The following is a 54,663-nucleotide window of genomic DNA, read 5'->3' as shown; positions in this document are numbered from 1 at the left end:
AAGCCGCGCGTGATGACCGGCTGTTGCGCGCCGAAGGCATGACCCTCGGCAAGACGATCAATCTGATCATCGGGTCATTTTGCGTCGCCCGCGGCCATGCGCTGCTCCACGACGACCGCGACTTCGCGTTGATGGCGAAGCATCTCGGGCGGCGGACGCTAGGCGCCTGACCCATGCGCTTTACGGGCGTCGGCGCATGGCCCGGCGACTGACGCCGCGCATCGGCGCGACACGATCGAAGGCTCCGCAGCGGAATGATGACAAACGCGCCCTTCTTACAGATGCCCCTCTCGATTTAGAGCGGCCATCTTACGCGAATTTCCAAGTGAATATCTCGACGTAAGCGTCGATAAGGTTTTACAGGACGCAAACAGCGGAATTCCAGCGGCGAGGAAAGCCAAGAAACTATTATTCGACAACAGATTCCGCAAATAACCACGCCTTTTTGGAGGACCGCGCATGTCGTCAGCCATATTCGACACGATGAAAGCCTTGGACGCCGCTCGCTTGCATTATTTCATCATGCGCAACCGGCCGGACTCGCTCACTTTGTCGGTGACGTTCGTCGGAGAGAGGGTCGAGATCGACATTTTCGAGGACGACCACCTCGAAATCTCGCGCTTTCGCGGCGATGAATCGGTCGAAGGCGGCGCTGAGCTTCTGCCGGAAATTCTGCGTGGCGGGCGATAGCGCGCCCTCGCGCCCGCTCCTAAACCCGCATCGGCATCAGCACATAAAGCGCGCTCGCGCCGTCGCGGTCCTGGGCCAGCGTCGGCGAGCCGGGGTCGGCGAGCTTGAACAGCGCCGTGTCGCTGTCGAGCTGCTCAAGAATGTCGAGCAGGTAGCGGGCGTTGAAGCCGATGTCGAGCGGGGCGGCGTCATAGTCGACGTCGAGCTCCTCCTGCGCCGAGCCCGAATCCGGGTTCGTCACGGACAGCGTCAGCTTGCCGTCGGCGATGGCGAGCTTCACCGCGCGGCCGCGCTCGGAGGAAATGGTCGAGACGCGGTCGACGGCCGCGGCGAAGGGGATGCGCTCGACGACGAGCCGCTTGTCGTTGTTCGCCGGAATGACCCGCATGTAGTCGGGAAAGGTGCCGTCGATCAGCTTCGAGGTCAGCACCACGTCGCCGAAGCTGAGGCGGATCTTGGTGGTCGAGAGTTCGACCCGAACCTCGCCCTCGAGCCCCTCGACGAGCTTCTGCGCTTCGGCCACCGCCTTGCGCGGCGCGATCACGCCGGGCATCCCTTCCGCGCCCTTCGGGCAGGCGATTTCTACGCGCGCCAGCCGGTGGCCGTCCGTCGCCACCGCGCGCAACGTGCGCTGGCCGTCGGCCTCCATCGAATGCAGGAAGACGCCGTTGAGGTAATAGCGCGTCTCCTCGGTGGAGATCGCGAATTGCGTCTTGTCGATCAGCTTCTTGAGGTCGGCGGGCGCGAGCGCGAAGGAATGGGTGAACTCTCCGGCGGCGAGGTCGGGAAAGTCGCCGTCGGGCAGGGTCTGCAGCGTGAAGCGCGAGCGCCCCGAGCGCAGCTGCAGCTGGCCCGCCTCGCCCAGCGTCTCGAGCGAGACCTGCGCGCCGTCGGGCAGCTTGCGCACGATGTCGTAGAGCGTATGGGCGGGCAGCGTCGTCGCGCCCGGCGCGCCGACCTCCGCCGGCTGGCGCTCGGTGACCTCGATGTCGAGGTCGGTCGCCTTGAGCACCAGCGCGCCCTCGCCCGCCCGCAAGAGCACGTTGGAGAGGATCGGGATGGTGTTGCGCCGCTCGACCACGCGATGCACGTGGCCGAGCGATTTGAGCAGGGCCGCTCGCTCGAGGGTGACTTTCATGGCGCGTGCGTGTCCTCTTGAATCATGCGCGGCCGGCCGCAGCGCCGCGAGCGGGGGCGCGACTTTGACGCGGCGCGGCGAATTGCGCAAGCGGGCCGAAGGAAATCTTCCCCACGCGCCCGCGCCGGCGACGCCGCGCGTCGCAAAAATCTTGCTGCAGCGCAAAATGAGCGCAATCTTACGCTCTTTACCGGCTTTTAAGGCGTCCGCCCGCACCCTTGCGCGCAGGCGGCGCCGTTTCACGAGGACGGCGCGGCCAGCATGACGAAGCGCGGAACGGGCGAGCGGATCGAGCCCGGATTCGGACCGGCGCGGGAGAGGACGATGCCGCCGCACGCGCCGCGGGGCGCCAGGAAGCCGAAGCGGCGACGTCGGTCAGGGCTCGTCGGCGCGCTCTCGCTCGCCCTTACGCTGCTGGTCTGGGGCGCGGCCGCGCTCGCGCTGCTCGTCGGCTACCACCTGACGCAGTTGCCGCCGATCGACCAGCTCGCCGTCCCCAAGCGCCCGCCCAACATCGCGATCCTCGCCGACGACGGCTCGCTGCTGGCCAACCGCGGCGACACCGGCGGCGCGGCCGTGCGCATCGTCGACCTGCCGCCCTACGCGCCGAAGGCTTTCGTCGCCATTGAGGACCGGCGCTTCTATTCGCACTGGGGCGTCGACCCGCTCGGAATCCTGCGCGCCGCGACGCGCAACGTCGCGGGAGGGGCGACGCAGGGCGGCTCGACGCTGACCCAGCAGCTCGCCAAGAACCTGTTCCTGACGCAGGAGCGCACGTTTTCGCGCAAGATTCAGGAGGCCATTCTCGCCGTCTGGCTGGAGCGCAAATACTCCAAGAACCAGATCCTCGAGCTTTACCTGAACCGCGTCTATTTCGGCTCCGGCGCCTATGGGATCGAGGCGGCGTCGCAGAAATATTTCGGCCATCCGGCGAAGGCGCTGACCCTGCCCGAGGCGGCGATGCTCGCCGGCCTCATGAAGGCGCCGACCAAGCTCGCGCCCAACCGCAACGCCAAGGGCGCGCAGGAGCGCGCCGCGCAAGTGATCGCGGCGATGGCGGAGGAAGGCTTCATCACCGAGGGCATGGCCAGGTTCGCCCTCGCCAATCCGGCGAAGGCGGCGCGCCCGCAGGGCGCGGGCTCGGCCAATTACGCCGCCGACTATGTGATGGACGCGCTCGACGACGCAGTCGGCGCGATCGAGGAGGACGTCGTCGTCCAGACCACGATCAGCGCGCGGCTGCAGTCGCTCGCCGAGCAGGCGCTGACCGGCGAGCTCGACGCCAGGGGCGCGAAGTTCGGCGTCGAGCAGGGCGCGCTCGTCTCGCTCGACCCGGACGGCGCGATCAAGGCGCTGGTCGGCGGGCGCGACTACGCCGACAGCCAGTTCAACCGGGCGACCGCCGCCAAGCGCCAGCCGGGCTCGGCGTTCAAGCCTTTCGTCTATCTCGCCGCGCTGGAGCGCGGGCTGACGCCGGCGAGCGTGCGCGAGGACGCGCCGATCAACGTGCATGGCTGGACGCCCGAAAATTATTCGCGGAAATATTTCGGCCCCGTCACGCTGACGCAGGCGCTCGCCCTCTCGCTCAACACGGTCGCCGTGCGGCTCGGCCTCGAGGTCGGGCCGAAGGCGGTCATCAACGCCGCGCGGCGGATGGGGATCAAGTCGGACCTCGCGCCGAACGCCTCGATCGCGCTCGGCACGTCGGAGGTGACGCCGCTCGAGCTGACGAGCGCCTACGTCCCCTTCGCCAATGGCGGGATCGGCGTCGAGCCCTTCATCATCCAGCGCGTGAAGACGGCGGCCGGCAAGCAGCTCTATCTGCGCAAGCGCGTCGGCAACGGCCGCGCGATGGACGCGCAATATCTGCCGATGATGAACGTGATGATGCAGGAGACGCTGCTGACCGGCACCGCGCGCAAGGGCGACCTGCCGGGCTGGCAGGCGGCGGGCAAGACCGGCACCAGCCAGGAGTTCCGCGACGCCTGGTTCGTCGGCTATACGAGCCGCCTCGTCACCGGCGTGTGGCTCGGCAACGACGATTCCTCGCCGACGAAGAAGGCGTCGGGCGGCAATCTGCCGGTGGAGATCTGGTCGCGCTACATGCGCGCCGCCCTGCAGGGGGTTCCGCCGCAGCCGCTGCCGGGCGGGGTGTGGCGCGCACCCGAGCAGAACCCGTTCTGGCCGTCGGCGCCGGGCGAGTCCGGCGCGCCTCCGGTCGCCGACGCGGGCGCCCCGCCGCCGGGCTACCCGTCCTTCCCTGACGCCGCGCCGGGACGCGCGCAGGCGTCCGGCGGCCCGACGCCGCCGGGCCTCATCCCGCAGGGAGGCGAGGCCAGACGCGCCCCGACGCGCGAGAAGAACTTCTTCGAGAGCCTGTTCGGCGGCGGATAGGGCGGGCCGAGCCGTCGCCGGGATGGGCCGCCTACTGCGCCACCTCGAGCGTCGCGCAATGGGCGCCCGCCGCCTGGGCGGCCGTCTCGTTGATGAAGTCGATGCGCACCATGTTGGTCGCGCCCGGCGTGCCGAAGGGCACCCCGGCCACCGTGACGATGCGGTCGCCGACGAAGGCGAAGCCCTCGCGGAAGGCGAATTTCGCCGCGCGGCGCGTCATGTCGTCGATGTCGTTGGCGTCCCTGGTGATGATCGCGTGCACGCCCCAGGCCACCGCCAGCCGGCATGCGGTCTCCGGGAACGGCGTCAGCGCGAGGATCGGCGCGGAAGGCCGCTCGCGCGCGATGCGCAGGGCGGTGGCGCCCGACGCCGTCCAGGCGACGATCGCCTTGGCGTCGAGCGTCTCGGCGACGTTGCGCGCGGCGACCGCCACGGCGTCCGCGCCCGTCGCCTCAGGCGCGGCGCGCTGGGCGTTGATGATGCCGCGGAAATAGGCGTCGCGCTCGACCTCCTCGGCGATCCGGTTCATCGTTCCGACCGCCTCGACCGGATAGTGGCCGGCGGCGCTTTCGGCCGAAAGCATCACCGCGTCGGCGCCCTCGAACACCGCCGTCGCGACGTCCGAGACCTCCGCGCGCGTCGGCACCGGCGAATTGATCATCGACTCCAGCATCTGCGTCGCCACGACGACCGGCTTGCCGAGCCGGCGAGCGACGCGGCTGATGCGCTTCTGCAGGCCGGGCACCTTCTCGAGCGGCATCTCGACGCCGAGATCGCCGCGCGCCACCATCAGCCCGTCGGAGATTTCGACGATCTCGTCGAGCCGCGCGATCGCCTGCGGCTTCTCGATCTTCGACATCACCAGCGCCCGCCCGCGGGCGAGCTTCTTCACCTCGGCGACGTCGTCCGGCCGCTGCACGAAGGACACGGCGACCCAGTCGACGCCCGTCTCGAGGCCCGCTTCAAGGTCGGCGCGGTCTTTCTCAGTCATCGGCGAGACGGGAATCTCGGTGTCGGGCAGGCTCACGCCCTTGCGGTTCGAGATCTCGCCGGCGACCTCGACCCGCGCCACGGCGCGGGTCGCGTCGGCCTCGACGACATAGAGGCGCACCTTGCCGTCGTCGACGAGCAGCGTGTGGCCGGGCGCCAGCGCGCGCAGGATCTCGGGGTGGGGCAGGCACACCCGCGTCTCGTCGCCGGGCTCGGGATTGGAGTCGAGCGTGAAGATCGCGCCGAGCTCGAGCCTGACGGCGCGGTCCTTGAACAGGCCGATGCGCAGCTTCGGACCCTGCAGGTCGAGCAGCACGCCGATCGGGCGCCCGGAGTCGGCCTGCACCGCGCGGATCATGCGCACCTGCTCGCGCATGGAGTCGTGCGAGGCGTGGCTCATGTTGATGCGGAAGACGTCCGCGCCGGCGCGATGGAGAGTTTTGAGCGTCTCCTCCTTCGCGGAGGCCGGACCGATGGTCGCGATGATCTTGCACCGACGCAGACGCCGCATGGAAAGCCTCTTCTTGCCTGGGCCGGCGCAAAGCGGCGGCCGTCTCCGCGTCCTTGCGGACAAACATGGACCAGAGCGCGCAGGCCGCCGACGCCGTTCGCGGCCCAGCTCTAGAACGGTCTTATCGCCTTTTTACGTCAGGCCGCGACGATTCCGCGAAAAATTTGCGCCGCTCGTCACGGACGCGCCTGCGCGCCTTCGGTGAGCTGGACCGTCCAGTTCTTCGCCTCCTTGCCGGTGTCGACCTCGAAGAAGCCCGTGCGGTCGAAGCCGCGGACATAGCAATCCTCGCGCCCGAGGATGCGGAATTCGCGGTCGCGCGTGCACATGAAGGCCTTGCCCCTCCACTCCCCGCCGCGCTCGTCCATCGCGTAGAGATAATAGAATTCGGCCGCGAGCGGCCCGCGCACCAGCGTCTCGCAGGCGTCCGGCTTGACGTTCCACCAGCCTTCGCTGACCCAGGTCGAGCCGTCGGTGTAGGCGAGCGCCACGCTGACGCGGTTCGCGGTCGTGTTGCAGAGACGGAAGTCGGCGCGCGCCGGAGACGCGAGCCAGACGGCCGCGAGCAGCCCGAGGCCGAGCCCAGGCGCGGGGGTAATCCTTCCCCGCGCGCCGGTCAAGATCACGGTCTTCTTCCCTGCGAACGCCAATTGCCGGCCTATCCCTGGAAGATTTCCGGGCGGCGCCGGACGCGGCGACGCCCGCGCGTCTTCACGCAACGAGACGAGCGGGCCTTCTAGCGCGCGCCCGGAACGATGGCCAGCGCCGCCGGCTCCCGGCCCGCCCGCGTCCCGACGCCCGGGCGATCACAATTTCTCAGGCGCGCGATCGCCGTCCGGGCGCGGGTGTTGCGGCGGCGCGCGCGCCGGGCGATGGTCCCATCCCGATTCACCGCCGCCCAGGACAGACGAAGGAGCCCTCAAGCGATGACGGACCGCGCCTGCGCCCGCGAGGACGCCTTCGATCCCATCGAGCGGATCGAGGGGCCGCTCGACGCCGGCGTCCTGTTCATCTGCGACCACGCCTCGAACGCGCTTCCGGCCGCCTATGGCGACCTTGGCCTCGCGCCGGGAGAGATCGAGCGGCACATCGGTTACGACATCGGCGCGGCCGCCCTCACCCGCCGCCTCGCCGCCCTGACCGGCGCGCCGGCCGTGCTGTCGCGCTTCTCGCGCCTGCTGATCGACCCCAACCGCGGCGCGGACGATCCGACCCTCGTCATGCGCGTGTCCGACGGGGCGATCGTGCCCGGCAACGCCGGCGCCGACGACGCCGAAGTCGAGCGCCGCCTCGCGCTCTACTGGCGCCCGTACCGCGACGCCGTCAGCGCGACGATCGAGGCGATGGCCGAAAAAGGCCCCCTGCCCGTCATCTTCTCGATCCATTCCTTCACGCCGAACTGGCGCGGCAAGCCGCGGCCGTGGGAGATCGGCGTCCTGTGGGACACCGATCCCCGCCTCGCCCTGCCGCTGATCGAGGCGCTCGAGGAGGGCGGCTTCATCGTCGGCGACAACGAGCCCTATGACGGCGCGCTCGAGGGCGACACGCTCGACGAGGAGGTGACGCGGCGCGGCCTCGCCGGCCTGCTGGTCGAGGCGCGCCAGGACCTCATCGCCTCGCTCGAGGACGCCGAGCGGCTCGCCGACCGGCTCGCCCCGATCTTCGCCGCCCAGTTGACGCGCGCCGAGTTGCGCGAGGCGGCCTTCCATCCGAGCCGCACCGGCCGCCATCAGGACCGCGCCGCGCCGCCCGCGCGGTAGATAGCGGGGACAAGGACCCCGCCGCCTTGACCACGCGCCGGCGCGGGGCGATGACCGCCGCTCGCCGGCGGCGCGTTAACGATTTGCTGAAGGACGCCGCCGTAAGGCTTGGCGGGCCGCCTGATCGTTGCCGCCAAACGTCGAGGCGCCGTCGGGACGCCTTCCATAATCCTCGCGCGGCCGCGCGACGCGCACGCTCCGGGAGACGCGCCATGACCCATGACATCGCCGACAGCGGCGTCGCCGCCGCCGAGCTCACCCAGTTCGTCGAGCGCATCGAGCGGCTCGAGGAGGAGAAGAAGGCGCTCGCCGACGACATCCGCGACGTCTACGCCGAAATGAAAGGGCGCGGCTTCGACGTGAAGGTGGTGCGGCAGATCGTCCGCATCCGCAAGCAGGACTACTCCGAGCGCAAGGAGATGGAGGCGATTCTCGAGCTCTATATGTCCGCGCTCAACATGAAATAGGCCTCCGCTCCAGATAGACTCCGGCTTTTTGCGGCGACCCCGCGACGCGCGGCCTGCTCGCGCGTTATATTGCGGCGCAACGCCGTCGAAACGGAGCTCTGACATGGCCGCGGACGCCGAAATCCTGTTCTCCCCCTTCACGCTCGGCGATCTGCGCCTGCCCAACCGCATCGTCATGGCGCCGCTGACGCGCAGCCGGGCGCGCAAGGGCGCGCTCGCGCCGACCGCGCTCAACGCCGAATATTACCGCCAGCGCGCCTCGGCCGGCTTCATCGTCTCCGAGGCTTCGCAGATCTCGCAGGAAGGCCAGGGCTATCTCGACACCCCCGGCGTCTACGCCGACGCGCAGGTCGAGGGCTGGCGCAAGGTGACCGACGCCGTGCATGGCGAAGGCGGGCTGATCTTCATCCAGCTCTGGCACGTCGGACGGATCTCGAACGTCTCGCTTCAGCCGAGCGGCGCGGCCCCGGTCTCCTCCTCGGCGATCGCCGCGAAGGCGCAGGTGTATGATGAAACCGGCTTCGTGCCGACGTCGACGCCGCGCGCGCTCGAGACCTCGGAGATCGCCCGCGTCGTCGAGGACTACCGGCGGGCGGCGGAGAACGCCAGGAAGGCCGGCTTCGACGGCGTCGAGATTCACGCCGCGAACGGCTACCTGCTCGACCAGTTCCTCAGGGACGGCGTCAACCGGCGCGACGACGAGTTCGGCGGCTCGGTCGAGAACAGGCTGCGCTTTCCGCTTCAGGTCGTCGACGCCGTGCTCGACGTCTGGGACAGGGCGCGCGTCGGCGTGCGGGTGTCGCCGGTGAGCCCGTTCAACGATATCGCCGACAGCGCGCCTGAATCGGTGTTTGTCCCGTTCGCCGAGGCGCTCGGCGCCCGCGGCCTCGCCTATCTCCATGCGATCGAGGGGGCGACCGGCGGCCCGCGCGACGCCGCGCCGTTCGACTTCCAGAAGCTGCGCAAGAGCTTTTCGGGCGCCTATGTCGCCAACAACGGCTTCACGCGCGAACTCGCCATCGAGACGCTTGAGGCCGGGCGCGCCGACCTCATCGCCTTCGGCCGGCCGTTCATCTCCAATCCCGACCTCGTCGAGCGCCTGCGCGAGGACGCCCCGCTCAACGCGCCCGACCCCGACACCTTCTACGGCGGCGACGCAGAAGGCTACACGGACTATCCGGCGCTTTCGGACGCGTGAGGAACGGGCGCGGCCTCGCGGCCGCTCTTTCGCTCAGCCCTTCATCGCGCTCGCGCCGCCATGGGCCGCCGACCATTCAGCCGGCGCGCCCAGAAACTTCTCGACCTCGTCGAGCGTGCCCTTCGCGAAATAACCCTCCGCGCGCGCCGTCTCCAGCACGTCGCGCCAGGTGGTCAGATGGTGCAGCTCGACGCCGATGTCGGCCATGATCTTCGCGGCCTCGGGAAAGATGCCGTAGAAGAAGAAGACGAAGACGTGGCCGCAGCTCTGGCCCGCCTCGCGGAGCGCCTCGCAGAACGAGACCTTGCTGCGCCCGTCGGTGGCGAGGTCCTCGACCAGCAGCGTGCGCGCCCCGTCCGCGACCACCCCCTCGATGCGCGCGTTGCGGCCGAAGCCCTTCGGCTTCTTGCGCACATATTGCATCGGCAGCATCAGACGCTCGGAGAGCCATGCGGCGTAGGGAATGCCCGCCGTCTCGCCGCCGGCGACGACGTCGAGCTTTTCGTAGCCGATCTCCTGCTCGATCGTCGCCACGGCGAAGTCGAGGATGCGCCGGCGCAGGCGCGGGAAGGCGATCAGCTTGCGCATGTCGGTGTAGACCGGGCTCGCCCAGCCCGAGGTGAAAATGAAGGGCTTCTCCGGGTTGAAGAGGATCGCCTCGACCTCGATCAGCATCTTCGCCGTCTCGCGCGCGATCATGCGCTTTTGCGCCGCGTCCATGGTCATCGTGAAGCGTCCTCAATGCCCGCGCCGCAGGGAGCTTCGGCGCGCGGCCTCTCGTAATTCATCGGCGCGGATTGGCAAGGGGCGAAGACGAAGCCGTTACACGCTGACACAAAAGTTGCGCGCCCCGCGCCATTTTTGTGCGGTAAATCAAACGCAAATCCGCGCAGGCGGCTGATTGACGGCCGCAATCCATCTTCGACCGCGCAAAGGACGCCGTTTTGAGCGAAGCCGCAGGCCCCTTCCCGATCATCCCCCTCTCGATCCTGACCTTCGCGGTCCAGATGGTCGTCTATCACGGCGTCGGCCTGTGGTTCGAATGGTGCGACCGCACCGGCCGTTTCCCGGCCTACAAGATGCGCGCGGTCGAGCGCATGAGCTATTTCGAGCTCCTGCCGCGCGTGCTGTTCAACCAGTTCTTCATCCTGCTGCCGTCGATGGCGGCGCTCGAGGCGCTGGGGCTCGCCTTCGTCGGCGCGCCGTACATCGGCGCGCTGCATTTCGTCCTCGCCATGATCGCGATGAGCGTCGGCCACGACGTCGTGCAATACGTGACGCATCGGCTCGTGCTGCACCGGCCGGGGCTGATGCGCAAGCTCGGCCATGGCGTGCACCATTCGACCACGGCGAGCCGGGCGGTCAGCGCCTGCTACATGGGCGCGCCCGACTTCTTCCTCGAGATCGTCCTGCCCTATCTCCTGCCGCTGACGCTGGTCGCGGCCGGCGCCGACGTGAGCTTCCATCTGCTCGTCGCGAGCCTTGGCGCGATCGGCGGGCTCTACGAGCATTCGGGCTATGATTTCTCCGCGCGCCTGCCGCAGGCCGCCGGCCTCAAGGGGCGCGTCTACGACCTCCTGCGCGGGCTCTCGAGCAGCCGCGCGCACGCCGAGCATCACCGGCGCGGCAATGTGAGCTTCTCGGACGGCTTCGGCAGCCCGGGCATCTGCGATTCCATGTTCGGGACCCGCTGGGATCTCGTCGGCGAGCGCCCGGCGGCGGCGCGCACGCCCGCGCAGGAGGCGGCCCGCGCCGAGCGCCGGCGCGCCCGTGAGGCAGCGCGCTAGGCTGCCGCGTCAGACGGCGACGCGCAGGGGCGCGGTCAGCGTCGCCCTGAGGCCGGGGCCGTTGTCCTCATAGATCAGCTCGCCGCCGAGCTGGCGGACGAGCGCCTCCAGCATCCGCGCGCCGAAGCCGCGCCTCGTCCCCTCGGCGCGGCCGACGCCCCGATCGGCGACGGTCAGCGCCGCGCCGTCGCGCTCGGCCCTGAGGCGGATCAGGATCGGCCCCGGCGCGCCACCATAGGCGTATTTGTTGGCGTTGATCAGAAGCTCGGTCAGGATCAGCCCGAACGACACCGCCTGGTCGGTCTGCGCCGCCACCGGCGCGAGATCGAGCGTCATTTCGCTCGCCCAGCCCAAGCCGAGAGCCTGCACGGCGTCGGAAACGACATCCTCGACGTAGCGCGCGAGCTGCACCATGCCGAGCTGGTCGCCGCGATAGAGGCGCCTGTGCAGCAGCGCGACAGCGGCGACCCGCCGGTTCGCCTCGGTCATCGCCGCGCGCGTCGCCTCGTCCTGCGACTGCATGCCCTGCAGCGTGAGGAAGCTCGAAACGAGCTGCAGGCTGTTCTGCACGCGGTGGTTCACCTCGCCGATCAGGAACTCCTTCTGCTCGAGAAGCACGTCCTTGTCCTTCAGCGTCTCGGTGAGGCGGCGGTTGAGCTCGCGCTCGCGCTTGACGAGGCGCGCCTCGACGACCAGCGCGCCGAGCCGGCCCGCCGCCTCGACCTCGGCGACGGTCCAGGCGCGCGAGCGGCCGCGCACCGTCTCGCTCCACAGCGCGAAGGAGGCGCGCGGCGTGAGAATCCCGGCTTCGCCCGCGTCGCCCTTGTGCGGATTGCCGGCCCATTCGACCGTCTCGACCTTCTCGGCCCTGAACCACAGGATCGCCCAGGGCTCCTCGAAGGAGAGCACGACGGCGGCGACGCCGCTCGCCGCCGCGCGGTAGGCCGCGGCCGGCGGATGGAGCTGCGAGAGTCGGTCCGTCGCGAAGGCCGGCTTGCCGCGCCGCACGATCCAGCGCGCGAGCTCGGCGGCCTCCGGCTCCGAAGGCGCATGGCCGCCGACGAGGCGTTCGCGCCCGCGCAGCACCGCGGCGCCGTCGGCCCGCAGCATCGCGCCGAGCTCGTCGACATGATTGGCGAGCGCGCTGTCGAGCGGCCCGTCGCGCCCCAGCGCCTCGACGAGGCCGGCCGAGAAGCTCGACAGGCGCAGGCGCTCGCGATAGCCCTCGCTGTCCTCCTTGGCCCTGATCTGCTGCGCGAAATTGAGCGCCAGCATCCGGCACAGGCCGCGCGCCTCATGGCCGAGGCCGCGCGGGCTCTCGTGGTGGCAGGCGACGAGCCCCCACAGCCGCCCGTCGACGACGATCGAGATCGAGGCGGAGGCGCCGACGCCCATGTTGCGCAGATATTGCAGATGGATGGGCGAGACGCTGCGCAGCGCGCAGTCGCTGAGGTCGACGCCGGCGACTTCGCGCCCAGGGTCCGCGGGCTCGAGCGGCGCCGGCTCGTAGTCGACGCAGGGAATCGTCCGCACGAGGTTGCGAACGTAGAGCTCGCGCGCCTGGCGCGGGATGTCGGACGCCGGAAAATGCTGGTTGAGGAACGAGCGCACGTCCGCGCGCCGCGACTCCGCGACGACGACGCCGGACTCGTCTTCGAGGAAGCGGTAGATCATCACCCGGTCGAAGCCGGCGACGTCGCGAAAGCGCGTCGCCGCCGCCTCGCAGAGCGCGCGGACGTCCTGCGCGCGCTGGAAGTCGAGGCCGGCGTCCTCGAGGATCGAGAGCGCTTCGCAGGCCGTCCGCGCGCCCTCGCCGGCCGGCTCGAATTCGACGAAGACGAAGCCGCCCGCCGCGTGCGCGCTGGCGTCGAAGGCCTCGCCCGCGCGGCCCTCCCTGCGTCCGAGGAAGGTCGAGGCCGGCCCCGCCGGCGCCGCGGCGGCGCGGCCGGCCGCGTCGGCGTCGAGGAAATCGGCGAGCGGACGCGAGCGCCAGTCGGCGATCCCCAGCCGTCCCGCGACGTCGCCCGCCGCCATCGCGGCGCGCAGGCCCGCGCGCTCGAACGCGATGAGGACGCCGTGCGGCTGGATCGCCCCGGGCGTGTGGATCGGCTCGCGGGCGCAGGCGTCAAGGTCGAAGTCGGCGCTGGTCTGCATGGCGGGATTCACGTTGAAGGGAAGCGCGGCGCTCTCGTTGGCCGCGGCGGGGCGATGGTCTATCGTTCATCGGGCGGCGAGCCCGCGCAACGTCAAGGAGACCGCCATGGCCGGAACGCAGGTCGCAGAAAATCCCCTGCTCGGCCCGTGGGACGGCCCGTTCCGCGTTCCTCCTTTTGCGCGGATCGGCTCAAAAGACTTCCGTCCGGCCTTCGAGGCGAGCCTCGGCCAGGCCAAGGCGGAGGTCGCGGCGATCGCGGAGAACCCGCAGCCGCCGAGTTTCGCGAACACGATTGTGGAGCTGGAGCGCAGCGGCGAGAACCTCGACAAGGCGGCGAGCGTCTTCTTCAATCTCGTTTCGACGGACGCCGACGACGAGCTCGAAGCCCTCGAGCGCGACATCGCCCCTGTATTGTCGCGCCACCGCAGCGAAACGTTTCTCAACGAGAAATTGTTCACGCGAATCAGGACGCTTTACGAGGCGCGCGAGGATCTCGGCCTCTCGCCCGAGGAAACGCGCCTGCTCGAGCGCACCTACCTCAACTTCATCCGCGCCGGCGCGGGCCTGCCCGCGGAGAAGAAAGCGCGCCTCGCCGAGATCGGCGAACAGCTCGCGAGCCTCGGCGCGCAATTCGGGCAGAACGTTCTCGCCGACGAGAAATCCTGGCTCATGCTGCTCGACGCGGGCGATCTCGACGGGCTGCCCGCCTCCCTCGTCTCGAGCGCCGCGCGGACCGCCGCCGAGCGCGGCCATCCCGGCCGCTACGCGATCACGCTGCTGCGCTCCTCGATCGAGCCTTTCCTGCAGTTCTCGGCGCGCCGCGACCTGCGCGAACGGGCGTTCCGCGCCTGGGCGGCGCGCGGCGAGAACGAAGGCCCGACCGACAACCGCGCCGTCGCCGCGCAGATGGTGAAGCTGCGCGCGGAGCGGGCGAAGCTTCTCGGCTACGACAGCTTCGCCCATTTCCGCCTCGCCGACACGATGGCCAAGACGCCGCAGGCCGCGCTCGAACTGCTCGAATCCGTCTGGCCGCCGGCGCTGCGCCGCGCCGCGCAGGAAGAAGAAGCCTTGCAGGCGCTGGCCGCCGCGGAAGGCGGGAATTTCACGATCCAGCCCTGGGACTGGCGCTATTACGCCGAGAAGCAGCGCAAGGCGCAGTTCGACCTCGACGAGAGCGAGCTCAAGCCCTACCTCAAGCTCGACGCGATGGTCGAGGCCGCCTTCTTCGCGGCGGAGCGCCTGTTCGGCCTCACCTTCGTCGAACGCTTCGACATCCCCCTCTACACGAAGGAGGCGCGCGTCTTCGAGGTTTTCCGCGAGGAGAAGCCGGTCGCGCTGTTCATCGGCGATTATCTCGCGCGGCCCTCGAAGCGCTCCGGCGCCTGGATGAGCGACTTCCGCACGCAGCACCGGCTCGGCGAGGGCCAGCTCCCGATCATCGTCAACGTGATGAACTTCTCGCCCGGCGGCGAGGGCGAGCCGACGCTGCTCAGCTTCGACGACGCGCGCACCCTGTTCCATGAGTTCGGGCACGGGCTGCACGGCATGCTCTCGGACGTGACCTTCCCGACGCTCGCCGGCACCAACGTCGCGCGCGACTTCGTGGAGTTCCCCTCCCAGCTCTATGAGCACTGGCTCGAGCAGCCGGAGCTGCTGCGCCGCTACGCCCGCCATTACGCGACGGGCGAGCCGATCCCCGAGGCGCTGATCGACAAGCTGATCGCGGCGCGAAAATTCAACCAGGGCTTCGCGACGCTCGAATATGCGGCCTCGGCTCTCGTCGATCTCGCCCTGCATCTCGACCCGAACCCCGAGGAGCTCGACGTCGTGGCGCTGGAGCGGCGCGAGCTCGCGCGGCTCGGGATGCCGGGCGCCGTGGCGATGCGCCACCGCACGCCGCATTTCCAGCATATCTTTTCGGGCGAGTCCTATTCCGCCGGCTATTACAGCTATCTGTGGTCGGAGATTCTCGACGCCGACGGCTTCGAGGCGTTCCGCGAGGCGGGCGACCCGTTCGACCCGGAGACCGCGCGGCGCCTGCGCGAACATGTCTACGCCGCCGGGGACAGCGCCGACCCGGAGGCGGCCTACGCCGCTTTCCGCGGCCGCGCGCCCACGCCCGAAGCGCTCCTGCGCAAGCGCGGCCTCGACGACGCCGCGAGCGACGCGGCGTGAGGCGTCAGCGGGCCTTCGCGGCGCGCGCCTCGGCCTCGCGCATCCTGGCTTCGCGCGCCGCGTCCTCGAAGCCGGCGCGGTCGAGCGGCGCCGCGACGAGCAGCGGGCCGATCAGATAGACCGGCGTTCCGGCGAACTGCATCGCGTCCGCCTGCTTTTCCGTGCGCTTCAGGATCGCGTCGATCTCGCCGGCGCGGGCGGCGAGGTCGCGGTCGAGGCGGGCCATGTCGACGCCGGCCGCGGCCAGCAGGCGGCGCGCCTGCTCGGCCGAGGTCTTGCGCGCGCCCGACATCAGGGCCTCGTGCGCGGCTTCATATTTTCCCTGATATTGTGCGGCGAGGGCGAGGCGCGCGGCGTCCTCCGAGACCGGCCCGAGAATCGGCCAGTCCTTGTAGACGAGACGGACGCGTCCGTCGGCGCGCATGAAATCGCGCAGCGCCGCCGCCGATTTCATGCAATAGGGGCAATTGTAGTCGAGGAAGGCGACGATGGTGAGGTCGCCGTCGCGCGCGCCGCCGACGGGCGTTTGCGGATCGGCGAGCAGCGCCTCCCGGCTGAGGTCGGGGTCGTCCTTGGAGAGCGGCGCGGCGAAGGCGGCGGCGCCGAGGACGAGCAGGGCGATGAGGCAGGCGACGAGCGACGCGACGCGCGGGCGCAGGGCCGGCGCGCTCAGTTGAAGTCGCCCGGCGCGCGCGGAACCGGAAGGACGCGAACCCCCTCCTCGAGCAGCATGCGCACGTCCCGCGCGCTCGCCTGGCCGCGAATAGCCCGGTCCGGCGCCTCGCCGCTTTCGATCTTCAAGGCCTCCTCGACGAACTTGTCGCCGAGGTCGACCGTCTCCTCGAGGACGCGCCGCCGAAACTCTTTCATCAGCGCGCGCAGCTTCTCGTCGGCCGCGCAGAAGACGGCCGGCGGCTGAAGCGATTCGGCCTCGCCGGCAGGCGGCCGCTTCGGCGTCTCCGGCGCTCGCTCGCCGCGGACGAGCGCGGGCGCCATGATCGCCTTCGCAACCGACGACGAGCCGCAGACGGGGCAGCGGATCAGTCCCAGCCGCGCCTGATGGTCGTAGGCGGCCCCGTCATGGAACCAGCTTTCGGCCTCATGCCCCTCGGAGCAGCGTAATACGAACTTGATCATTGCGTCTGTTCGGCGAGAATCTGCTCGATCTTGCCCTCGTCGTTAAGCTCATAAAGATCGTCGCAGCCGCCGACGTGGCGTTCGCCGAAGAAGATCTGCGGCACGGTCCTGCGCCCGGTGCGTTCGGCGAGCTCGGCGCGCATCTTGAAATCGTCGTCGACTGGAATTTCCTTGAACGCGAGCCCCTTTTGCGCGAACAGCGCCTTCGCGCGCTGACAATAGGGACAACTCGCGGTCGTATAAATTGTGATTTGTGTCATGGATCGTCATCCTCTGTGACAACCATATATGAATCGCGCTTCTTCCGACAAGCGCTCCGGTTGCGCTCAAGATTGAAGTCAGCGCCGAGGTTGCCGCGGGGCGCGGGTGGCTTTATCGTTCAGGCTCCCGACACCGATCCGACGGCCGCACTCATGCCCAGACGCCGCGTCAAACCCCGCAGGTCAGAAATCGCCGCGAGAACGCCGCTCGGCGCGCTCGTCGGGTGCCCGTTCCATGAGCTGCGCATGAAATTCGCCGCGGCCGGGCTGCGGCCGACGCGGCCCCGCCTGTCGCTCGGCTGGATTTTGTTCTCGCACGGCGACCGGCACCTCACCGCCGAGGCGCTGCAGGACGAGGCGCAGGCGTCGAAGGTGCCGGTGTCGCTCGCCACCATCTACAACAACCTGCACCAGTTCACCGAGGCGGGGCTCCTGCGCGAGGTCGCGGTCGACGGCACGCGCACCTATTTCGACACCAATACGGCGCGCCATCATCATTTCCTGATCGACGGCGCGCTGATCGACATTCCCGAGATCGTCATCGACCAGCTGAAGCTGCCGCCGCCGCCGCAGGGCAAGGCCGTCGCGGCCGTCGACATCGTCGTCCGCCTGCGCGACGCCGCGGTCTGAGGGCGCCCGCGTGAACGCGCCGGCGGGCGCTCCCTCGAGCGCCGTCGCCGCGGACAGGATCGGCGTCCTTCTCGTCAACCTCGGCACGCCGGACGCGCTGGGCTATTGGCCGCTGCGCCGCTATCTCAGGGAGTTCCTGTGGGACCGGCGCGTCGTCGACGCGCCGCGCCTGCGCTGGTGGCTGATCCTCAATCTTTTCATCCTGACGACGCGGCCGCAGCGCTCGAGCCGCGCCTATGAGACGATCTGGAACCGCGAGCGCGACGAGAGCCCGCTCAAGACGGTGACGCGCTCGCAGGCCGAAAAGCTCGCCGCGCTCGCGGCCGGCGGCGAGCTTGGCGCCGGCGATCTCGTCGTCGACTGGGCGATGCGCTACGCCAATCCCTCGATCAGAGCCGGGCTCGAGGCGCTGCGCGCGAAGGGCTGCGGGCGGCTCCTGATCGTTCCGCTCTATCCGCAATTCGCCGGCGCGACGACGCAGAGCGTCGCCGACAAGGTGGAGGAGCAGCTCGCGAAGATGGCCTGGCGCCCGCAGCTTCGCAGCGTTCCGCCCTATTACGCCGATCCGGTCTATCTCGACGCGATCGCCGGCTCGATTCGGGAAGGGATCGCCGCGCTCGACTTCGAGCCCGAGGTCCTGCTTCTGTCCTTCCATGGCGTCCCGGAATCCTACGTCGAGGCGGGCGATCCCTATTACCACCACTGCGTCGAGACCGCGCGGCTCCTGCGCGAGCGGCTCGGCTTGTCGGAAGAGCGCTGCATGCTCACCTTCCAGTCGCGGTTCGGCCGCGCCGAATGGATCAAGCCCTACACGGATGAAACGGTGAAGGCGCTGGGCGGCCGGGGCGTGCGGCGTCTCGCGGTGGCGACGCCCGGCTTCTCCGTCGACTGCCTCGAGACCGTCTCCGAAATCGGAATCGAGAACCGCGATTTCTTCCTCGAGCACGGCGGCGAGCGCTTCGCGTTCATCCCCTGCCTGAACGATTCGGCGCGCGGCATGGAGGTCGTGCGCCATATCGTGGCGAACGAGCTGCTCGCCAACTGGGGACCGTCCGAAGCCTGAGGCGGCTCAGGCCGCCGGGCCCCTGTTGTGCAGCCGGCGCTCCCAGGACAACGCCTGCTCGACGATGACCGAAAGGTCGTCGTATTTCGGCCGCCAGCCGAGCGTCTCGCGCACGCGGTCGGCGCCGGCGACGAGGCTCGCCGGATCCCCCGCGCGCCGGCCCATCAGGCGCGCGGGGAAATCGACGCCGGACACCTTCTTGACCACGTCGACGACCTCGAGCACCGAGAAGCCGCGTCCGTAGCCGCAGTTGCAGGTGAGGTTTCCCCCGCCCGCGCGCAGATGGTCGAGCGCGAGCAGATGCGCGTCGACGAGGTCGCTCACCTGGATGTAGTCGCGCACGCAGGAGCCGTCGGGCGTCGGATAGTCGGTCCCGTAGATGTCGAGCCCGTCGCGGCGACCGAGCGCCGCCTGCGCCGCGACCTTGATGAGATGGGTCGCGACCGGCGAGGACTGGCCGAGCCGGCCGGCGGGATCGGCGCCCGCTACGTTGAAGTAGCGCAGCACCGCATAGCCGAGCCCATGCGCCTTCGCGACGTCGGCCAGCATCCATTCGACCATCAGCTTGGAGCGGCCATACGGGTTGATGGGCGCGAGCGCGACGTCCTCGAACACCGGATTGGCGGCGGGCTCGCCATAGACGGCGGCGGTCGAGGAGAAGATGAAATGCTTGACCCCGCCGCGCGTCGCCCGCTCGAGCAGATTGCGCGCCTTGGCCGTGTTGTTGAGATAATAGCCGAGCGGGTCGACGACCGATTCCGGCACCACGATCTTCGCCGCGAAATGGGCGATGGCCTCGATCTTATTGCGCGCGATGAGATCGTCGACGAGCGCTTCGTCGCCAAAATCGCCGACGACGAGCTTCGCGGCGGGCGGAACCGCCCAGGCGAAGCCGGTGGAGAGATTGTCGAGCACGACGACGTTCTCGCCGCGGTCGAGAAGCGCCAGAACCATGTGGCCGCCGATATAGCCGGCGCCGCCCGTCACAAGCACAGCCATGAAATCCCCCTGCCGGACCCGCGCGAAGCGGCGCGCCCGTTCGACGCCGTAATATCGTCGCTCTTCACAACCAAGAAACCGCCCGCTCCGCCAGCATAAATTGAATAAAAGGCCAGCCTCTGGAGCGGGGCGCGCGCCGCGCGAGGTAGAGACGCGCGCGATGCGAGCAAAGCGGCCGGCCGCGCGCGCCCACTTGAGGCGATCCTCGCCGCCGCGGACCGCTGCATCATTTCCCGGGAAATGGCCCGGATAGGATATGACGCGTCGACGCAGGCCAATCTCTGGTTCGGCTGACGATTATTGGCTATCCTCGCCTCGCCAACACCCTTAGCGCCCGAGGCCGGCGCCGTTTTTCAGGATTGCTAGATGACGAAGCGGATTCGCAAGGCGGTTTTCCCCGTGGCGGGCCTTGGCACGCGTTTCCTGCCGGCGACGAAATCGATTCCGAAGGAGATGCTGACCATCGTCGACCGCCCCGTGCTGCAGCATGTCGTCGAGGAGGCGGCCGAGGCCGGGATCGAGCATTTCATCTTCGTCACCGGACGCGGCAAGGCGGTCATCGAGGATCATTTCGACATCAATTACGAGCTCGACGACACGCTGCGGCGGCGCGGCAAGGTCAAGGAGTTCGAGGCGCTGAAGGCGCAGCTTCCCGCCGCCGGCGCGACGAGCTTCACCCGCCAGCAGGCGCCGCTCGGGCTTGGCCATGCGGTATGGTGCGCGCGCGAGCTCGTCGGCGACGAGCCCTTCGCCGTGCTGCTGCCCGACATGGTCACCATGGCCGGGCCGCAGAACTCCGGCCGCTGCCTCAGGCAATGCGTCGAGGCCTACGAGAAGCATGGCGGCAACATCATCGCCGTCGAGGAGGTTTCGCCCGAGGAGACCCATCAATACGGCGTCGTCTCGATCGGCAAGGATGAAGGCGCGTCCTTCGAGATCACCGGCATGGTGGAGAAGCCGCCGAAGGGGACCGCGCCCTCGACCAGCATCATCTCCGGCCGCTACCTGCTCGGCCCGGAGATCTTCGCCATCCTTGAAAGGATAGAGAAGGGCGCGGGCGGCGAAATCCAGCTCACCGACGGGATGAAGGAGCTCGCGAAGACGCAGGCCTTCCACGGCGTGCGCTTCGACGGCAAGACTTACGACTGCGGCTCGAAGATCGGCTTCCTTGCGGCGAACGTCGCCTTCGCGCTCGCCAACCCCGACGTCGCCTCCGCGTTCAAGGCGGAGCTGAAGAAGTTCGGCCCGTTCTGAGCCGCCGCGCCCGCCCGGTCCCGATCCGTCGGGCGGATGCTCAACCCTGCGGGCTGAAGAAGCCGCGCCGCGCGCCGACGTCGGCCGGCAGCGGCTCGCTCGCCGCGAAGATCGTCTCGAACCTTCGTCTGAACTCCGCCGCCGCCGCCGGATCGTTGAGGATGATGAGGTCGTTGTCCTGCTTCTTGAGGCCGGAGGCGGAGAAATTCGCCGCCCCGGTGCGCAGCAGGCGCCCGTCGATCTGGTAGCTCTTGAGATGCATCAGCGGCGCGCCCGGCCGCTTGACGCCGATCTCGATCGTGGGATCGTCGAGCAGCGCGAGGAAGGGCGGGCTCGGCGTCCTCTGGCCGATCATGCCGTTGTCGAGATAGATGCGGACCTTGACGCCGCGCCGCGAGGCGCGGGCGAGCGCCTGCATCACCGGCCAGTTGGTCAGCACATAGGCGGCCATGTCGATCGACTGGCGCGCGCCGTCGATGAGCGCGACGTCGATCCGCTCAAGATTCTCGGCCGGCGCGTAATGGACCGAAAGGCCGCGCGGCGGATCGAGCGCGACATGCGGCGGCGACGCCGCGGCGGCGAAGAGGACGCCGCAGGCGAAGGTCAGGCCGGCGAGTCTTTGCGCGCGGAAAAAGCTCATCCTGCCTATGTGACGCGAAAGGCCTTGCGTCGGCCTCGCCCGGCGCCGATGCTGGCGCGCGGCGCGCCGGCGCGCGAATCCGGAAGGGTCCGCAACCATAGCGCACGCCGCCGGCGAGGCGCCACACCAACGATAATGCATTTGGGAGCCGGGAAATGGGCCGAAGCCTCCGCACTGAACGCCAGGCGCTCGACGCCGAAGAACTCGCCCTCGTCGAGAAGACGCATCATCCCGCCCTCGCCGAACTCGACGCGCCCGAGCTCGCCCAGCTCGTCAGGCTGGTGCGCGAGCGGCGCGACCGCGCCCGCGACATCGCCGCCCGCCAGCGCCGCGAGATGCGCGGCAAGGCCGCGGCCAAGGGGGCGGCGCCCGCCGCCGACAATACCGGGACGCGGAGGAAGCGCGACCTGCTCGCCGCGGCGCTGAAGCGCCTCAACGCCGAGACGGCGCGCCGCAAGGCGCTGGCGGCGCGCGACGCCATGCGCGACAGCGCGACGCGCGCGCTGGAGCTGCGCCGCAAGCGCGACGCGCAGGCCGCCCGCCGGCCCATGAGCCGGCCCGCCGGCGAGGGCATGCGACCGCTCGACAGCGCGAAGACGAGGGCGCGCAACCGCGCCAAGCTCGGCGAGGTGAGCCAGCACACCAAGAACATGCAGGCGAAGCGCGATTCGCGCTGACGCTCCGGAGCCGCCGCGCGTCAGCGCGGCAGCGACGCGCGATATTCGGACGGGCGGCCGTTCTTCGGCCCGTCGAACAGGATGAGCGCGCGCAATTCGCCGTCGAGGATCGAGAGCGGCAGCACCGCCTCCGCCTTGGCGCGCGCGAACTCGTCGCCCCCGGCCGGGACGTCCTTGAGGCGGGCGATGAGCTGAACGTTCGGCGTTCCGCCGCGGCTCGGGGGGAAGTCCGAGACGAACAGGCTGAAGGGCGTGCGGCAATCCTCCTGCTCCGGCCCGGCGAGCACCAGGAGCCGGCCGTCGGGCAGCGTCGCGAGGTCGCGCACGCCGACGCCCTCGCCGAGCGGCAGCGCCGATTCGACGATCTGCATCGGCCGGCGCTCGTGGCCGGGGGCGAACAGGTCGGCGATATTGACCCCGATGAGCAGCGCCTTGCCGTCGATCGAGGGCGCGCGCGCCCCGGCGTAGAGCACGCCGTCGCGCACCGCGACGCCTTCGATGTTGAGGCCGGCTTCGGCGAGCGGGGCGGCGAAATGGGCCTGCGCCATGCGCGCCGCGGCGAGCGCGTCGGAAAGGCGGTAGGTGGCCTCGACGGCGGGGCCGCCGCCTTCGACGAGGCGGCCCTCGTCGTCGAGCCGGAAGCGCACCGTGAGAAAGGCGGAGCGCGAGAACTCGCCCTTCTTGCGCGTGCAGCCGTGCGAGCCGATGATGTAGAACCAGGGCGCGTCATAGGCGACGCCCTCTCCGTCAAGGTCCTCGAACCGGCTTTCCTGCTGCGGGCAGGAAACCTTCGCCGGCGGCGCGCCAAGCGCGGCTTCCTCCTGCGCCGCGTCGATCAACGGGATCTTCGCCCCGGCCTCGAGCGCGTCGTCCGCGAGCCAGGCGACCTGCGCGAAACGGCTCTGGTCGTCGATGACGACGCACAGGCGCCGCTTCGCGCCGGGCTGCGACGGACGGCAGGCGACGCCGCTGAGATCGCGCGAAACCTCCCGCTTGCGGCTCAGGAAATCGTCCTTGACGGCGAAGAGCCGCAACGGGCCGAGCCCCGCCGCCTCGTCGGCGCGAACGGGCGCCGCCGCGCAGGCAGTCAGTACAACGAAGAGGGCCGCCGCGCTGACGCGCCTCAGGTTCGCCGGAGGGCGGGCCAAAGGGGCCTCACGCGCCGACGGGGGCGAGCGGCGCGAGCTCGGCCGTCTCGTCGGGCGTGAAGACATGGCCGCGGGTCAGGAAACGCACCCCCTGCGGCGATTCGAGAGAGAAACCGGCGCCGCGCCCCTTCACCACGTCGATGATGAGCTGCGTGTGCGACCAGAGCTCGAACTGGTCGCCGTCGATATAGACGGGGCAGCCGCCGATGTCGCCGAGCCGGACGTCGTTCCTGCCGACCTTGAACTCGCCGCGCGGGTAGCACATCGGCGAAGAGCCGTCGCAGCAGCCGCCCGACTGGTGGAACAGAAGCTCGCCATGAGCGGCCTTCAGTCCTTCGATGAGCTCCAGGGCTTGCCCCGTCGCGATGACCCGCTCGACCATTGCCGCCGTCCTCCTGCCCTCCCGCGTCGTCGCGCGGGCGCTCCGCCGTCCCTGGCGATCTTGCCTGAACGCTCAGGAGGCGTGAAGGGCCTTCGCCTCGCGCCGCCATGAGGTCAAAAGGTGCTCCGTGTAGCCGTTCGGCTCCTCGCGGCCCTTGAACACGAGGTCGACCGCCGCCTTGAAGGCCGGTCCGTCGAAGCCGGGCGCCATCGGCCGATAGACGGGATCGGCGGCGTTCTGGCGGTCGACGACGGCGGCCATGCGCTTCAGCGCCGCCATCACCTCGTCCTTCGAGACGACGTTGTGGCGCAGCCAGTTGGCGATGTGCTGGCTGGAGATGCGCAGGGTGGCGCGGTCCTCCATCAGCGCGACGTCGTGGCTGTCCGGCACCTTGGAGCAGCCGACGCCCTGGTCGACCCAGCGCACGACATAGCCGAGAATGCCCTGGCAGTTGTTCTCGAGCTCCTGCCGGATGTCGTCGGGAGCCCAGTTGGTCCTGGCGAGCGGAATGGTCAGGATGTCGGAGAGCTTCGCGCGCGGGCGCTTGCGCAGCAGCGCCTGGCGCGCGGCGACGTCCACCTTGTGATAGTGCAGCGCGTGCAGCGTCGCCGCCGTGGGCGAAGGCACCCAGGCGGTGTTGGCGCCGGCGAGCGGATGGGCGATCTTCTTCTCGACCATCTCGGCCATGGCGTCGGGCGCGGCCCACATGCCCTTGCCGATCTGCGCCTTGCCCGGGAAGCCGCAGGCGAGGCCGACGTCGACGTTATGGTTCTCGTAGGCGGCGATCCAGGGCGTGCCCTTGATCTCGTCCTTGCGGATCATCGGACCCGCCTCCATCGACGTGTGGATCTCGTCGCCGGTGCGGTCGAGGAAGCCGGTGTTGATGAAGAACACGCGGTCGGCGGCGGCCTTGACGCAGGCCTTGAGGTTGACGGTGGTGCGCCGCTCCTCGTCCATGATGCCCATCTTGAGCGTGAACCGCGGCAGGCTGAGCATTTCCTCGACGCGGGCGAACAGGTCGCTGGCGAGCGCGACCTCCTCGGGCCCGTGCATCTTCGGCTTGACGATGTAGACCGAGCCGACGCGGCTGTTGTGCACGCGCGGCGAGCCGGTCACGTCGTGGACGGCGATGAGGCTCGTCACCGCCGCGTCGAGGATGGTTTCGGGAACCTCGCGGCCGTCGGCGTCGAGGATGGCGTCGGTCTTCATGTGGTGGCCGACGTTGCGCACCAGCAGCAGGCTGCGCCCGTGCAGGGTCATCGGCTCGCCGTCGCGGTCGACGTAGCGGCGATCCTCGTTGAGCCTGCGCTCGATGATGAGGCCGTTCTTCTCGAGCCCGGCGGACAGCGTCCCCTTCATCAGGCCGAGCCAGTTGCGGTAGACGTGGACCTTGTCCTGCGCGTCGACGGCGGCCACGCTGTCCTCGAGGTCGACGATGGTCGAGAGCGCCGCCTCGAGGATGACGTCGGCGAGCGCGCCCTTGTTCTGCGCGCCGACGAGGCTGACGGGATCGATCTCAAGCTCGATATGCAGGCCGTTCTGGCGCAGCAGCACGACGAAGGATTGCGGCCCCGTCTTGCGCCAGCCGGCGAAGCGGCCGGGATGACGCAGGCGCGTCTCGAGGCCGTTTTCGAGGTCGCAGACGAGTTCGCCGCCGACGACGCGATAGGCGACCACGTCGCGGTGCGCGCCCTTGGCGAGCGGAACCATTTCGTCGAGCAGGTCGCGGGCGTATTCGACGACCTTTGCGCCGCGCGCCTTGTTGTAGCCCTTGCCGCGCTCGAAGCCGGGCGTCTCGGGAATGACGTCCGAGCCGTAGAGCGCGTCGAACAGGCTGCCCCAGCGGGCGTTGGCGGCGTTGAGCACGAAGCGGGCGTTCGAGGCGGGCACGACGAGCTGCGGCCCGGACACGCGGGCGACCTCCAGCGTGTTCTGCGTGCGGATCACGAAGTCCGCGGGCTCGGGGACGAGATAGCCGATCTCGCGCAGGAAGCTTTCGTAGCCGGCGGGATCGAATTCGCGGGACGCGAAAATCTTGTGGTAGGCGTCGATCTTGCCCTGCAACTCGTCGCGGAACTTGAGCTGCGCCGCGATTTTCGGCGCGAAGTCGGCGATCAGCCCTTCGAGCCCGCGCCAGAACGCCTGCGGCTCGACGCCCGTTCCGGGCAGAGCCTCGGTTTCGACGAAGTCGCGCAGCACCTGCGCGACGCTAATCTTCCCGATCTGCGCGTAAGCCATGAGCCTCTCGTCTTTCGAGGTGAACGCCTCCGGCCCCGCGCGTCTCCCAAGGCTCTTCCCCGAGACCCTGGGGCGGCGACGGCGACGCGACGCCCTGCCTTAATATAGTGAGGGAGCAACAGCAAAGTCGGCGCCTAGCCCCGCACATAGCTGCAAGGCGACGGCGACGATATAGGCCGTTTGGCTTAAGCGGGGAAGGCTCGCGGGCCATGGGCTTCGCCTCAACCGCGCGCGAGAATGGCCGCGTAGAAGCCGTCCGTCCCGCTCGCCGCCGGAGAAAAGCGGAATCCCGGGCCGAGCGTGGAAGCGAAGCGCGCGAGCCCTGGCAGGCCGGCGCGCTCCGCCGCGTCCTGCGCTCCGACCGGCGCAAAGCCTCGCTCCGCGGCGAGAAAGGCCGCGACGCGGTCCTCGTTCTCCTCGCGCAGCAGCGAGCAGGTGACGTAGGCGAGCCGGCCGCCGTCCTTCAGGAAGCGCCGCGCCTCGCGCAGCAGCGCGTCCTGCGCCAAAATCCGCTGCTCCAGCGCGCCGGGGCGTAGCCGCCATTTGGCGTCGGGGTTGCGCCGCCAGGCGCCGATCCCCGTGCAGGGCGCGTCAATCAGCACGAGGTCGCAGCGGCCTTCGAGATCGGCGAGCACGTCGGCGCCGCGGCGCGGCGTGCGGATCTGGACGTTGCGCACCCCGGCCCGCTCGAGCCGCGCATGGATCGGCGCGAGGCGGCGGGGGTCGTCGTCATGGGCGTAGATCTGGCCGCGGTTGTCCATCGCCGCGGCGAGCGCGAGCGTCTTGCCGCCGCCGCCCGCGCACAGGTCGAGGACCTGCTCGCCGGCGCGCGCGGCGCACAGAAGCGCGGCGAGCTGCGAGCCCTCGTCCTGGATCTCGACGCGGCCCTTCAGATAGTCGGGCTCCGACGAAAGCGAGACGGCGCGCCCGTCCGGCGCGAAGGGTATGCGCAGGCCGAGCGGCGAAAGCGGCGTCGGCGCGGGATCGAGGCCATTAAGGCTCGCGAGCGCCTTCTCGCGCGCGCATTTGAGCGTGTTGACGCGCAAATCGAGCGGCGCGCGTTCGGCGAGCGCCGCCGTCTCCTCGACGAGCCGCTCGCCGAAGGCCGCGCGCAGCGAGGGCTCGAGCCATTCGGGAAAATCGCCGGCGACGGGGGCCGGCGCGCCGGCGAGCGAAGCGTCGGCGTAGCGGGCGCGCTCGCCCGCCGAAAGCTGCGCCGGCGCATGGCCCTCGCCGGAGAACAGCGCCTCGGCGTCTTCGAGCGAAAGGCCGCGCGCGAGCTTCAGCGCGCCGACGAGGACTCCGCGCGGCGAGGGATCGTCCATCACATAAGCGGCCGAGGCGCGCCGGCGCAGCGCGTCATAGACGAGCGCGGCGACGCCGGCGCGGTCCTTCGAGCCGGCGAAGCGATGCGACAGCCCCCAGTCCTTGAGCGCGTCGGCGGCCGGACGGCGACGGCCGTCGACGTCGGCCATGACTTCGATCGCCGCGGCGACCCGCGCTCCGGGGGTCATCGTCTTCCTCCTAGCGCTTCACGAGGCCGATGATGAACAGGAGGATGCAGGCGCCGATCACGGCGTTGACGATGTCGCTCACCACGCCGCCGCCGATGTGGACGCCGATGACCGGCAGCAACGCGCCGGCGATGAAGGCGCCGACGATGCCGACGACGATGTTGCCGAGGAGGCCGAAGCCGCCGCCCTTCATGATGAGGCCGGCGAGCCAGCCGGCGATGGCTCCGATGATGAGCCAGATGATGACGCCCATGGTTTTCCCCTGCGGGTTCGAATCAGGCGGCGCGGCCGCCGCCGGCGCCAGTATGCGACGCTCTCGGCGCCGCGTCTTCAGGGGACGAGCAGGACGCGGACGGCGAACACGGCCCACATCACGAGGAGCGTCGCGACGCCGAGCAGCCAGGCGATCCCGCGCGCCGGCTGCCGGTTCGATCCCGTGTGGATCGCCGCATGGGCGAGGCGCGAGAGGACGAAGATCCACGACATGACGACGAACAGGAGGTCGGCCTTGCGCGTCAGGACCGCGAGCGGGACGAGCGTGAAGAAGAGGACGGGAATCTCGAACTGGTTCGAGAAGCAGTCCGAGACGAGCTTGGCGCGCTCGGGGCCGCCGGCGACCCCGCCATGGCGGGCGGCGACCATGAAGAAGACGAGGACGAAGACCAGCCCGACTTGCGCGAAGACGGGGGCGAGAATGGATGGCAGGCTCAAGGCGAGGCTCCCGCGCTCTTACGATCCCGTGGGATAGTTCGGGCTCTCGCGCGTGATGGCCACGTCGTGGACGTGGCTCTCGCGCAGGCTCGCCGCCGAGATGCGCACGAATTGCGCGCGTCGCTGGAAGGTCGGCACGTCCTTCGCGCCGACATAGCCCATCGCCGCGCGCAGGCCGCCGGCGAGCTGGTGGACGATCGCCCCGACCGGGCCGCGATAGGGCACCTGCCCCTCGACGCCCTCGGGCACGAGCTTCAGATGGTCGCGCACGTCCTGCTGGAAATAGCGGTCCGCCGAACCCCGCGACATCGCCCCGACCGAGCCCATGCCGCGATAGGATTTGAACGAGCGGCCCTGGTAGAGATAGACCTCGCCGGGGCTCTCGTCGGTGCCGGCGAACAGCGAGCCGATCATCACGCTGTCGGCGCCCGCGGCCACCGCCTTGGCGAGGTCTCCCGAATATTTGATGCCGCCGTCGGCGATCACCGGAATGTTCTGGGCGCGCGCCGCCTCGGCGCAGTCCATGACGGCGGTGAGCTGCGGCACGCCGACGCCGGCGACGATGCGCGTCGTGCAGATCGAGCCGGGCCCGATGCCGACCTTGACCGCGTCGACGCCGGCGTCGATCAGCGCCCTGGCGCCGTCGGCCGTCGCCACATTGCCGGCGATCAGCGCGACGGCGTTCGATTCGCGCTTGAGCCGGCTCACCTGGTCGAGCACCGCCTGCGAATGGCCGTGCGCCGTGTCGATGACGACGCAGTCGACGCCGGCGTCGATCAGCATCAGGGAGCGCTCATAGCCCTTGTCGCCGACGGTGGACGCGGCGGCGACGCGCAGGCGCCCCTCGGCGTCCTTGGAGGCGAGCGGGTGCTGCGTCGCCTTGTCCATGTCCTTGACGGTGACGAGGCCGACGCAGCGGAAATCCTCGTCGACGACGATGAGTTTCTCCAGCCGATGCTGGTGCAGGAGGCGCCGGGCCTCGTCCTGGCTCACCCCCTCGCGCACCGTGATGAGATTTTTCGTCATCAGATTCGAGACGGGCTCGAGCGGATTGTCGGCGAAGCGCACGTCGCGGTTGGTGAGGATGCCGCACAGCCGCGCCGGCTTGCCGGACGCGCCGCGCTCGACCACCGGAATGCCGGAGATCTCGTGCCGGCGCATGAGGGCGAGCGCGTCGGCGAGCGTCTCGTCGGGGAAGATGGTGATCGGATCGACCACCATGCCGCTCTCGAAGCGCTTGACCTTGCGCACCTCCTCGGCCTGCTCGGCCGGCTCGAGGTTGCGGTGGACGACGCCGATGCCGCCGGCCTGCGCCAGCGCGATGGCGAGGCGCGCCTCGGTCACCGTGTCCATCGCCGAGGAGATGATCGGCAGGTTGAGGCTGATCGTCGCGGTGAGCCGCGTGCGCAGATCGACGCCGCTCGGCATGACCTCGGAATGGCCCGGCAGCAGCAGGACGTCGTCGAAGGTGAAGGCTTCGTTAAGCTGCGGGCGCTTGATCGCGGTCACGGGCGTCAACTCCGGGGTGGCGGCGGCCCATCCGCGCCGAATTTTTCGGGCGGAGAAGAGCGGCGCGGGATCGAGTGAGAGTTGCGGGCGGCTCTTAGCATGGCCCGCGCGCCGCGCAAAGCCGCGCCGGGTTTGAACCGCGGCCGGCGAGCCTTTATGGAACGCGCTCCGCCGCTTTTCGCCCCGAACCCGCCCGCGCGCGCGGCGTTCCGGGCCGTCAGAACGAGCCGAGCCCCCTCGAAGTGCCCCGCTACGCCGTCACCGCGCTCATCGTCGCCTGCGCCCTGTTCATGGAGACGCTCGATTCGACGGTGATCGCCACCTCGCTGCCGGCGATCGCGCTCGACCTGCATGAAGACCCGATCGCGCTGAAGCTGGCGCTCACCTCCTATCTCGTCTCGCTCGCCGTGTTCATTCCGGCGAGCGGCTGGGTCGCCGACCGTTTTGGCGCGCGACTGGTGTTTCGGCTGGCCATCGCCGTCTTCACCCTCGCCTCGATCGCCTGCGGCTACGCCTCAAGCCTGCCCGAGCTCGTCGCCGGGCGGCTCGTTCAGGGAATCGGCGGCGCGATGATGGTGCCGGTCGGCCGGCTGCTGCTGCTGCGCTCGACCGAGCGCTCCGACCTCGTGCGCTCGCTCGCCTATCTCACGGTGCCGGCGCTGTTCGGCCCCGTCGTCGGCCCGCTGTTCGGCGGCTTCGTCACCACCTATTTCCACTGGCGCTGGATCTTCTGGATCAACGCGCCGATCGGCGTCCTCGGCGTCGTCCTCGCGACGCTGTTCATCGACGACGTGCGCGAGGAGGACCCCGGCCGCTTCGACCTCGCCGGCTTCGTCCTGTCGGGGCTCGGCCTGTCGCTCATGCTGTTCGGCCTCGCGGCGGAGGGCGGCGGCCTCGCTTCGGGCGGCGCCTCGCTCGCCGCGCTCGGCGCGGGCGCGGCGCTGATTTCCCTCTACGCCCTCCACGCCCGGCGCGCCGAGGCGCCGATCCTCGACCTGCGGCTCCTGCGGCTCAAGACCTTCCGCGCCAGCCTGGTCGGCGGCGCCTTCTTCCGCATCGGCGTCGGCTCCCTGCCCTTCCTGCTGCCGCTCAAGCTGCAGATGAGCTTCGGGCTGAACCCGTTCCACTCCGGCTCGCTGACCTTTCTGGCGGCGGCCGGCGCCCTGCTCATGAAGGCGACGGCCTCGCCGATCCTGCGCCGCTTCGGCTTCCGCCATGTGCTGACATGGGCGGCGCTGGTCAGCGCCGCGATGATCGCCGGCTACGGGCTGTTCACCGCCTCGACGCCGACCCTCGTCATGGCGGCGGCGCTGCTGTTCGGCGGCTTCGTCAACTCGCTGCAGTTCACCGGGATCAACGCCATCGCCTACGACGAGATCGACCAGGCCGACATGAGCCGGGCGGTCAGCTTCGCCTCGGTCGCGCAGCAGCTCGCGCTGAGCCTTGGCATCGCCGCGGGCGCCGGCGCGCTGCAGTCCTACGCCCATGTCTTTGCGGCGAGCGTCTATTCGCAGGGCGCGTTCGGCTTCGCCTTCGCCATGATGGGCGCGCTCTGCGTCGTCGGCGCGGCGATCTTCGCGCGGCTGCCGAAGGAGGCCGGCGCCGGGCTCGCCGGCGAGCCGGCGCGGGTCGAGGAGACGGCGTGAGCGGTTATGGCGCGCCCCTGAACCCGGTCGCCAGCACGTAGAGTTCGGACGAATCGGCCCGACTCGCCTGCGGCTTCACATGCTTCACGACCGCAAAATCGCGCTTCAGCATGGCCAGCAGCTCGCCCTCCGTGCCGCCCTGCAGCACTTTCGCGAGAAAGGCGCCGCCGGGGGCCAGAACCTCGGCGGCGAAGGCCGCCGCGAGCTCGACGAGGCCGACGATGCGCAGATGGTCGGTCTTCTTGTGGCCGGTGGCGTTCGCCGCCATGTCCGAGAGCACGACGTCGGCGGGGCCGCCGAGCAGCGCCTTCAGCCGCTCCGGCGCGTCGGCGTCGTGGAAATCCATCACCTCGAACGTCGCGCCGGCGAGCGGCTCGATCGGCAGAAGGTCGATCCCGACCACCCCACCCCGCCCTTCGCCCGCGAGAACGCGCCGCGCGGCGACCTGCGCCCAGCCGCCGGGCGCGGCGCCGAGGTCGACCACCTTCATGCCCGGCCGCAGAAGATGGAAGCGGTCGTCGATCTCGATCAGCTTGTAGGCGGCGCGCGAGCGAAACCCCTCGCGCTTCGCCTGCGCGACGTAAGGATCGTTGAGCTGGCGCTGCAGCCACAGCGTCGACGACAGCGAGCGTTTTCGCGCGGTCTTGACCCGCGTCTTGAGCGAGCGGCCGCCCTCGCGGCCCGAGGACGCGCCGCCGGCGGGCCCTTTCATCAAGAAGATCCCTTCATGGCGCCCCGCCGGCGCAGGCCGGCGTCCGGGTCATGTCCTCGTCGATGAGCTGCGTCAATATGCCTTCGCGGAGGCCGCGGTCGGCGATGCGCACGCGCTCGGCCGGGAAGCAGCGGCGGATCGCCTCGAGGATGGCGCAGCCGGCGAGCACGAGGTCGGCGCGGCCGACGCCGATGCAGCCGTTCATGGCCCGCTCGTCGTAGCTCATCGCCCGCAGCGCGCCGATGGCGCGCGAGACTTCCTCGTCGGACATCCACAGCCCGTCGACGCGGCGCCGGTCATAGCGCGCGAGGCCGAGATAGACCCCGGCGATGGTCGTGACGGTGCCCGAGGTGCCGAGCAGATGGAAGCGGCCGCAGCGGCGCTCGCAGCGCACGGCGGCGGAAAAGCCCTGCAGCGCCTCGAACACATGGTCGACCATCGCCTCGAAGGTCTGCGCCGAGACGTCGAGGCCGCCGAAGCGCTCGGCGAGCGAGACGACGCCGAGCTTCAGCGAGGTCCAGTGCCGCACGACTTCGCGCGGGCGGCCGCCGGCCGCCTCGCCCGCGGCGCGCCCGAGCCAGACGATCTCGGACGAGCCGCCGCCGATGTCGAAAAGGACGGCGCTCTCCGCCGCCTGGTCGGCGAGCGAGGCGGAGCCGGCGGCGGCCAGATGCGCCTCCGTCTCGCGGTCGACGATCTCAAGCTCGAGCCCGGTGCGGCGGCGGACGCGGCGCAGAAAATCCTCGCCGTTGCGCGCCGCGCGGCAGGCCTCGGTGGCGATGAGCCGCGCCCGCGTGACGCCGCGCGCCTCGATCTTGCGGCGGCAGATCTCGAGGGCGCCGAGGGTGCGCTCGATGGCGGCCGGGCTGAGCCGCCCGCTGCGCGAGAGCCCCTCGCCGAGGCGCACGATGCGCGAGAAGGAATCGATCACGCGAAAGCCCGGCTCGCCCGACGGCGAGGGTTCGGCGCGGGCGACGAGGAGGCGGCAGTTGTTGGTGCCAAGGTCGAGCGCGGCGTAGACGGGGTCGCGCCCGAAGTCGCCGGCGCGAACCTGCGGCGCGCGATGGCCGCGCCGGCGCGGCGCGGCGGACCGCCAGTCTTCCGCCGCGAAGATGGCCGGCGAGGCGGAGTCCGCGGAAAGGAGGGCGCAGGAGCCGGCCGCCAGCGGCTCCGCCAGGGAAGAGGACGTCGTTTCAGCGCCTTTTCCCTGGTCCACCTCGACGCTCCCGGTCCGCCGGACGAAGCCACCTGCCTTCCCGCCAGTCTAACAATGGCTTGCGGAATCGCCAAGCGGCGCTGCGGAGGCCGTCAGCGTTCCTCCTCGCCGCGGCCGGGACGTCCGCCCGTGCGCGCCGGAGCCTCGGGACGCGCGGCCCCGGGCGCGGGCCGCGCCGGCTCCGGCTTTGGCGTTTCCGCTCGCGGCGCTTGCGGGCGCGGCAGATCAGGCTTCGGCGAGTCGGGTTTTGGCGCGGCCGGCGCGCGCGGCGGCGCCGGTTCGGGCCGGGGCGCGGCGGGCTTGGGCAGATCGGGCTTGGGCATGTCAGGCTTGGGCATGTCAGGCTTGGGCATGTCAGGCTTGGGCATGTCAGGCTTGGGCGCGGCCGGCGCAGGCGCGGCGGGTTTTGGCGCAGCGGGGGCCGGCGCGTCCGGCCGGGGCGCGGCGGGCGTTTGCTTCGGCGCGGCGGGGGCCGGCTTTGGCGCAGGCGCGGGTTGCGGCGCCGGGGCTGGCGCCGGCCTGGGCGCGGCGGGAGGCTCGGGACTCGCCGGCGCAGCCTGTGTCGCCGGCCGTCCCGGCGGTTTCGGCTGGGGCGAAGCCGGAGCGGCTCCGACGCTTCCGCCTGAGGGCGGCGTCGCGCCGGCCGGCGGCGCCGCCGGCTTGCCGCCTGATCCGGCGCCCGGCGGAGGAGCGGCCGGCGAAGGCTGGATCGCCGTCGGCCCGCCGGGACGCGGCGGCGGCGCGCCGGGTTGCTCCTGGCCGGGCCGCCCTTGGCCGGGACGGCCCGGCAGAGGCGGCAGATCGCCGCCGGAAGGCAGCCCGTGTCCCGGCGTCGCCGAGGTTCCGCCGGGAGCGGCAGGCGCGGGCGCGGCCGTGGGAGGTCCCCCTGCGGGCGGGGCCGGCGGACGGGCGCCGGGGCCGCCCGGCGCGGCGCCCTGCGGCGGCGAGACGGGCGCGGGCTGGGTCGCGACCGGCCCGCCGGGCCGGCCCGGCGCAGCCTGTCCCGGCATCGGCCGCCCCTGCATGGGCATCCCCGGCATCGGCTGGCCTTGCATCGGCATCCCCGGCATGGGTTGGCCGGGGAGCGGCTGGCCGGCCTGCCCGCCTCCGGGGCCGGCGCCGATCGGGCGCGGCCCGTAGCCGGGCTGCTGGAAGCGGCCGGGCGGTCCGGCGTAGCCGCCGAACGGAACGGGGATCGGAACCGGGATCGGCAGGAAGCCCGGCGCGGGCGGCGGAGGCGGCGGCAGGCGCGCGAAGCCGGGCGGCGGAGGCGGCAGGAAATAGGCGGGCGGCGGCGGAGGCGGCGGATATGCGCCCTCGAAGATCACGACGGGACGGTCGACGATCTCATATTCGACCGGCGGCGGCGGCGGCAGGCCGCCGAAATCATAGGCTGCGTAGCTCTGCGGCGGCGCGATCGGCGCCGACAGAACCGAGAGGCGTCGGCGCGCGTCGTAGTAATGCGGCCCCTTCGGGTAGCGCTGCATATAGCTCCAGTAGGCGTCCGGCGTGTTGGCGGCGACGGCGCGCCGCCACGTCAGCGCCTCGCGCCGCGCCGCGGCGAGCGCGCGCACGCGCGCGGCCAGCGGATCGTTCGGGTAGAGCGCGAGGAAGTCCTGATAGGCTTCGAGCGTGTCGCGCTCGAGCGCGGCGGCGTAGGCTTCGGCCGGCGTCGGGAAGGAGCGCAGCGGGCGCGCCTGCAGCGCGGCGTAGCTTTGCGCGGCGACCTCGGGGCTCGCGCCCGCGGCGGCCTGCAGCAGGATCAGCGGCGGCGCGACATTGGCCGAATCCCACGGCGTGATCGCGCCTTTCGTCGCTTCGTTAACGCGCAGGCGCACCTGCGAGAATGCGACGTCGATCGGCGCCCCGCCCTGCCGCAGGAGCTCGGCGAGCGCCTGCGCGTAGGCGCCGTAGGGGCCGGGCTCGTCCGGCGCGATGGTTCCGGGCGCCGCGTTGAAGGCGTAGAGCGCGCCGGGGTCGGCTTCGACGAGGGCGAGGCCGCCGGCGAGCTCGCCGCCCGGCGCGAACGGGTTGGCCCGCGCCGCGTCGAGGACGACGATGCGCGCGCGCAGCGGCAGCCCGGCCAGCGCCCGCGTCAGCTCGGAGACGCGCACCGCCTGCAGGTCGATGTCGCCGTCGCGGGCGATCGCGGCGTCCACGGGGACGAAATAATTTTCGCCCTCGTACTGGAGGCCGCGCCCGGCGAGATAGACGAAGGCGATGGCGTTCGGCCCCGCCTGCGCGGCCCTCGCCGCGAAGTCGCGGAAGGCGCGGCGCAGCTCCTCCTGGTCGAGGTCGGCGGCGCCCGTGACGTCGAAGCCGGCGCCGCGCAACGTGTCGGCGACGAGCCCGGCGTCGTTCGTCGCCGTGGCGAGCGGCTGGGCGTAGCGCGACTGGCCGACGACGAGGGCGATGCGCGCGCCGTCAGGCCCGGCGGCCCGCGCGGGCGAAGACCCGAGCGAGGGCGCGAGCGCCGTCACGACGATGAGGAGGCGGAGCAGGATCGATCGCATGGGCTTGGGTCCCCGGAAGGTCTGCGACGGCGCGGCGCCGCGCGCACAGTGAAGACTTTCCCGCTGAACGCAATCTGAACGGGAAAGCCTCAGCCGATCGCCTTCGCCACTTCCGCGCGAAGCTCCGGCAGCACCTCGGCCTCGAACCAGGGATTGCGCTTCAGCCAGCCGCTGTTGCGCCAGGAGGGATGCGGCAGGGCGATGATCTTCGGCGCGGCGCCGGCGAAGTCGCGCCAGCGCCGCACGATCTCGTCGAGCCGCGCGCCCTTGGGGAGCGGCCGCCCGGCCCTTGCGAAATGATAGTCCTGCGCATAGCGGCCGATCGCCAGCACGCAGTCGAACGGGCCCGCCGCGTCGAACAATTCGTCGTGCCAGCGCGCGCGGCATTCGCGGCGCGGCGGCAGGTCGCTGCGGCCGGGGCCGTGGCCGGGAAAGCAGAAGCCCATCGGCGCGATGGCGACGCGGCGCTCGTCATAAAAAGTCTCGCGCGAGACGTCCATCCACGCCCGCAGCCGGTCGCCGGAGGCGTCGTCGAACGGCAGGCCGCTGAGATGGACGCGGATTCCCGGCGCCTGGCTCGCGATCAGCAGGCGCGCGGTCGAGGACACGCGCAACACCGGGCGCGGCTCGTGCGGCAGCGGGGCGCCGCGCGGCGCGTCACGGCAGAGCCGGCACGCCCGCACGCGCGCCGCCGTCGCCTCGAGGCTCAAGGTCGAAGATCTGTCCGTCATAGGCGGCGACGAGCCCCGCGCCCTCCATCTCCGCGCGCCGTCGGAGCGCGCTGTCGCTCATATGGGTGACCACCATGCGCTTCGCCGAGAATCCCGACAATTTGGCGCGCAGGGTCGGCCAGTCGAGATGGCCCGGGGCCGGCTGCTCTCCCGAATAACATTCGCAGAGAAACAGGTCGGCGTCCTGCGCGATGTCGTAGAGCGCGTCGGTCCACGAGGTGTCGCCGGAGAAGGCGAACAGGGCGCCGCCGTCGTCGAGGCGCAGGCCGGTCGGCGAGGAGCCAGGCGAATGGATCACCTCGAAGTTCTCGAGCGTGAAGCCCGAGAGGCGCGCCGGACGGCCGGGCTGCAGCTCCACGAGCTCGAGCGGAAAGCTCCACGGCGGGCGACTGGGAAAAGAGGCGTCGAGCATCTGTCCGAGGCGCGTCTTCAACCCCGGCGGCCCGGCGACGATGAGCGGGCGGACGCGCCGCTCTACGAATTCGCAGTCGAGCAGCAGGAAAGGCAGTCCGCCGAAATGGTCTCCATGCAGATGCGAGATGGCGACGAGGTCCACCTCCTCGAAGCGGAAGCCGAGACGCTTCCACGCGGCGATCGAGCTCGCGCCGAAGTCGACGATCGCCGCGCCCGCCGGCGAGTCGAGCCTGAAGCAGGTGTGGGCGCGGCCGCCAGAGGCGAAAGCGTCGCCGCAGCCGACGATGGTGACTTTCATGACAGTTCCCGACGCGGCGCGTCGACCGCGCCAGGCTTCCTGACCGAAAGCCGCTCTCCAAACAGGGGGTTCGCCCTTGATTTCGTCTTTCGACGCATCCGCTTTTTCTGAAAAAGGCTTAAGCCTTCATGACGAACGCGAAGTTTCCAGGGTCCAGCGCCGACCCGCGTCGACGCGCGGCGCCGCGGCAGGGTCCGAACCTAGACGGCGGCTGCGGCGCGCAATGTGCGCCGCCGCACAGATTTCGCCGCAACCGGCGCGCGAGCCCGGCGCAAGGCTGGAGTGCGAGGCTTCGAGACGTTTCGCGGGCGGCCCGCTCGGCGGCCGAACGGCGAGGCGCGGAAGGCCCGCGTTCCTGACGCGCGGGTCCGGGGCGTCCGGCATGACAGAGATCGTCGCAGACGCCGCGCTGAGAGCGCCGCCCGCGGGCCCGCCGCGAAGCCGGCGCCGTTCCAAGCGTCGCCGGCTGCTGCTCGACGCCGCGCCGCTCCGGCTGTGGCGCCGGGGCGCGGACGAGGCGACGCCGGCGCGAGGGACGCCCGCGGCGCCCGCCCTCGACCCCCGCGATTTCGAAGGCGCCCTCGTCGCGCTTTTCGCGCGCGGGCGGCGCGCCTGCGCGCCCATGACCTGCGCCCTCAGCGTCGCCTTCGCGTTCGTCGCCGCCACCCTGATCGCGCCGGCGGCCGCGCTCGCGTGGCTCTGCGCGGCCCTCGCCGCGCAGCTCGCCGCGCTCGCGGCCGCCGGCGGCCTCGACCGTGAGCCATCCACGCGCGCGGCGCGGCGCCGGGGCGCGGCGCTCGTCGCCGCGGAGGCGATGGTCGGGGCCTCCTTCGCGCTCGTCGTCGCCCTCGTCGGCCGCTCCGGCGAGCCCGGGGCGCTCGCCTGCGCCGTGGTCATGGCGCTGTTCGCCTGCGCGACGCGCGCCGGCGTCTCTCCCACGCTTCCGCTCGCCGTCGCCGCCGGCGCGGCGCCCTGCGCGCTGGTCCTCGCCGCCCTTCCGGGATGGGCCGGCGACGGCGCGACCCAGGCGCTCGCCCTCGCCCTCGCGGCCCAGCTCTGCTTCCTCGCCCTCGCCCGCCGCCTCTACCGCGGCGCGCTCGAGACCCTCTCGATGCAGGCCGACAAGGACGAGCTGATCGCCGAGCTCGAGCAGGCGAAGGCCGGCAGCGACCTCGCCCGACGGCGGGCCGAGGAGGCGAGCCTCGCCAAGTCGCATTTTCTCGCGACCATGAGCCACGAGCTGCGCACGCCTCTCAACGCCATCCTCGGCTTCTCGGAAGTGATGAAGGGCGAATTGTTCGGCGCGCACGTCGTCGCCTCCTACAAGGAGTATTCGCACGACATCCACGAGAGCGGCCAGCACCTGCTGACGCTGATCAACGAGATCCTCGACCTCTCCCGCATCGAGGCCGGCCGCTTCGAGCTCAAGGAGGAGCCGGTCGCTCTCGCCCATATCGTCGAGGACTGCCGCCATCTCCTCGCGCTGCGGGCGCGAAAGCGCGCCATCTCGATCGAGGAGGCGGTCGAGCCCGACCTGCCGCGCCTGCGCGCCGACGAGCGCGCCGTCCGGCAGATGGCGCTCAACCTGCTCTCCAACGCGGTCAAGTTCACGCCGCCCGGCGGGCGCGTCGAGGTTCGCGTCGGCTGGACGGCGTCGGGCGGGCAGTATTTCGCCGTCCGCGACACCGGCCCGGGCGTGCCGGAGGAGGAGATCCCGACCGTCATGGCCTCGTTCGGGCGCGGCGCGCTCGCCCGCAAGCACGCCGAGGAGGGGTCGGGGCTCGGCCTGCCCATCGTCAAGGGCCTCGCGGAGCTGCACGGCGGACGCTTCATGCTGCGCTCCGCCCCCGGAGGGGGCGCCGAAGCGGCGGTGATCTTTCCGTCCTGGCGCGTGCTGGAGCCCGGCGAGCAAGAGGAGGACGTGCGCGCCGCGCGCCGGCGCCGCAAGGCGCGTCGGGAGGCGGCGTCCGCCGCGTGAGCCGGCCCTGCGCCAAAACAGGCCGAGCCGGATTCGTTCGCGGCGGACTCTCCGCGCGGCCGCTCACCCCATTGTGCTGGGTTGGACTCGGCGAAGCTGCTATGCCGGAGCGGCGCCGGCGGATCGCCGTCCGCCCCGCAAGGAGGCGCCGACGCATGACCTCGCCCGTTCCGCGCCTCGCCGCGAGCCTCGTCCTCGCCGTCGCCTGCGTCCTCGCGCGCGCCCCCGCTTCCGCCCCGGCCTTCGCGCAAGGCGCGGAAATCGCCGAGCCCGCGCCGCCTGCGCAGGCGAGCGCGCAGGCGGCGGGGCCGCAAAAACCGCCCGCGCCGACGACGCCGCCGAACCCGCTGCCGCCGCCGTCCCTCACGCGCCATGTCGTCGAGCTTTCCGGACGCAGCCTGCGCTTTTCGGCGAAGGCCGGCGCCGTCCGCCTCTCCGACGCGCAGAGCGGCGAGCCGCAGGCCGACGTCGCCTATGTCTATTACGCGCTGGAGAATCCGCCGCCCGGGCCGCGGCCGATCGTCTTCGCGCTCAACGGCGGCCCCGGCGCCGCCTCCGGCTGGCTCAACATCGGCGCCCTCGGGCCCTGGCTTCTCGACCTCGGCGCGCCGCCCTATTCGCCGTCGCGCCGCGCGCCGCTCGTCCCCAACGCGCAGACCTGGCTCGACTTCGCCGACCTCGTCTTCATCGACCCGCCGCTCACCGGCTACAGCCGTGTCCTCGCCAAGGGCGAGGGCAGACGCGCGCTCCTGTCCGTCGACGGCGACGTCTCCGCACTCGCCGTGGTCATCCGCAAATTCCTCGCCGCCGAGGGACGGCTGCAAAGCCCGGTCTTCCTCGTCGGCGAGAGCTACGGCGGCTTCCGCGCGCCGAAAATCGCCCGCGCGCTGCAGGATCAGGAAGGGATCGGCGTCGCCGGCCTCGTGCTGATCTCGCCGGTCCTTGACTTCGGCTGGTTCGACGCGCCGAACTCGCCGCTGCCGGCGGCGACGCAGCTGCCGTCGATCGCCGCCGCCGCGCGCGGCCTCAAGCCGTCCGACGGACAGGCGCTCGCGGAAGTCGAGGGCTACGCCGCCGGCCCCTATCTCGCGGACCTCCTGCGCGCCGAGCGCGAGGCGGACGCGCGCGGGCGCGTCGTCGACAACGTCGCGCGCCTCACCGGGCTCGACGCGCGGCTCGTGGAGCGCGCCGGCGGCCGGCTCGATCCGTCGAGCCTCGCGCGCGAGCTGAAGCGCGGCGAAGGGCGCTTCGCGAGCCGCTACGACTTCGACGTTTCGGGCTTCTCCCCGGCGCCGCACGAGGAGCGCGGCGAGAGCCCCGACCCGGTGCTCGACGCGGCCAAGAGCGCGTTCGCCTCCGGCATGGCCGAGCTGACGGCCGGGCCGCTCGGCTGGCCGATCGACGCGCGCTACGAGATCCTCAACGAGCGGGTCAACGGCGAGTGGAGCTTCGGGAGCGGGCGCCAGCGTCCGCAGGCGCTCTCCGACCTCAAGCAGGCGCTGGCGCTCGACCCCGCCCTGCGCGTGCTGATCGTCCACGGGCTCACCGATCTCGTGACGCCCTATTTCGCCTCGAAGCTGCTGATCGGCCAGCTCCCGCCCTATGGCGATCCGGGCCGCGTCGCGCTCAAGGTCTATGAGGGCGGCCACATGCCCTGGCTCGCGCCGGCTTCCCGCGCCGCGCTGCGCGAGGACGCCCGCGCCCTGATCGAGGCGCGCTGAGCGGACGCTCTCGCTTCGGCGACGGCGCCGGCCGCCGCTGATAGTTCGTTTTATACGAACGATAAGATATAAACAATAAATTGGACTGATTGATCCGTCTGCATGAGTGTGCCTCGCGACAAAGAGAGGCCAATCATGCCGACGCTCGCTCACGCCGAATCGACCCTTCATCGTCCACAGCCCTCCGATCGGCTGCGGCGCGCTCTCACAAAAAACGCCGGAGACGCCGCGCGCGGTTCGATCTGGCCGGGGGTCGTCCTCTGCGGCGGCGTCGCGGCCGGCGCCTTCGCCCTGCGCCAGGCGCCGGGCGTCTCGATGTTCAGCCCGATGATTCTGGCGATCGTGATCGGCGCCGCCTTTCACAACATCGTCGGAACCCCCGCCCGCGCGCGCGCCGGCGTCCAGTTCTCGCTGCGCCGCATCCTGCGGCTCGCCATCGTCCTGCTCGGCCTGCAGCTCACCGCCGCGCAGGTCGCCGAGGTCGGCGCGGGCGGCGTCGCGGTCATCGCCGCGACGCTCGCCGCGACGTTCCTGTTCACGACGTTCCTCGGCCGGCTCCTCGGCGTCGAGCGCGGGCTCTGCGAGCTCATCGCCGCCGGCACCTCGATCTGCGGCGCGTCGGCGGTGATGGCCGCGAACACGGTCACGCGCGCGCCCGACGAGGACGTCGCCTACGCCGTCGCCTGCGTCACCGTCTTCGGCACGATCGCAATGCTCGCCTATCCGCTGCTGCCGGGGTTGCTCCACCTCGGGCCGCGCGCCTACGGCCTGTGGGCGGGAGCCTCGATCCATGAGATCGCGCAGGTCGTCGCGGCGGCGTTCCAGGACGGAAAGGAGGCCGGGGAATTCGGCGCGGTCGCCAAGCTGACGCGCGTCATGATGCTCGCGCCGGTCGTCGTCGCGCTGGGGCTCGCGGCCGCCGCCCGCGCGCGGCGCTCCGGCCTCGAACGCGGGCGCGCCCGCGCGCCGGTCCCGTGGTTCGCATTCGGCTTCCTCGCCCTCGTCGCGGCGAACAGCCTCATTGCGATCCCCGCCGAGGCGCGGTCGGCGGCGGCCGGCGCGACGAGCTTCCTGCTGTCCATGGCGCTCGCCGCCATGGGGCTTGAAACCGACGTCGCGAGGCTGCGCGCCAAGGGCCTGCGCCCGTTCGTCCTGGGCTTTTCGGCCTTCCTGTTCATCGCCGCCTTCAGCCTCGCGCTGGTCAAGATGACGGCGTGAAACATGCGGCGCGCCTGCGCGAGGCGCCCTATCCTGCGCCATGACCCTCGAACAGCTGCGCATCTTCGTCGCCGTCGCCGAGCGTGAGCATGTCACGCAGGCCTCGCGCGACCTCAATCTCACCCAGTCGGCGACGAGCGCGGCGGTCGCCGCCCTGGAGACGCGCTACGCGACGAAGCTGTTCGACCGGATCGGTCGCCGAATCGCGCTGACCGACGCCGGCAGGCTCTTTCTTGGCGAGGCGCGGGCCGTGCTCGCCCGCGCGGCGGCGGCGGAGAAGGCGCTCGCCGACCTCGCCGGCCTCGCGCGCGGCGCGCTCGCCATCGCCGCCAGCCAGACGGCGGCGAACTACTGGCTGCCGCCGCGCATCCAGCGCTTCCGCGCGCTGCATCCGGGAATTTCCGTCACGCTCGTCATCGACAACACGGAAGGCGTCGCGCGCCGCATCCGCGAGGGCGAAGCCGAGCTCGGCCTGATCGAAGGAGACCTCGCCGATCCGGCGCTCGCCGCGCAGCCGGTCGCGCAGGACGAGCTCGCGCTCGTCGCGCCGCCCGATCATCGCTGGGCGCGCGAGCCCCTGCGCGCGCCAGAAGATCTCGCCGCCGGGCCATGGGTGCTGCGCGAGCGCGGCTCGGGCACGCGCGCCGTGTTCGAGGCGGCGCTGGCGCGCTTTGGCCTTGCGCCGGGCGATCTCGTCGTCGCGCTGGAGCTTCCTTCGAACGAAGCCGTGCGCACGGCGGTCGAGGCGGGCGCGGGCGTCGGTGCGCTCTCGCGGCTCGTCGTCGACGGCGCGATCAGGAGCGGCGCCCTCGTGCGCGTCAGCCTCGACCTGCCGAAGCGCAGTTTCTACGCCCTGCGCCACAGGGAGCTCGCGCCCTCGCGCGCGCAGCAGGCTTTCCTCGACCTGATCGCCGCGTCCTGACCTCAGCCCTTGCCCGAGACGCCCGCCTCCTCGAAGGTCGCCATGCCGGAATGGCAGGCGAGGGCGGCCTTGATCAGCGCGACGGCGAGCGCCGCGCCCGAGCCCTCGCCGAGGCGCAGCCCGAGATCGAGCAGCGGCGCCTTGCCGAGCCGGCGCAGGACCTCGGCGTGGGCGGGCTCGGCCGAGAGGTGGCCGGCGAGGCAGTGGTCCAGCGCGCGCGGCTCGGCCGCCTGCAGGATCGCGGCGGCGGCGCAGGCGACGTAGCCGTCGAGCACCACGGGAATGTTCTGCGAACGCGCCGCGGCGATCGCCCCGGCCATGGCGGCGATCTCCCGCCCGCCGAGGCGCACCATGATTTGCAGCGGATCGTCGAGGAACGGCCGGTGCAGCGCGACCGCCGTCTCGACGGCGTCGATCTTGCGCGCCAGCGCCTCGCCCGAGACGCCCGTGCCCGGCCCCGTCCAGTCGGACGCCTTCCCGCCGTAGAGCGCATGATAGATCGCGGCGGCGACGGTGGTGTTGGCGATGCCCATCTCGCCGACGCACAGGAGGTCGACGCCGCCGTCGATCGCCTCCATGCCATAGGCGAAGGTCGCGGCCGCCTCCTTCTCGGTCATCGCCGGACCGGCGCAGATGTCCCTGGTCGGCGCCTCGAGCGCCAGCTCGAACACTTTCAGCGCGGCGCCTACGGACGAGCAGATCTGGTTCACCGCCGCGCCGCCGGCCGAAAAATTCTGCAGCATCTGCTTCGTGACGGCGGCGGGATAGGCCGAGACGCCGCGCTCCGCGACGCCGTGGTTGCCGGCGAAGACGGCGACGAGCGGCCGTTCAAGCGTCGGAATCTCGCGGCCCTGCCAGGCTGCGACGAAAGTGGCGACGTCCTCGAGCCGCCCGAGCGATCCGGCGGGCTTCGTCAGCCGCGCCTGGCGCGCTCTGGCGGCGGCTTCCGCGCTCGCCGACGGCGGCGGGGCGGCGGCCAGAAGCTCCCTGATCGAGTCGAGCGGGGAAGCGGAGGCTGAAGCGGTCATGAGGCCTCTTGCGGGATGATAAGGCGCAGCGCGCCGTCGGCCGTGTGTAGAGCATCCGCCGGCGAAGGCGCAGAGGTTTTGGCGGGCGGTTTTTAGCCGGCCCAAAGGGTTCGCCAGCCGTTCGCAAGGCCGGCCTGCGCCACAAGGGGCGCGGCGCAATTGCGCGGCCAGAAAATAATTTCTAGCTTAATAAAAATGAAATTTTTCGTGAATTTAAGAAGATTTGATCTCGGGGAGCGCGATTGACGCGGTGCGTCGAACTGTCCATTCGCCGCCATGTTGCGCTGCAACAACTTCTGATCTACATTTGCAATCGAAACGAATACGTTCAGTCCGGGAGGGCGCGTTCAGGGAGTGCTTGACTAAGGAGCAGCTGAATGAACAAGAAAATCGCATCTTTCATCGCCTTGGCCGCCCTTGGATTTTGCGCGGCGGCCCCCGCAGGCGCCTCCGAGGCGCTTCGCTCGCCCGGCGTCTCGACCGACGACGTGACCGGCTCGATCGCCGCTCCCGCCGCCGAGCGTCAGGAGCCGCTGCGCGTCACCTGCGCCAACGGCCTCGCCCGCGACGGCCAGACGCAGCATCGCGGCTGGTTCTGCCGCATGGATCCCGCGCCGGAGGCGCGCTAGAGCATTTTCAGCAAAAGTTGCAGACTTTTGCGTCGAGAAAATGCGTTTAAACAAATAGTTAGAGCGCGTTCAGCGAATTGGATTTTGCTGAACGCGCGCTAGCAACGACTGCGGACCGGGCCCGTCGGGCCCGGTCGACGCTCGACACGGCGGCGCGGGTCGCGCAAGAAGGCGCATGGCCCTCGCCGCTTCGCTTCTGCGCGACCTTCTGACCTGCCTGCGCTTCGCCACGACCCTGCCCTTGCCCGCGCTGGCGTTCGAGCGCGACGCGCCTCTCGATTTCTCGCGGTTCGCCCGCGCCCTCGCGCTGTTTCCGCTCGCCGGCGCGCTCGTCGGCGCGCTGGGGGCGACGGCGCTCGCCCTCGCGCTCGCGCTTGGCCTGCCGCCCGCGCTCGCCGCGCCGCTCGGCGTCGCCGCGATGATCATAGTCACCGGCGCCCTGCATGAGGACGGGCTCGCCGATTGCGCCGACGGCTTCGGCGGCGCGACCCGGGCGCGCCGGCTCGAGATCATGGCCGACAGCCGCCTCGGCGCCTTCGGCGCGCTCGCCATCGCTTTATCCCTCTATATGCGCGTCGCCGCGCTCGCCGTTCTCGGCGCAGGCGGCGCCTTCGCGGCCGGCGCGACGATGGTCGCGGCGGGCGCCCTTTCACGCGCGGCCGCGCTCGCCCCGCTCGCCCTGCTGGCGCCGGCGCGGGCCGCAGGCGCCGGCTTTTCGGCCGGACGCCCGCCGCCGCGCGCGGTCGTCCTCGCATGCGTCCTCGCCTGCGCGATCACCGCGCTCGCCGCCGGCGGGAGCTTCCTTCGCGCTTTCCTCGCCTGCGTCCTCGCGGCCGCGGCGGCTTTGGGCGTCGCGGCGCTCGCCCGGCGCCGGCTCGGCGGCCAGACCGGCGACGTCGCCGGCGCGGCGCAGCAGATCGCCGAGATCCTCGTCCTCCTGACCTTCGCCGCGCGCATGTGAAAAAAGCCGGAAGGCGGCGAGCCCTCCGGCGTCTTTTTCACGCGGCGCAGACGAAAACGCTCAGAGCCCGGCGAGATATTGCGTCGGATCGACCGGGGTCGCGCCCTTGCGCAGCTCGAAGTGAAGCTGCGGCGAGCCGACGTTGCCGCTCTGCCCGGAGCGGGCGATCACCTGGCCGCGCTTGACCGTGTCGCCGCGCTTGACCTCGATGTCGCTGTTGTTGGCGTAGGCCGAGACGAAGCCGTTCGGGTGGCGGATCAGCACGAGGTTGCCATAGCCCTTGAGCTCGCTGCCGGCGTAGGCGACGACGCCGCCCTCGGCCGCCTTGACCGAGGTGCCTTCCGGCAGGGCGATGTTGATGCCCTCGTTGCCGCCCGGCTTGAACGCCTGGATGATGCGCCCGCGCGCCGGCCAGCGGAATTCCGGCCCGCCGTTGTCGCCGGCGTCGGCGCTCTCGCGCTCCTCCTTGGCTTCGGGCGCGGACTCGGCTTTCGCCGTCTTGGCCGGCTCCGGCTTCTGCGCCTTGGGGGCCTCGACCTTGGCCGCCTCGGGTTTGAGGCCCGGCTTGCCCGTCTCGGCCTTGGCCAGGGCGAGCTTCTTCGTGGCGTCGGCCTTCATCTGCTCCGCCTTGGCGAGCTCGGCCTTGGCGGCGGCCTCGGTCTTGCCGGCGGCGTCCAGCGTCGCCGGCGCAGGCTTCTTCGCGGCGTCCTTGACGGCGGCCTCGGCCGGCTTCGCCTGCGCGAGCAGCGCGGCGCGTGCGGGGCGGCCCGGCGTCGGCGCGGGAGCGAGCGCGGCCTGCTGCGCCGGACGCGGCGCAGCGGCGGCCGCCTGCGCGACATGCGGCGGCTGAGGCGCCGGCGCGGCCTGCGCGACGCCGCTCCCGGCGTTGTAGACGGGAATGACGATCCGCGAGCCCGGCTGGATCTGCGCGGCGGAGGTGAAGCCGTTGGCGCGCGCCAGCGCGTCGGCGGGCACGCCATAGCGGCGCGAGAGCGTTTCGGCCGTGTCGCCCTGCGCCACCATCACCGGCGTGCCGCCGGCCGCCGACCAGCCGGACGCGGCGGCCGCCCTTGCGGCGGGGGCGGCCATGGGCGCGGCGGCGACCGGGCGCGGCGCGGCGGGCGCGAGCGGCGCGGCGACCGGGCTCTGGAGCGGGCGCGACTGCACCGGCGTCACCGGCGCGCCGGCGCTCGGCGAAATGCTCGAGGTCGGCGCCGGATCGGTCGCCTGGGCGGTATGGAAAGGATCGCCGAAGGGGTCGGCGAGCCGCTCCGAGCCGGCGCAGCCGGCGAGGGCGCCGGCCGAGACGCCGATAAGCGCGAGCCGCAACGCCAAGCGCGAGCAAACCACTGAAGCGAAATGACTCATGACCGGGACCCACCGACGCGGAAGCTGTGGCGTCATTAAAGGTCGGCCCAGTTAAGGGGAGGTTTAAGGTGAACGCCGGATCAAGAAAAACGGAGCGACGTTAATCGTATCGGGTGAAAACCCGACGCCCCGCCGCGTCGGCGCCGCATTCGCCTCACAGCGCGCGCGAGCGGCCGGGAATGATCGGCTGCAGCCGGCAGGGGCAGATCGAGGCGACGTCGAGGCCGCCGCCCGCAATGCGCAGGATGCGCACCACGCGCCGGCGCAGCGGCTCGCCCCGCTCCGGCCGCGCCATCACCAGCACGCCGTCGGCGGCGAGCGCGCCAAGCAGGCTTTCCGGCGGCTCGGCCAGCGCGCCCTGGACGATGATCCGGTCGAACGGCCCCGCCTCCCTGCCCGCCTCGAGCCCGTCGCCCCAGACGATGCGCACATTGTCGACGCCGAGACGGCGCAGCCGCGCGCTCGCCTCGACGGCGAGCGTCTGGAAGCGCTCGACGGAGAGAACGCTGCGGGCGATCGTCGACATCAACGCCGCCGCGTAGCCCGAGCCCGATCCGACCTCGAGCACGCCGTGCTCCGGCGTCAGCGACAGGGCCTCGATCATCCGCGCCGCGAGCCAGGGCTCCGGCAGCGTCTGGCCGCAGCGCAGCGGCAGCGCGACATGGCGCCGCGCGAGGTCGTGGTAGCGGCGCGGCGCGAAGGCCTCGCGCGGGACGCGCTCGAGCGCGCGCAGCACGCGAAGGTCCTGCACGCCGCGCGCGCGCATCTCCAGAAGGAAGGCGGCGCGTCCCTCGGCGCCTTCCGGCGGCTCGGCCGGCCCCGCCTCCGGCGTCGACATGGCGCAATCTCCCTCGGCGCGAAGCTCACGCGGGCGTAGCATCCGCAGCGCCCGCGTCAAAGCCCGCGCCGGCCGGGAAACGCCGTCAGGGCGATTCGAAGGCGTGCAGCGCCCGCGCCGAATAGACGAGCGCCGCGCCCTCGTTCAGGGCGATCGCGACGCCGAGCGCCTCGGCGAGCTCGGCCTTGGTCGCGCCGGCCTTGCGCGCGGCCTCCGTATGGAAGGCGATGCAGCCGTCGCAGCGCGTCGTCACGGCGACGGCGAGGGCGATGAGCTCGCGGATTTTAGGGCCGAGGCCCGGACCTTCGGGCGCGGCGTCGGAGAGAATCTGGTTTCCCTTCAGGACGTCGGGATTGAGTTGGCCGAGGGTCGACAACGTTCCCATCAGCTGCTCGCGGTAGGCGGCCCAGTTCTGCATGCGGCGTCTCCTCTTCAGGCTTGTTGATGACTATCTACTAGTAGATAGTTGAGCGACGCGCAAGAAGGCGTCCAAAGAAACCGCTTCGGCCAGGCGGCCGGCGCGCGGATGGGAGCCTCTCGGTGAGCCAGCGGGACAGCGGTTTGGGGAACGGGCGGCGCGGCGAACGCGGCGGCGACACGCGCGCACGCCTGCTCGCCGTCGCCGAGGAGCTCGTGCGCGCGCGCGGCTTCAACGGCTTCAGCTACGCCGACCTCGCCAAGGCGGTGGGCGTGCGCACCGCCAGCATCCATTATCATTTCCCGAACAAGACCGACCTCGGCCTCGCGCTCGTCGAAGCCTACGACGCGCGCTACGAGGCGGCGATGGCGGCGATCGCGCGCGAGAGCGAGGACGGCGCGCGGCGCGTGCGCGCCTACGCCGCGCTCTACGCCGGCGGGCTCGAACAGAACCTCGGATGCCTGTGCGCCATGCTCGCGGCGAGCCCCGACCTTCTCTCGGCGCCGATGCGCGCGGCGACGCGGGCCTTCTTCAGGAAGCACGTCGCCTGGCTGCGCGACGTGATCGCGGCGGGGCGCGCCAACGGCACGGCGCGCGAGGGCCCCGACGCCGAGGAGCTCGCGCGCTCGATCGTCGCCCTGCTGGAGGGGGCGCTGCTGCTCGAGCGCCTGCTCGACGGGCCGGAGGGCTTCCGCAGCGCGCTCGCGGCGATCGAGCGGCTGGTCGCCCCGGACGCCGGCGCGGCCGAACGCCCTACGACAGCGCCTGCGCGTAGCGGGTGAGCGTCGGCGCGTCGGTGAGGTCGAGCCGCAGCGGCGTCACCGAAATGCGGTTCTGCGCCATCGCCTCGAGGTCGACGCCCCGCGCCGGCTGCGACGTCGCGCGGTCGAAGGCGATCCAGTAATACGGGTTGCCGCGTCCGTCGCGGCGCGCGTCGAGCCGCACCATGTTGTCGCGCCGGCCCTGCGCCGTCACCGCGACGCCCTCGACCTCCTCGGGCGGGCAGTCGGGGAAATTGACGTTGACGACGACGTTCGGCGGCACGCCTTCGGTGAGGATTTTCTCGATCAGCGGCGCGGCGTGCGCCCTCGCGCAATTCCAGAAGATGCTTTCGCGCTTCGAGCGGCGTCCGTAGGATTGCGACAGCGCGATCGCCGGCAGGCCGAGGATCGCGCCCTCCATCGCCCCGGCGACGGTGCCCGAATAGACGACGTCCTCGGCGACGTTGTGGCCGCAGTTGACGCCGGACAGCACGACGTCGGGGGGCCGGTCGGCGAGAATCTCGCGCACGCCCATGATGACGCAGTCGGTCGGCGTGCCCTTGACGGCGAAGCGCCGCTCAGCCGCCTTGCGCAGCCGCAGCGGATCGTTCAGCGAAAGGGAATGGGCGACGCCGGACTGGTCGCTCTCGGGGGCGACGACGAACACGTCGCCTGACAGCTCGGCGGCGATCTCCTCGAGCAGGGCGAGGCCGGGCGCATGGATCCCGTCGTCGTTGGTGACCAGAATGCGCAACCGCCGCTCCTCGTGATCCGCCAGCGAGGCCTCGTGTAGTCGAGGCGCCGCGACGGGTCAAACGCGTCGGCGCGCAGGCGCTATCTCGCGCAGGGAGGAGCGCTGGCGATCTCGAGGCTCGACAGGGCGCCGGACAGCACGAAGTCGCCGTAGTCGAGCTTCAGGGCGCGCGAGACGCCGTTCTGGTAGAGGTCGAAGGCGAGCACGTAGCTCGGGCCGTCGTCCTTTCTGTCGGCCTCGAAATAGCTGATCGAGACCGGCCAGCGCGTCATGCCGGCGAGTTCGGGAATCTGCGCCGCCTTGTCCTCGGCCGGCGCCGTGGTCGGCCGGCCGATGTAGGTCGTCGTCTCGAACAGCTTCTCGCCGGTGTCGGAGCCGTCGAACACCTTGAGCTCGAGAACGCTCTGGCCGGCCTCCGCGGCGGCGATGATGCGCTTCAGATGCTCGGTCGGAAAGACGACGTCCTCCCCGAGCTCCAGCTTGTCGCGCTTCGGCTTGGCGAGGCTCACCTGGATCGGCCCGGCGCGCGACTTGACCGCCTTGCCGTCGACCGTCTCGGCGGCGTCGTTGTCGACGCGCGTCTGCATCTTGAAGTCGAAGCTCGAGCCGGCGCCGTCCTCGAAGGTCGAGGAGAGCATGTCGGAGACCCGCGTCGGGCCTTCGGCGGGCTGAAGCTCGGTCATCTGCCGGAAGTTCTGCACATAGCCGTCGCAGGCGGAGCCCGAGAAGTCGAAGGCGATGCGCCCGTGCGCCGCGGTCGGGCTCTTGGCGCCGACCGATTTGGCGAGGGAGAGCTCATAGACCGCGCGATGCGGCGTGAGCGTGACGTCCGGCTCGGGGCGCCCCCCGAGCCTGTCCATGCTCGCCGGACCCGGCTTGACGCCATCGGCGGCGCCCGGGTCGGCGCAAAGACCGACGAGGCAGGCTGCGACAAGATAAGGCGACAGGCGGGCGCTCTTGAGCTGCATGTCAGATTCCCCGACGTCCGCGTCCGCGCGGCGTCTTCCTCCCGGGCGCGAAGAGGCCCGCGGCGCACGCTAGGCTCTCGATCGCGCGTCTGCAATGCGCCGGCCTTTCACGCGCGGCGAGTTTAGACGAAATTGCGGCGACGATTTGACGACATCGCGGCGGCCGCCAGGACTTTCGATGGACGCGCGTACTTCCGTCACGTTCACAGCCTTATGTCGCAGACGGCGCGACACATTGGCGATTGTCGCCGCGCCGGCCTAAAAATTATCCTGAGCGCGAGCGATCAGGATCAACATGCAAGCCCGAGGTCACGCATGCTCTATGGAGTGCTCGTCTGGACGCGCAACCTCGTGCGGCGCAATCGCGCCGTTCATCAATTCTCATGGCGCGCGCGAAAAGCCGTCTGGGCGCTGCAGAGTCTTCGCGAGCGGCGGCGGCCGATCGTCGACGCCGGCCCCATTCTGATCGAGACGCTGAAGGCGGAGCGCTCTTTCGCCGCCGGCAAGATCGGCTCGGTGGAGCTTTTCGGTCTGCGTCACTTCCTCAAGCGCGAGGAAGCTCGCGCCGCCGGAGCGCAGCCGCCGCCCTATCCCCAGTATGCGCTTGAAACCCTTTTCATCAACGCCGGCGTCTTTCCGTGTTCGGACGAATCGTTCGATCAATTCGGCGCCATTTATCGCGACGCCGTTTCCCAGATGGACATGCTCGCGGCCTGGGGCCTTTCCGGCGAGGCGAGGGTTCACAACGACCTCGCTCCGCAAGCCGCTGTAGTCACCCGCATAAGCCTCGAGCCCTATTTCCAGGACATTCCCTGGACCGCCGCCCTGGCGGGCAAGCGCGTCCTCGTCGTGTCCCCTTTCGCCGGCACGATCGAAAGCCAGTATCGTCGCCACGCGGAAATCTGGCCCGGACGCGACGTTCTGCCCGCGTTCGCGGAGCTGCTGACGGTTCGGGCGCCGCTTAGCGCCGGCGTCGCGCCGCCCGAGCACGCGTCATGGACCGACGCGCTCGAGGACATGAAAAGGCGCATGGACGCCGTTCAATATGACGTCGCCCTGATCGGCGCGGGCGCGTTCTCCCTTCCCCTGGCGACTCACGCGAAAAGCTGCGGAGCGGCGGGGATCCATATGGGCGGCTCGCTGCAGCTCCTGTTCGGCGTCATTGGCAACCGTTGGCGCGAGGACAAGGAGTTTCAGGTCTTCTTCAACGACGCATGGGTGAGCCCGAATGCGTCGGAGACGCCCGAATCGGCGGGAAAAATCGAAAATGCCTGCTATTGGTAAGCGGCGAATCGCATCCGACGGGAAGACAGCCGCCCGTTGGGACCCGCGCGGCAAAGGCTGGCGAAAAATGGAACGATGAGCAGAACTGAAGAAAAGCTGAAGGCGCTCGGCGTCGTCCTGCCGACGCCGGCGGCGCCCGTCGCCAATTATCTCGGCTATGTCGTGTCCGGCTCCCTCGTCGTCGTCTCCGGCCAGTTGCCGTTCGGCGCGGACGGCAAGATCGCGCCGCAGCACGCCGGCAAGATCGGCGACGACGTGTCGCCCGAGGCGGCGAGGGAAGCGGCGAGGATCTGCGTCGTCAACGTGCTCGCGCAAGCGAAGGCGGCGCTCGGCGACCTCGACAGGATCGCCCGCTGCGTGCGGCTTGGCGGCTTCATGAACGCCGCGCCCGGCTTTTCCGCCCTGCCCCCCGTGATGAACGGCGCCTCCGACTTCATCGTCGAGATTCTGGGCGAGGCGGGGCGCCACGCCCGCTCGACGATCGGCGTCGCCGAACTGCCGCTCGACGCCGCGGTCGAGGTCGAGGCGTTGTTCGAAATCGCGTCCTGAGCCGGGCCGATGAGGCTCGAGCGTCTCGATTCTCCCGAGCCTCCCGCCTGGCTCGTCGCGCGGCCGATCGCCCATCGCGGCCTGCGCTTCGCGCGGGATGGCGTCGCGGAGAACTCGGTTGCGGCCGCTGAGGCCGCGATCGCCTGCAACTACGCGATCGAATGCGACCTCGAGCTCTCGCGCGACGCCGAGGCGGTCGTCTTCCATGATGATTCGCTCGACCGGCTGACGCAGGCGAGCGGGCGCGTCGGCGCCTATTCGCTGCGCGAGCTGACGGATCTGACGCTCGCCGGCGGCGCCTGCCGCATTCCCTCGCTGCGCACCTTCCTCGCGGCGGTCGATGGGCGCGTCCCGCTCGTCATCGAGATCAAGAGCCGCTTCGACGGCGATTTCCGCCTCGCCGCGCGCGCGCTCGAGGCGCTCGCGAACTATCCCGGTCCTGCGGCGCTGAAGAGCTTCGACCCGACCGTGCTCGCATTCCTGCGGGCGCGGCGCGCGAGCCGTCCGCTCGGCCTGGTGGCCCAGGCGGAGTATGCGGCGGACGAGTGGCCGCAGCTCAAGCCGGCGCAGCGCCGGGCGCTCGCCGCGCTCGCCGATTTTCCGGCGGCGAGGCCGGATTTCCTGTCGTTCCGGGCGAGCGACCTGCCGCACGCCGCGCCGACCCTGTGCCGCGCCGGGCTCGGGCTTCCGGTCATGACCTGGACGGTGCGCGGCCCGGCCGAGCGCGCGCAGGCGCTGCGCTGGGCGGACCAGATCGTGTTCGAAGGCTTCGAGCCGTAAAGACTCGAGCGGACGCCCGACGGCTTGCGCCCTATTCAGGCGCGGCGAGCGCGGCTCTCGCCTGCGGCGTCAGCAGGCGGCCCTTCACCAGAAAGGAGATCGAACGGTCGATCTCGTCCGGCCCGTCGCCGCGGAACTGGCCGCTCGCCTGCGCCGCCGTCTTCGCCGTGGCGACGTCGACGATGGCGATGTCGAGGCTCGAGATCAGGCTCGACGCCTTGTGGATGGTCGAGACGACGGCGAAGCGCGCGCCCGCGTCCTTGGCGATCGGCAGCCAGCAGCCGTCGCATTTATAGAGCGGCGCGGCCTTGTCGATCGCCTCGCCGAACGGGCCGAGCTCGACCGCCGTCCCCGCGCCGTTCGCCTCGAGCGCCCGAACGAGCGACTGCGTGGCGAGCGCGAGCCGCTCTTTCTCGTCGGGCTTTTGCGGCGCGCCGCTCGTGTCCCACAGCTCCATGGGAAACACCGCGAGCGCGTTGGGCGGCGCGAAGCTTTCCGCTTGCGGCCCGCCCTGCGCCTCTCCCTGCCCTTGCGCCGCGGCCGGCGCGCCGGCGAAGGCGACGAGGAGCGCAGCGGCGAGGCCTGTCACGCCTTTCATGAGCATCTCCATCCGGCGCGGGAGGCGGCGCCGCGGTCCCTTCGCGCGTCAGCGGCCGGCGCGAGCGGCGGCCGGCGGGGACGACGGACGATTGGCGGCGCTGCGGTCGACGCGGGTGTAGAGCGTATAGGACGGATCGAAGACGAACTTCAGCAGCAGTCCCGTCCATGAGCGATGGAACTTGAGGCCGTCATAGAATTCGGGCGCCATGCGCTTGAGCTCCGGCAGACGCCGCCACGGCACGTCGGGGAAGTCGTGGTGCTCGTTATGGTAGCCGATGTTGAGCGCCACCTTGTTCAAAGGCCCGTAATAGTCGAACGTCTCCTGCGAGGGGTCGCTGGTGAAATGCTCCTGGATCCAGCGCGCGCCGAGCGGATGCAGCCCGCCGATCGAGAACCAGAACGAGGCGAACAGGTAGAGCAGCGCGTTCGGTCCGAGGAGCAGCAGGACGGCGAGGTCGAAGGCGATCACGCAGGCCGCGTTGATGAAGGTCCAGCGGCCCCACATCGGCACGGTGCCGCGCAGGCGCCCGAGCCGGGCGAGCTGGAACGGCGCGAAGAAGAACATCCAGACCGCCTTGCCGAGCGCGGTGCGGCCGAAGATCTTCGCCTCCCAGTGGCTCGGCAGGTCGGCGTCGAAATCATAGTCGCCGAGGTGGGAGTGGTGCTTGATGTGATAGTAGCGGAAGCCCATCGCCGTCGGCACGGCGTTGGGCAGGTCGGCGAGGATGCCGACCCATTTGTTCCACATCGGCTTTGCGAAGATGGCGTTGTGGCAGGCGTCGTGAATCACCACGAACATGGCGTGGTTGGCGAAGGCGCCGACGCAGAAGGCGACGAGGAGCGCCGCCCACCAGTAGCCAAGGCCCAGCGCGCCCAGCGCCGCAGCGATCGCGATCTGCATGCCGACGACGCCGAGCGTGATGAAGAAG

At 70.9% G+C, this 54,663-nt stretch carries 53 protein-coding genes (2 of these 53 only partly in view); 23 read left to right on the top strand and 30 right to left on the bottom strand.

Going from position 1 to position 54,663, the window contains the following annotated elements; genetic code table 11:
• Window positions 1–170: the final stretch of a PIN domain-containing protein gene (locus ACE3OG_RS01025; RefSeq protein ID WP_374305206.1), read on the top strand. 226 nt of this gene lie to the left of the window's left edge; only the last 170 of its 396 coding nucleotides appear in the window; the start codon falls outside the window, past its left edge; it ends in the stop codon at window positions 168–170.
• Between the two features lie 313 nt (window positions 171–483).
• Complete coding sequence (locus ACE3OG_RS01020) at window positions 484–690, top strand: hypothetical protein (RefSeq protein WP_374305645.1); 207 nt, start codon at window positions 484–486, stop codon at window positions 688–690.
• A gap of 19 nt (window positions 691–709) precedes the next feature.
• On the opposite strand, the gene dnaN is transcribed toward ACE3OG_RS01020, so the two are convergent.
• Entirely contained in the window at window positions 710–1,828 is a 1,119-nt protein-coding gene (dnaN, locus tag ACE3OG_RS01015; protein WP_374305204.1) for a DNA polymerase III subunit beta, read from the bottom strand.
• A 261-nt stretch (window positions 1,829–2,089) separates the two neighbouring features.
• On the opposite strand from dnaN, the gene ACE3OG_RS01010 reads away from it, so the two are divergent.
• The gene (locus ACE3OG_RS01010; protein WP_374305202.1) at window positions 2,090–4,222 is read left to right on the top strand and encodes a PBP1A family penicillin-binding protein; all 2,133 of its coding nucleotides are present in this window, start codon (window positions 2,090–2,092) and stop codon (window positions 4,220–4,222) included.
• A 31-nt stretch (window positions 4,223–4,253) separates the two neighbouring features.
• Here ACE3OG_RS01010 and pyk read toward each other — a convergent pair whose 3' ends face one another.
• Window positions 4,254–5,723: a pyruvate kinase gene (gene pyk / locus ACE3OG_RS01005; protein WP_374305200.1), complete on the bottom strand. Its 1,470-nt coding sequence runs from the start codon at window positions 5,721–5,723 to the stop codon at window positions 4,254–4,256.
• Between the two features lie 176 nt (window positions 5,724–5,899).
• Window positions 5,900–6,322, bottom strand: a complete 423-nt coding sequence (locus ACE3OG_RS01000; RefSeq protein WP_374305643.1) for a DUF1036 domain-containing protein — start codon at window positions 6,320–6,322, stop codon at window positions 5,900–5,902.
• 327 nt (window positions 6,323–6,649) lie between these two features.
• On the opposite strand from ACE3OG_RS01000, the gene ACE3OG_RS00995 reads away from it, so the two are divergent.
• From ACE3OG_RS00995 to ACE3OG_RS00985, 3 genes are all read left to right on the top strand, one after another.
• Complete coding sequence (locus ACE3OG_RS00995) at window positions 6,650–7,483, top strand: N-formylglutamate amidohydrolase (RefSeq protein WP_374305199.1); 834 nt, start codon at window positions 6,650–6,652, stop codon at window positions 7,481–7,483.
• A gap of 212 nt (window positions 7,484–7,695) precedes the next feature.
• Entirely contained in the window at window positions 7,696–7,950 is a 255-nt protein-coding gene (locus ACE3OG_RS00990; RefSeq protein ID WP_374305197.1) for a DUF2312 domain-containing protein, read from the top strand.
• Window positions 7,951–8,053: 103 nt separating this feature from the next.
• Window positions 8,054–9,148, top strand: a complete 1,095-nt coding sequence (locus ACE3OG_RS00985; protein WP_374305195.1) for an alkene reductase — start codon at window positions 8,054–8,056, stop codon at window positions 9,146–9,148.
• 33 nt (window positions 9,149–9,181) lie between these two features.
• On the opposite strand, the gene ACE3OG_RS00980 is transcribed toward ACE3OG_RS00985, so the two are convergent.
• A complete protein-coding gene (locus tag ACE3OG_RS00980) occupies window positions 9,182–9,874 on the bottom strand; it encodes an orotate phosphoribosyltransferase (RefSeq protein ID WP_374305193.1) in 693 nt (230 codons plus the stop codon).
• Window positions 9,875–10,092: 218 nt separating this feature from the next.
• Between ACE3OG_RS00980 and ACE3OG_RS00975 the strand changes: the two genes are divergently transcribed.
• Window positions 10,093–10,935 carry a sterol desaturase family protein gene (locus ACE3OG_RS00975; RefSeq protein ID WP_374305191.1) on the top strand — a complete coding sequence of 281 codons (843 nt, stop codon included), beginning with the start codon at window positions 10,093–10,095 and terminating at the stop codon, window positions 10,933–10,935.
• A gap of 9 nt (window positions 10,936–10,944) precedes the next feature.
• Here ACE3OG_RS00975 and ACE3OG_RS00970 read toward each other — a convergent pair whose 3' ends face one another.
• Window positions 10,945–13,089: a histidine kinase dimerization/phosphoacceptor domain -containing protein gene (locus tag ACE3OG_RS00970; protein WP_374305189.1), complete on the bottom strand. Its 2,145-nt coding sequence runs from the start codon at window positions 13,087–13,089 to the stop codon at window positions 10,945–10,947.
• A gap of 106 nt (window positions 13,090–13,195) precedes the next feature.
• Here ACE3OG_RS00970 and ACE3OG_RS00965 point away from each other — a divergent pair, with 106 nt between their 5' ends.
• Window positions 13,196–15,265 (top strand): M3 family metallopeptidase, encoded by a 2,070-nt coding sequence (locus ACE3OG_RS00965; protein ID WP_374305187.1) that lies wholly within the window; start codon window positions 13,196–13,198, stop codon window positions 15,263–15,265.
• Window positions 15,266–15,269: 4 nt separating this feature from the next.
• Here ACE3OG_RS00965 and ACE3OG_RS00960 read toward each other — a convergent pair whose 3' ends face one another.
• The 3 genes from ACE3OG_RS00960 to grxC all read right to left on the bottom strand — a co-directional run bounded on the left by ACE3OG_RS00960 (window position 15,270) and on the right by grxC (window position 16,662).
• Window positions 15,270–15,809, bottom strand: a complete 540-nt coding sequence (locus ACE3OG_RS00960; RefSeq protein ID WP_374305641.1) for a DsbA family protein — start codon at window positions 15,807–15,809, stop codon at window positions 15,270–15,272.
• 125 nt (window positions 15,810–15,934) lie between these two features.
• The gene (locus ACE3OG_RS00955; RefSeq protein WP_374305185.1) at window positions 15,935–16,402 is read right to left on the bottom strand and encodes a DUF1178 family protein; all 468 of its coding nucleotides are present in this window, start codon (window positions 16,400–16,402) and stop codon (window positions 15,935–15,937) included.
• A complete protein-coding gene (gene grxC / locus ACE3OG_RS00950; protein WP_374305183.1) occupies window positions 16,399–16,662 on the bottom strand; it encodes a glutaredoxin 3 in 264 nt (87 codons plus the stop codon). Before grxC ends, ACE3OG_RS00955 begins: the two co-directional genes overlap by 4 nt.
• Window positions 16,663–16,815: 153 nt before the next feature.
• Between grxC and irrA the strand changes: the two genes are divergently transcribed.
• Both irrA and hemH read left to right on the top strand, forming a co-directional pair.
• Window positions 16,816–17,292, top strand: coding sequence for an iron response transcriptional regulator IrrA (gene irrA / locus ACE3OG_RS00945; protein WP_374305181.1), 477 nt, complete (start codon window positions 16,816–16,818; stop codon window positions 17,290–17,292).
• Window positions 17,293–17,302: 10 nt separating this feature from the next.
• Complete coding sequence (gene hemH / locus ACE3OG_RS00940; protein ID WP_374305179.1) at window positions 17,303–18,355, top strand: ferrochelatase; 1,053 nt, start codon at window positions 17,303–17,305, stop codon at window positions 18,353–18,355.
• A 6-nt stretch (window positions 18,356–18,361) separates the two neighbouring features.
• Here the strand turns inward: hemH and galE are convergent, their stop codons facing one another.
• Entirely contained in the window at window positions 18,362–19,354 is a 993-nt protein-coding gene (gene galE, locus ACE3OG_RS00935) for a UDP-glucose 4-epimerase GalE (RefSeq protein WP_374305177.1), read from the bottom strand.
• 366 nt (window positions 19,355–19,720) lie between these two features.
• Here galE and galU point away from each other — a divergent pair, with 366 nt between their 5' ends.
• Window positions 19,721–20,608, top strand: coding sequence for a UTP--glucose-1-phosphate uridylyltransferase GalU (gene galU / locus ACE3OG_RS00930; protein ID WP_374305175.1), 888 nt, complete (start codon window positions 19,721–19,723; stop codon window positions 20,606–20,608).
• Between the two features lie 40 nt (window positions 20,609–20,648).
• Here galU and ACE3OG_RS00925 read toward each other — a convergent pair whose 3' ends face one another.
• Window positions 20,649–21,248: a phospholipase D-like domain-containing protein gene (locus ACE3OG_RS00925; protein WP_374305173.1), complete on the bottom strand. Its 600-nt coding sequence runs from the start codon at window positions 21,246–21,248 to the stop codon at window positions 20,649–20,651.
• A gap of 155 nt (window positions 21,249–21,403) precedes the next feature.
• Here ACE3OG_RS00925 and ACE3OG_RS00920 point away from each other — a divergent pair, with 155 nt between their 5' ends.
• Window positions 21,404–21,925, top strand: coding sequence for a hypothetical protein (locus ACE3OG_RS00920; protein ID WP_374305171.1), 522 nt, complete (start codon window positions 21,404–21,406; stop codon window positions 21,923–21,925).
• Between the two features lie 20 nt (window positions 21,926–21,945).
• On the opposite strand, the gene ACE3OG_RS00915 is transcribed toward ACE3OG_RS00920, so the two are convergent.
• From ACE3OG_RS00915 to guaB, 7 genes are all read right to left on the bottom strand, one after another.
• Complete coding sequence (locus ACE3OG_RS00915) at window positions 21,946–22,959, bottom strand: DUF3616 domain-containing protein (protein ID WP_374305169.1); 1,014 nt, start codon at window positions 22,957–22,959, stop codon at window positions 21,946–21,948.
• Between the two features lie 121 nt (window positions 22,960–23,080).
• Window positions 23,081–23,455: a DUF779 domain-containing protein gene (locus tag ACE3OG_RS00910; protein ID WP_374305167.1), complete on the bottom strand. Its 375-nt coding sequence runs from the start codon at window positions 23,453–23,455 to the stop codon at window positions 23,081–23,083.
• Between the two features lie 72 nt (window positions 23,456–23,527).
• A complete protein-coding gene (locus tag ACE3OG_RS00905; RefSeq protein ID WP_374305165.1) occupies window positions 23,528–25,693 on the bottom strand; it encodes a malate synthase G in 2,166 nt (721 codons plus the stop codon).
• A gap of 221 nt (window positions 25,694–25,914) precedes the next feature.
• Window positions 25,915–27,207 carry an RsmB/NOP family class I SAM-dependent RNA methyltransferase gene (locus ACE3OG_RS00900; protein ID WP_374305163.1) on the bottom strand — a complete coding sequence of 431 codons (1,293 nt, stop codon included), beginning with the start codon at window positions 27,205–27,207 and terminating at the stop codon, window positions 25,915–25,917.
• A 10-nt stretch (window positions 27,208–27,217) separates the two neighbouring features.
• On the bottom strand, window positions 27,218–27,460 hold the full coding sequence (locus tag ACE3OG_RS00895) for a GlsB/YeaQ/YmgE family stress response membrane protein (protein WP_374305161.1): 243 nt from the start codon (window positions 27,458–27,460) through the stop codon (window positions 27,218–27,220).
• Between the two features lie 77 nt (window positions 27,461–27,537).
• Window positions 27,538–27,918 carry an MAPEG family protein gene (locus ACE3OG_RS00890; RefSeq protein ID WP_374305159.1) on the bottom strand — a complete coding sequence of 127 codons (381 nt, stop codon included), beginning with the start codon at window positions 27,916–27,918 and terminating at the stop codon, window positions 27,538–27,540.
• A gap of 18 nt (window positions 27,919–27,936) precedes the next feature.
• A complete protein-coding gene (guaB, locus tag ACE3OG_RS00885; RefSeq protein WP_374305157.1) occupies window positions 27,937–29,427 on the bottom strand; it encodes an IMP dehydrogenase in 1,491 nt (496 codons plus the stop codon).
• Window positions 29,428–29,669: 242 nt separating this feature from the next.
• On the opposite strand from guaB, the gene ACE3OG_RS00880 reads away from it, so the two are divergent.
• A complete protein-coding gene (locus ACE3OG_RS00880) occupies window positions 29,670–31,073 on the top strand; it encodes an MFS transporter (RefSeq protein ID WP_374305155.1) in 1,404 nt (467 codons plus the stop codon).
• A gap of 4 nt (window positions 31,074–31,077) precedes the next feature.
• Here ACE3OG_RS00880 and ACE3OG_RS00875 read toward each other — a convergent pair whose 3' ends face one another.
• The 5 genes from ACE3OG_RS00875 to ACE3OG_RS00855 form a co-directional block, all read right to left on the bottom strand.
• Window positions 31,078–31,785 carry an RlmE family RNA methyltransferase gene (locus tag ACE3OG_RS00875; protein ID WP_374305153.1) on the bottom strand — a complete coding sequence of 236 codons (708 nt, stop codon included), beginning with the start codon at window positions 31,783–31,785 and terminating at the stop codon, window positions 31,078–31,080.
• Window positions 31,786–31,798: 13 nt separating this feature from the next.
• Window positions 31,799–32,899, bottom strand: a complete 1,101-nt coding sequence (locus ACE3OG_RS00870; protein WP_374305639.1) for a Ppx/GppA phosphatase family protein — start codon at window positions 32,897–32,899, stop codon at window positions 31,799–31,801.
• A 194-nt stretch (window positions 32,900–33,093) separates the two neighbouring features.
• Window positions 33,094–35,514 (bottom strand): caspase family protein, encoded by a 2,421-nt coding sequence (locus tag ACE3OG_RS00865; RefSeq protein WP_374305151.1) that lies wholly within the window; start codon window positions 35,512–35,514, stop codon window positions 33,094–33,096.
• An 89-nt stretch (window positions 35,515–35,603) separates the two neighbouring features.
• Entirely contained in the window at window positions 35,604–36,245 is a 642-nt protein-coding gene (locus ACE3OG_RS00860) for a uracil-DNA glycosylase family protein (protein WP_374305149.1), read from the bottom strand.
• Window positions 36,172–36,957, bottom strand: a complete 786-nt coding sequence (locus ACE3OG_RS00855; RefSeq protein ID WP_374305147.1) for an MBL fold metallo-hydrolase — start codon at window positions 36,955–36,957, stop codon at window positions 36,172–36,174. The genes ACE3OG_RS00860 and ACE3OG_RS00855 overlap by 74 nt, the downstream gene beginning before the upstream one ends.
• A 382-nt stretch (window positions 36,958–37,339) precedes the next feature.
• Between ACE3OG_RS00855 and ACE3OG_RS00850 the strand changes: the two genes are divergently transcribed.
• The 4 genes from ACE3OG_RS00850 (at window position 37,340) to ACE3OG_RS00835 (ending at window position 42,796) form a co-directional block, all read left to right on the top strand.
• The gene (locus tag ACE3OG_RS00850) at window positions 37,340–38,935 is read left to right on the top strand and encodes a sensor histidine kinase (RefSeq protein WP_374305145.1); all 1,596 of its coding nucleotides are present in this window, start codon (window positions 37,340–37,342) and stop codon (window positions 38,933–38,935) included.
• Between the two features lie 155 nt (window positions 38,936–39,090).
• Window positions 39,091–40,656 (top strand): S10 family peptidase, encoded by a 1,566-nt coding sequence (locus ACE3OG_RS00845; RefSeq protein WP_374305143.1) that lies wholly within the window; start codon window positions 39,091–39,093, stop codon window positions 40,654–40,656.
• Between the two features lie 135 nt (window positions 40,657–40,791).
• Entirely contained in the window at window positions 40,792–41,874 is a 1,083-nt protein-coding gene (locus ACE3OG_RS00840) for a YeiH family protein (RefSeq protein ID WP_374305141.1), read from the top strand.
• Between the two features lie 40 nt (window positions 41,875–41,914).
• A complete protein-coding gene (locus ACE3OG_RS00835; protein WP_374305139.1) occupies window positions 41,915–42,796 on the top strand; it encodes a LysR family transcriptional regulator in 882 nt (293 codons plus the stop codon).
• Between the two features lie 2 nt (window positions 42,797–42,798).
• Here ACE3OG_RS00835 and cobT read toward each other — a convergent pair whose 3' ends face one another.
• Window positions 42,799–43,824, bottom strand: coding sequence for a nicotinate-nucleotide--dimethylbenzimidazole phosphoribosyltransferase (gene cobT, locus ACE3OG_RS00830; RefSeq protein WP_374305137.1), 1,026 nt, complete (start codon window positions 43,822–43,824; stop codon window positions 42,799–42,801).
• Between the two features lie 377 nt (window positions 43,825–44,201).
• Between cobT and ACE3OG_RS00825 the strand changes: the two genes are divergently transcribed.
• A complete protein-coding gene (locus ACE3OG_RS00825; protein ID WP_374305135.1) occupies window positions 44,202–44,453 on the top strand; it encodes a hypothetical protein in 252 nt (83 codons plus the stop codon).
• A 175-nt stretch (window positions 44,454–44,628) separates the two neighbouring features.
• Window positions 44,629–45,414, top strand: coding sequence for an adenosylcobinamide-GDP ribazoletransferase (gene cobS / locus ACE3OG_RS00820; protein ID WP_374305133.1), 786 nt, complete (start codon window positions 44,629–44,631; stop codon window positions 45,412–45,414).
• Window positions 45,415–45,474: 60 nt separating this feature from the next.
• On the opposite strand, the gene ACE3OG_RS00815 is transcribed toward cobS, so the two are convergent.
• The 3 genes from ACE3OG_RS00815 to ACE3OG_RS00805 form a co-directional block, all read right to left on the bottom strand.
• Window positions 45,475–46,743: a peptidoglycan DD-metalloendopeptidase family protein gene (locus tag ACE3OG_RS00815; RefSeq protein WP_374305131.1), complete on the bottom strand. Its 1,269-nt coding sequence runs from the start codon at window positions 46,741–46,743 to the stop codon at window positions 45,475–45,477.
• A gap of 193 nt (window positions 46,744–46,936) precedes the next feature.
• Window positions 46,937–47,620, bottom strand: coding sequence for a protein-L-isoaspartate O-methyltransferase (locus tag ACE3OG_RS00810; protein ID WP_374305130.1), 684 nt, complete (start codon window positions 47,618–47,620; stop codon window positions 46,937–46,939).
• Between the two features lie 85 nt (window positions 47,621–47,705).
• A complete protein-coding gene (locus ACE3OG_RS00805; RefSeq protein WP_374305128.1) occupies window positions 47,706–48,038 on the bottom strand; it encodes a carboxymuconolactone decarboxylase family protein in 333 nt (110 codons plus the stop codon).
• A gap of 122 nt (window positions 48,039–48,160) precedes the next feature.
• Here ACE3OG_RS00805 and ACE3OG_RS00800 point away from each other — a divergent pair, with 122 nt between their 5' ends.
• Window positions 48,161–48,820, top strand: a complete 660-nt coding sequence (locus ACE3OG_RS00800) for a TetR/AcrR family transcriptional regulator (protein WP_374305126.1) — start codon at window positions 48,161–48,163, stop codon at window positions 48,818–48,820.
• Here ACE3OG_RS00800 and surE read toward each other — a convergent pair.
• Window positions 48,792–49,553 (bottom strand): 5'/3'-nucleotidase SurE, encoded by a 762-nt coding sequence (gene surE / locus ACE3OG_RS00795; RefSeq protein WP_374305124.1) that lies wholly within the window; start codon window positions 49,551–49,553, stop codon window positions 48,792–48,794. The genes ACE3OG_RS00800 and surE overlap by 29 nt on opposite strands.
• Window positions 49,554–49,633: 80 nt before the next feature.
• Window positions 49,634–50,521 (bottom strand): cell envelope integrity EipB family protein, encoded by an 888-nt coding sequence (locus ACE3OG_RS00790; protein ID WP_374305122.1) that lies wholly within the window; start codon window positions 50,519–50,521, stop codon window positions 49,634–49,636.
• Between the two features lie 315 nt (window positions 50,522–50,836).
• Between ACE3OG_RS00790 and ACE3OG_RS00785 the strand changes: the two genes are divergently transcribed.
• From ACE3OG_RS00785 to ACE3OG_RS00775, 3 genes are all read left to right on the top strand, one after another.
• Window positions 50,837–51,805, top strand: a complete 969-nt coding sequence (locus tag ACE3OG_RS00785) for a hypothetical protein (RefSeq protein WP_374305120.1) — start codon at window positions 50,837–50,839, stop codon at window positions 51,803–51,805.
• Between the two features lie 75 nt (window positions 51,806–51,880).
• The gene (locus ACE3OG_RS00780) at window positions 51,881–52,354 is read left to right on the top strand and encodes a RidA family protein (RefSeq protein WP_374305118.1); all 474 of its coding nucleotides are present in this window, start codon (window positions 51,881–51,883) and stop codon (window positions 52,352–52,354) included.
• Window positions 52,355–52,363: 9 nt separating this feature from the next.
• Window positions 52,364–53,134: a glycerophosphodiester phosphodiesterase family protein gene (locus ACE3OG_RS00775; RefSeq protein ID WP_374305116.1), complete on the top strand. Its 771-nt coding sequence runs from the start codon at window positions 52,364–52,366 to the stop codon at window positions 53,132–53,134.
• A 31-nt stretch (window positions 53,135–53,165) separates the two neighbouring features.
• On the opposite strand, the gene ACE3OG_RS00770 is transcribed toward ACE3OG_RS00775, so the two are convergent.
• Both ACE3OG_RS00770 and ACE3OG_RS00765 read right to left on the bottom strand, forming a co-directional pair.
• Window positions 53,166–53,732: a DUF3280 domain-containing protein gene (locus ACE3OG_RS00770; RefSeq protein ID WP_374305114.1), complete on the bottom strand. Its 567-nt coding sequence runs from the start codon at window positions 53,730–53,732 to the stop codon at window positions 53,166–53,168.
• A 48-nt stretch (window positions 53,733–53,780) separates the two neighbouring features.
• On the bottom strand, window positions 53,781–54,663 hold the 3' portion of the coding sequence (locus tag ACE3OG_RS00765; RefSeq protein ID WP_374305112.1) for a fatty acid desaturase. The gene runs 167 nt beyond the window's last position; 883 of the gene's 1,050 nt are visible here — the last part of the coding sequence; its start codon lies off the right edge, out of view — the gene reads right to left on this strand; its stop codon occupies window positions 53,781–53,783.

Source organism: Methylocella sp., assembly GCF_041905455.1.
Classification (GTDB): domain Bacteria; phylum Pseudomonadota; class Alphaproteobacteria; order Rhizobiales; family Beijerinckiaceae; genus Methylocapsa.
The sequence above is the reverse complement of the archived record's forward strand: the minus strand, read 5'-3'. Positions and strand labels throughout refer to the sequence as shown.

Coding starts and splice junctions, on each gene's coding strand:
- ACE3OG_RS01020 (WP_374305645.1), top strand. CDS start 484: ATGAAAGCCTTGGACGCCGCTCGCTTGCATTATTTCATCATGCGCAAC.
- dnaN (WP_374305204.1), bottom strand. CDS start 1,828: ATGAAAGTCACCCTCGAGCGAGCGGCCCTGCTCAAATCGCTCGGCCAC.
- ACE3OG_RS01010 (WP_374305202.1), top strand. CDS start 2,090: ATGACGAAGCGCGGAACGGGCGAGCGGATCGAGCCCGGATTCGGACCG.
- pyk (WP_374305200.1), bottom strand. CDS start 5,723: ATGCGGCGTCTGCGTCGGTGCAAGATCATCGCGACCATCGGTCCGGCC.
- ACE3OG_RS00995 (WP_374305199.1), top strand. CDS start 6,650: ATGACGGACCGCGCCTGCGCCCGCGAGGACGCCTTCGATCCCATCGAG.
- ACE3OG_RS00990 (WP_374305197.1), top strand. CDS start 7,696: ATGACCCATGACATCGCCGACAGCGGCGTCGCCGCCGCCGAGCTCACC.
- ACE3OG_RS00985 (WP_374305195.1), top strand. CDS start 8,054: ATGGCCGCGGACGCCGAAATCCTGTTCTCCCCCTTCACGCTCGGCGAT.
- ACE3OG_RS00980 (WP_374305193.1), bottom strand. CDS start 9,874: ATGACCATGGACGCGGCGCAAAAGCGCATGATCGCGCGCGAGACGGCG.
- ACE3OG_RS00970 (WP_374305189.1), bottom strand. CDS start 13,089: ATGCAGACCAGCGCCGACTTCGACCTTGACGCCTGCGCCCGCGAGCCG.
- ACE3OG_RS00965 (WP_374305187.1), top strand. CDS start 13,196: ATGGCCGGAACGCAGGTCGCAGAAAATCCCCTGCTCGGCCCGTGGGAC.
- ACE3OG_RS00955 (WP_374305185.1), bottom strand. CDS start 16,402: ATGATCAAGTTCGTATTACGCTGCTCCGAGGGGCATGAGGCCGAAAGC.
- grxC (WP_374305183.1), bottom strand. CDS start 16,662: ATGACACAAATCACAATTTATACGACCGCGAGTTGTCCCTATTGTCAG.
- irrA (WP_374305181.1), top strand. CDS start 16,816: ATGCCCAGACGCCGCGTCAAACCCCGCAGGTCAGAAATCGCCGCGAGA.
- galE (WP_374305177.1), bottom strand. CDS start 19,354: ATGGCTGTGCTTGTGACGGGCGGCGCCGGCTATATCGGCGGCCACATG.
- galU (WP_374305175.1), top strand. CDS start 19,721: ATGACGAAGCGGATTCGCAAGGCGGTTTTCCCCGTGGCGGGCCTTGGC.
- ACE3OG_RS00925 (WP_374305173.1), bottom strand. CDS start 21,248: ATGAGCTTTTTCCGCGCGCAAAGACTCGCCGGCCTGACCTTCGCCTGC.
- ACE3OG_RS00920 (WP_374305171.1), top strand. CDS start 21,404: ATGGGCCGAAGCCTCCGCACTGAACGCCAGGCGCTCGACGCCGAAGAA.
- ACE3OG_RS00910 (WP_374305167.1), bottom strand. CDS start 23,455: ATGGTCGAGCGGGTCATCGCGACGGGGCAAGCCCTGGAGCTCATCGAA.
- ACE3OG_RS00905 (WP_374305165.1), bottom strand. CDS start 25,693: ATGGCTTACGCGCAGATCGGGAAGATTAGCGTCGCGCAGGTGCTGCGC.
- ACE3OG_RS00900 (WP_374305163.1), bottom strand. CDS start 27,207: ATGACCCCCGGAGCGCGGGTCGCCGCGGCGATCGAAGTCATGGCCGAC.
- ACE3OG_RS00895 (WP_374305161.1), bottom strand. CDS start 27,460: ATGGGCGTCATCATCTGGCTCATCATCGGAGCCATCGCCGGCTGGCTC.
- ACE3OG_RS00875 (WP_374305153.1), bottom strand. CDS start 31,785: ATGAAAGGGCCCGCCGGCGGCGCGTCCTCGGGCCGCGAGGGCGGCCGC.
- ACE3OG_RS00865 (WP_374305151.1), bottom strand. CDS start 35,514: ATGCGATCGATCCTGCTCCGCCTCCTCATCGTCGTGACGGCGCTCGCG.
- ACE3OG_RS00860 (WP_374305149.1), bottom strand. CDS start 36,245: ATGACGGACAGATCTTCGACCTTGAGCCTCGAGGCGACGGCGGCGCGC.
- ACE3OG_RS00855 (WP_374305147.1), bottom strand. CDS start 36,957: ATGAAAGTCACCATCGTCGGCTGCGGCGACGCTTTCGCCTCTGGCGGC.
- ACE3OG_RS00850 (WP_374305145.1), top strand. CDS start 37,340: ATGACAGAGATCGTCGCAGACGCCGCGCTGAGAGCGCCGCCCGCGGGC.
- ACE3OG_RS00845 (WP_374305143.1), top strand. CDS start 39,091: ATGACCTCGCCCGTTCCGCGCCTCGCCGCGAGCCTCGTCCTCGCCGTC.
- ACE3OG_RS00840 (WP_374305141.1), top strand. CDS start 40,792: ATGCCGACGCTCGCTCACGCCGAATCGACCCTTCATCGTCCACAGCCC.
- ACE3OG_RS00835 (WP_374305139.1), top strand. CDS start 41,915: ATGACCCTCGAACAGCTGCGCATCTTCGTCGCCGTCGCCGAGCGTGAG.
- cobT (WP_374305137.1), bottom strand. CDS start 43,824: ATGACCGCTTCAGCCTCCGCTTCCCCGCTCGACTCGATCAGGGAGCTT.
- ACE3OG_RS00825 (WP_374305135.1), top strand. CDS start 44,202: ATGAACAAGAAAATCGCATCTTTCATCGCCTTGGCCGCCCTTGGATTT.
- cobS (WP_374305133.1), top strand. CDS start 44,629: ATGGCCCTCGCCGCTTCGCTTCTGCGCGACCTTCTGACCTGCCTGCGC.
- ACE3OG_RS00810 (WP_374305130.1), bottom strand. CDS start 47,620: ATGTCGACGCCGGAGGCGGGGCCGGCCGAGCCGCCGGAAGGCGCCGAG.
- ACE3OG_RS00805 (WP_374305128.1), bottom strand. CDS start 48,038: ATGCAGAACTGGGCCGCCTACCGCGAGCAGCTGATGGGAACGTTGTCG.
- ACE3OG_RS00790 (WP_374305122.1), bottom strand. CDS start 50,521: ATGCAGCTCAAGAGCGCCCGCCTGTCGCCTTATCTTGTCGCAGCCTGC.
- ACE3OG_RS00785 (WP_374305120.1), top strand. CDS start 50,837: ATGCTCTATGGAGTGCTCGTCTGGACGCGCAACCTCGTGCGGCGCAAT.
- ACE3OG_RS00780 (WP_374305118.1), top strand. CDS start 51,881: ATGAGCAGAACTGAAGAAAAGCTGAAGGCGCTCGGCGTCGTCCTGCCG.
- ACE3OG_RS00775 (WP_374305116.1), top strand. CDS start 52,364: ATGAGGCTCGAGCGTCTCGATTCTCCCGAGCCTCCCGCCTGGCTCGTC.
- ACE3OG_RS00770 (WP_374305114.1), bottom strand. CDS start 53,732: ATGAAAGGCGTGACAGGCCTCGCCGCTGCGCTCCTCGTCGCCTTCGCC.